Source organism: Asticcacaulis sp. P4_H10 (genome assembly GCF_056400965.1).
The window spans coordinates 1-55,690 of sequence record NZ_JBFUKH010000012.1; the positions used below are offsets into that span (position 1 = coordinate 1).

The following is a 55,690-nucleotide window of genomic DNA, read 5'->3' on the forward strand; positions in this document are numbered from 1 at the left end:
GACACCCGCCTCGCCAAGCCCTGACAACGCCCGCTCCACCCATTTGTAACCCGTCTTCCGGCTAATCCCGAAAGACCGGCAAAGCGACGCAATGTTCGCATTTGCCTGACTGGCAAAACTCAAAAACTCCCGCCTGCGATCCATGACCGACACCTCATTCCAAGGCATGGCAAGCTCCTCAGCTATTCCATGCCTAAAGTGTCACCCATGTCTCCGAACACATGTCACCTATGTCCCCGGACTAAACAAAATGGAGAGGGCGAAGAATCGAGCATTGAACTGCTGCCAGGGCTTCCAAATTGATCCCAATCTTTACTTCTTGCGCATTGACCTTAAGGTTTTCGCCCTCCCCATAAATGGGGAGGGGGGACCGAGAGCGGAGCGAACGGTGGGCGGGGCCATTCCGGCTTTTCCACCTGCGCCCGCCGCATCACCTATGGACAATTGACGGCTCCCCCGGTTAGGACTTGTTCAAAAGGTTAATTCTCCGCCGGGGCGAGCATGTTCGAAAACATAGACCTTTCTACGTTCAACTTCACCGATCCGCACTTCGTGTCGCAGGCATCGGCCTTCTTCCAGGTCGTGTTCATCGACCTGGTCATGGCCGGCGACAATGCCGTGGCCGTAGGTCTTGCCGCCGCAGGGCTGGCCGCCGCGCAACGGCGCAAGGCGATCATGTGGGGGCTGATTATCGCTGTTGTCATGCGCATCGGCTTTGTCTGGGGCACATCATGGCTGCTCGGGATCGTCGGCCTGCTGCTGGCCGGTGGTCTGCTGTTGCTGTGGGTTGCCTGGAAGATGTGGCATGAGCTCAACGCGCACCACGTCGAACAGGCGGCTCAGGCCAAGGCCGCGCTCGACGAAGCCGCCCGCAAGGCCGATGCCTTGGACCCGATCGGTACGCCCGCCCCTCGCCCCGCCAAACAGAAGAGCTTCGGCGCCGCGGTGCTGCAGATCCTGGTGGCCGACCTGTCGATGTCGCTCGACAATGTGCTGGCCGTCGCGGGCGCCGCGCGGCATCACGTCTCGATCATGGTCTTCGGCCTGATCATGTCGATCATCCTGATGGGCGTGGCGTCGCACTTCATCGCCAAGCTGCTGCATAAGCACCGCTGGATCGGCTTTATCGGCCTGTTCATGATCCTCTATGTGGCGATGAACATGATCTGGGAAGGCCACCGCGACGTCGTCGTCGATACCGGCAAGGTCGCGGAATATAACCGGATTGTGCCGGATTTCATGGATATCACCCAGGACCAGGTGAAGCATTTCCAGCGGTAGGCATTGAGGGGGACCTGCGCAGGTCCCCCTCAACCTTACGCCATGTCCTCGGGGATTTCCTCGTGGTACCACTGCGGCAGAGCGGCCTTGGCCGTCGACGGGCCGTACTTGTTGCCGCTTTGCGTGCCCTTGAGGAAGCCGCACTCGATCAGCCCCCACAGATTGCCGATCAAGGGCACCAGCCCGATCACGACCCACCAGCCGGACCGGCCGCGGTCGTGCCAGCGCTTGACCGCAATGCAGAAGCTCATCCACGTCACCGGCACCAGCAGGACCAGGCCGACAAGCCACGGCCTGAGGCCTACGTCACCAAGCGGCCCGCCATCGCCCGCCTTCCATTCCGCCAGCGCCCAAAGGCTGTAGCCGGCAAACGCCGTCACGATACTCAAGGTCATATATCCGCCCCAGAAACCGGCCCGGTTCAACCGGCCATGGGGGCTCAGAAGCGCGTCCGTAAGGCGCATTGGCACTCTCCCTATGTTGGTTCGCACAACGACTCTTTGTGGTCGTTGCGCGGAACGTAACACCGGTTTGCCAACTCACATTTCACAATATCGCGAGGTATCAGATTGCGACGCGTTGTCAGAAAACGTCGGACGAACCACCCGCGCCCTTCGGCGACGGGCCGTATGTGTTCGGGCCCTTGGTGCCATCCAGACAGCCGAGCTCGACGAACTGCCAGATGCTGACGACGAGGGAGACCAGTGCTGCCGCGCCATAGACAGGCCAGTTGACGCCTTCGGTGCCGCCGGCCGCCGTCGGTCCGTAAGTGACCTGAGCAAACAGGCAGGTGTAGGTAATGACCATCAGCACACCGGCCAGCCATCCTGGCCGGCCACGGTCGTGCCAGCGTTTCGCCGAAAGGCATATGCCGGGCCAGATCATGAGGATGAAATAGGTCCACAGGAACATGTTGAAGGGCGTAGGATCGAATTTCGTCCACCCGCCCAGGTCGGTAAAAAAGGCGCCAGGCGGATTACCCGACACCAATTGATGGACCGCGAACTCCACGACAATATTGACAATGCCCAGACAGATACACGTCAGCCACCAATCACGGCGGCGCAAGCGGCCCTTGGCGCTGAAAAGCAGTTGGATGATATTCATGGAATCCCCCTCGTCCGGACGATCATATGACCACGTCCGGTGGAGGGCGGCAAGCTTTAGTAGTAGGCTTCCTCGCGGCCATAATAACCAACAGGCGGGCCATAGCGGTTGGTATGCGGCTCACCCGGCATCAGGCCGCATTCGATAAACGTCCAGACCAGGAAAGCGCCATAGGCCAGCGGAATGATCCGCACCAGCGTATAGAGGTCATAATCGTAATAGTCACCGGGATAGACCCAGTTGAGCGCATAGCAGGCCACGCCCAGGGCCAGGACCACGCCGGCCAGCCAGCCTGACTTGCCGCGATCGTGCCAGCGCTTGGCGTTCAGGCACAGGATCGGCCACAGGGTCAGAGTGAACAAAACCATGTGGACGGCGGCGACGTCGCCCGGCAGTTCATCACCGCGCGCGATCAGCACATCCAGAAAGACCGGCGACAGCGTCCAGAAGCCGAAGACATAGTGCTGGATGCCTAGGACGGCCAGGTTGACCAGAATCGACCACAGCCAGTAGTCGCCCCGGCCAATGCGGCCGTCGGCGCTGAACAGCGTGGAAAGCAGTCCGCTGGACATCGAACGGAACATGACGAGACCCTCTCTTGTTTCGAAAGGATAGGCGCCGGGACGGGTAAAATTGCGACGGGAAAACCTCCGTTGCGGCATAATGAGCGCGTTAAGCATAAAACAAAAAAGCCGGGCCCACCTAAGGGACCCGGCTTCTTATACTCAGGCAATCAATAGTGGATCAGAACGCGCGTTCAGGGGCGTTGATACCCTTGGGCGACGGACCGAACTTGTTAGGGCCTTGCGTGCCGTCCAGGAAGCCGCACTCGATCAGCGTCCAGATGCCGCCCACGATCGGGATCAGACCGATCAGGACCCACCAGCCCGACTTGTCGCGGTCGTGCCAGCGTTTGATCGCCAGGGCCAGGCTGATCCAGATCAGCGGAATATAGGCGAGCCCCATACCGATCCACACGATCGGCTGAAACTGCCCCTGCTCCAGCGCGCCCGGATTGGCTGCGAAAGTGAAACCGATGATCACATTGATGAGCACGCCGAATACGACGCCGGCAACCAGGGCCGCCAGCCAGTATTGGCTGCGGCGGATACGCCCCTTGAAACTGAACAAAAGATCCATGATAGACATGGCTATTCCCCCTTTATTGCTGTCGCGCCCTTTAGAAGGCTCCGGCTGGAGCGCCGATACCCTTGGGCGACGGTCCATATTTGTTCGATCCGGGCGTTCCGTCAAGGAAGCCGCACTCAATCAGCACCCACAGGCCGCCAATCAGGGGGATCAAACCGATCAGGTTCCACCAGCCAGACTTGTCGCGATCGTGCCAGCGCTTGGTCAGGACGGCCAGCTTCATCCAGATGGCCACCAGGCCGAAAATATCGACAATGGGGTTGGTGACAATGGCCGACCAGGTAAAGCTGCCCGGGCCGTAATTGGTGTCGCCGTGCGAAACGCTGAAGTTGCCAAACTGCCAGAAGAGTCCGCCGTAAACAAAGCTGAGTACAAGGAAAAACATCCAGACGTGCAGGCGGCGCGCCCGGCCTTCGAAGCTGAACAGGAACTGTACCAGTGACATGAGAATCTTCCTTTCCCGGTTTTCTCCTGTCGCCATTATAAAGACACGCGCGACGCGAAATACTGAATTCGGATTTAGTTTGTGACGTGTTCGTAATGCTTGCGACGGATGGAAGGCCAGCCGACGTTCATAATTCACAGGATGGGGCCACGGAAAAGGACGGGACGTTTATGGAAAAGCCGCAGATCACCCAGGCAATGATTGATGCCTATGACGACTTTACCCATCGGACGATGGACCGGCGCGGCTTCATGGAGAAGCTGACGGCGCTGGCCGGATCGGCGGCAGCGGCGGCGGTGATCGCGCCCATGCTGGCGGCCAGCCCGGCGCACGCTTCGATCGTGTCCGACCTGGACGACCGGCTTGTCTCGGAAAGCGTCAGCTATGGGGACATGAAGGGCTATGTTGCGCGACCCAAAAAACCGGCCGGCGCCCTGCCCGCCGTCATCATCATCCATGAAAATCGCGGGCTCAATGAGCACACCCGCGATGTGGCGCGGCGCATGGCCCTGGAAGGGTTTGTCGCCCTGGCGCCGGACTTTTTGACGCCTGCGGGCGGCACACCCGTCAACGAAGACCAGGCGCGCGAGCTGATCGGCAAGCTTGATCCGGCGGTGACATTGACCAATGCCCAGGCCAGTATCGACTATCTGTTGGCGCGCAAGGATACGGTCAAGGCCGTCGGCGCGGTCGGCTTCTGCTGGGGTGGCGGGCTGGTCAACCGGCTGGCGACCAAATCACCGAACCTGAAGGCCGGCGTGGCCTATTATGGCGCCCAGGCGGCGGCCGCCGACGTGCCGGGCATCAAGGCCGCGCTGCTGCTGCACTATGCCGGCCAGGACGAACGCATCAATGCCGGCATCGAAGCTTATCGCAAAGCTTTAACGGACGCGAGCAAGACCTTCGAAATACGGATTTATGACGGCGTCCAGCACGCGTTCAACAACGACACGTCCGAGGCGCGCTATAACAAGGCGGCGGCTGACCTGGCCTGGGGCCGGACGGTGGCGTGGCTGAAGAAATATCTTGTGTAAGGTTCGAGCGAAAAAGAAGAAACCACGAGCCACACGAACGGACATTTCACTTCCCCTCTCCCCACTCGAGGGGAGAGGATGGATGGCGGAGCCATCCGGGTGAGGGGTTGGAGTCAAAGACTGCGTCGTTCGTACATGTCGTACCAACCCCTCATCCTAACCTTCTCCCCTTAAAAGGGGAGAAGGGATTTGAAGGCGCTCCCCCCTTACTCAAACACCTTTTCCGGATCGCCTACGCCCTTCGGCGAAGGACCATAGCGGTTCGGTCCCGGCGTGCCGTCGCGCAAGCCGCACTCAAAGAAGGTCCACGCCCAGCCCAGCACGGGAATCAGATTGATCCGCCACCAGCGGTAGGAACGGTCGATATCATGCAGCCGCTTGATGTTAAGCGCCGTGCCGATCCAGAAGAACGGAAACATCGCGGCGAGGATCGCCAGGTTATGGAACCACTGAACGCCCATGCCGCTACCGTCCAGCGCGGTATCGACAAAGAATCGCGTCACGATCACGGACATGACGCAAAAGCCGATGACATTCACAATCGACCACAGCCAGTAGTCCCGGCGACGAATGCGGCCGTTAAATCCGAAAAGCATTTGCCAAAGCGGCATCAGCCCTCGCTGCCGCCGAAGCGCTCGGCCCATTCGGCGACCTGGGTGTCCTCGATCTTGCGGAACAGGACTTCACCGGCGGCAACAGGTGTACCCGGCGCCAGTTGCGACAGCTCCGCCTTGGCATCCGTCGACGGCCACGCGATAGGAAGCGTCGCACCGACTGTCGCCGCGATCTTTTCGGCCGCGAACGGAATCAACGGTTGCGCCAGTACGGCATAGAGCCGGACGAGGTTCAGGCCGTGACGGACGATCACCCCTGCCCTGACCGCATCGGTCTTGAGCGCGGTCCAGGGGGCTGCTTCCTGCAGATACTCATTGCCCAGAACCCAGATGCGGCGAACGGCCTGCGCCGCCTTGCGCATCTCCATCTCTTCGAAGGCCTGCGTGGCCTCTTCGAGCAATGCGGACAGGTCGGCATAGAGCTTCTCTTCCAGCGGCCCCGCCTCGCCGCCTTCAGGCACCACGCCACCCATCTTGCCTTCGCAGAACTTGGTGATGCGGTTGACGAAATTGCCGAGGACGTCGTTCAGGTCTTTGTTGATTGTCGCCTGGAACTGCTCCCAGGTGAACGAGCTGTCCGAGCTTTCCGGCGAATTGGCGATCAGGTACCAGCGCCAGTAATCTGCCGGCAGCAGCTCCAGCGCCTGGTCCATGAAGACGCCGCGGTTCATCGAGGTCGAGAACTTGCCGCCGTACCAGTTGAGCCAGTTGAAGGCCTTCAGCGTGTCGACCATCTTCCACGGCTCGCCCGAACCGATGATGGTCGCGGGGAAGCTGACCGTGTGAAAGGCGACATTGTCCTTGCCCATGAATTCGACATAGCGCACGTCGTCCGCGCCCTGATCGAGGCGCCACCAGCTTTTCCAGCCATCGGGGTCATTCTGGGCATCGAACATCTCACGCGTCGCGCCGATATATTCGATCGGCGCGTCAAACCAGACGTAGAAGACCTTGTTTTCAAAGCCCGGACGCGCCACGCCGTCCTTGCCTACGGGAACGCCCCATTTCAGGTCGCGCGTGATGCCGCGATCAATCAGGCCTTCTTCCAGGTGCTTGTTGGCGATGGCTTTCGCGAGGTGCGGCCAGTTGTCGTGGCTGGCGATCCACTCGCGCAGCTGCGGTTCGACCTTGGTTTGCAGCAAATACAGATGCTTGGTGTCGCGAACTTCCAGATTGGTTGAGCCCGATACCGCCGAATACGGGTTCTTCAGGTCCGTCGGATCGAGCAGCCGGCCGCAATTGTCGCACTGGTCGCCGCGCGCCTTTTCATAGCCGCAGTGCGGACAGGTGCCTTCGACATAACGGTCCGGCAGGAAGCGGCCGTCGTCGATGGAATAGACCATCTTGTCGGTGCGCTCCTCGATCAGCCCGTTCTTGTCGAGCGCATCGCAGAACATCTGCGTCAGTTCGCGATTCTGCGGCGACGAAGACCGGCCGAACCAGTCGTAGCTGAGGCCGAACTGCTGCCCGGCGTTTTTCTGGATCAGATGCTGCTCATCGCAATAGGTGCGCACGTCCTGGCCGGCCTTGGCGGCGGCCAGCTCGGCGGGGGTGCCGTGCTCGTCGGTGGCGCAGATATACAGCACCTCATGGCCGCGCGCCCGCATGAAACGCGCATAGACGTCGGCGGGCAGCATGGACCCGGCCAGATTGCCGAGATGCTTGATGCCGTTGATGTAAGGCAGCGCGGAAGTGATGAGAATGCGGGACATGATGTGCGTCAATCGTCAGAGATCGGGAGTCGGTCGCAGACCTCTATTTTCTCGGCTTCTGCACAGCAAGCTTTATTTCGTTTCAAATTGCTCTGGACAAGGCCGGTGGGGGTCGGCATAAGGCGCGCCTTGCCAGTCGCATCGTCGCCTGGAAGGGTTGGCCGGCTTAGCTCAGTTGGTAGAGCAGTTGTTTTGTAAACATCAGGTCGCGGGTTCGATTCCTGCAGCCGGCACCACCCCAAAGCCTTCCCCAAAATACAATTTCTGTGAAAATGCGCCGCGCAAAGCCAAAAGCGAGGCGTAACGCATTGACTCATCGCGCCAATATAGAAAATCTCCTGCCCACAGAGAGAGGGGCATTTCATGGCCGAAATCAGACACTACCCGTTCGTCCGGCATTTGCGTGCGGACGCTTCCACCCATGTCATCAGGTTCTCAAGCGGCCAAAAAACCGCCAGTGGACGCGGCCTTACCTTCTACTTCCTTCCCGATCGCACCTCAGTTGCGGAAATCGCCGTCGATGACCGCGACCTGACCTATATTTTCACCGGACGCTCCAAGGACTACCAGGCGCTCAACGCCCAGGGCACGATGACATGGCGCGTGGAAAATCCCGAACAGCTCGCTGACCGCGTCGACTTCAATATCGATCTCAAGACAGGTCTTTTGCGCGGCGAACCGCGGCAGCAGATCGAAACCTTGCTGACGGGCCTGGCCCAACAGGCGTCGGTGCAGTATTTCGCCGAACGCACGGTTGCGCAAGTACTGGAGGCCGGCGTCAAGCCTTTGCAGGAACGTATCGGTTCCGACCTGACCGCCTCACCCTTGTTGTCAGAGATGGGCCTTCGTGTCATCGCGGTGCGCGTCACAGCCGTCACCCCAAGCGCCGATCTGGAGAAGGCGCTGCAAACGCCGACCTTCGAACAACTGCTGCAAAAAGCTGACGAGGCCAGTTTTGCCCGCCGCGCCCTTGCGGTCGATAAGGAGCGGGCGATTGCCGAAAATGAACTGGCGAACCAGGTTGAGCTTGCCCGCAGGCAAATGCAGCTGATCGCCGAACAATCCGCCAATGCGCAGGCTGAGGCCGAAGCCGATGTCAGGGCACTCAAAGTCAGGGCCGACGCTGAGGCCAATCGTATTACCACGCTGGGCGCGGCCAATGCCGAGGCTGAACGGGCGATGCTGGCCTCCTACAAGGAGCTGTCGCCGGAAGCCATGCTGGCCCTGGCGGCGCGGGAATTCGCCACCAAGCTCAACAGCATTGAAAACCTCAACATCACACCGGACCTGCTTGCCACCGTTGTCGGAGAGTTCAAAAAGTCCAAAGGCGCGTAATGAGTACCTTGACGCCCAGGGTCGTGCTGGTAACGCGTGAGAGCGATTTCGAATGGCTCCTCGCCCACCACGCCACGCGCGGGCAGACGGCGTTCTTCCTTGAGCAACGCGGCCAGAAACTGGCTCAGGTCGAAGCCCGGCACGAAAGACTGAAGCAGGCGCTGTCTAATGTTCGCGCGGCTATTCCTGCCGAATGGCGGACCGCACACGTCAAGCGGGGCGATCTCGACCGTTTCCTGTTCGCCAGCGAAGACATCGTCGTCGCTGTCGGCCAGGACGGGCTGGTCGCCAATGTCGCAAAGTATCTGAGCGGTCAACCGGTCATCGGGGTCAACCCGGAACCGGACATAAATGCCGGTGTGCTGGTGCCTTTCCGGGAAGACGGCATCGCGGGCGTGCTGCAGGCAACGCCTCACGGCGACTGGCCAACGGAATTGCGGACGATGGTCGAGGCCTCGATGGATGACGGACGACGTCTGCTTGGCCTGAACGAAATCTTCATCGGCCACGCCAGCCATCAGTCGGCACGTTACGAAATCGGCTTTGACGGTGTGCACGAAAACCATTCTTCCAGCGGCATCATCGTAACAACGGGGACCGGCGCCACAGGCTGGGCCAGATCCATCCGTCAGCAGTCGCGAATGGTGCACACCCAAGCGCCCGCGCCGACGGATCAGACGTTGGAATTTCTGGTCCGCGAGGCCTGGCCAAGCCGCTTTACGCAGGCAGAGCTGGTGGACGGCCTGATACATGGATCGGGCGCTCTCAGGATCACGTCCCGCATGAACGACGGCGGTGTTGTCTTCGCCGACGGCATGGAAAGCGACCGCCTTGCCTTCGGCTGGGGACAAGGCCTTGAAATCAAGGTCGCAGATCGAAAGCTGAAGCTGCTAAAGGCATTGTGACGCTCGTCCACAGAACGCGATAGGACATAAAAAAGCCCACGGCGTTTCCACCGAGGGCTTTTTGTTTGGGCGATTGAATTATGTTTTATGCTCTGTAGTCCGTCTCCACCACTACCCGGCTTGACAACCTCCCCGCCACATACGAAGATATTCGTAGATAAGGGAGACCACCATGTCACAGCTGTCACGACGAGGTTTCATCGGCGCGTTAGCAGCCAGCGCCATCGTACCCGGACTGGCACGAGCGAACCCGGCGGCGGCGCTGGAAGGTACCCTGGCTGAGCTGTTGCTTCAGGACGGCAAGACGTTACGTATTACGCTTGCTGACGCTATGACAGGTCTTAACACCCCTGCCCTCAGCGTCGCGGTGATTGCGCGCTACCAGCTCGACTGGGCGCACGCCTATGGCGCTACCAATCCCGGCGAAAACACAAGGGCGACACCCAACACCCTTTTCCAGGCGGCCTCAATCTCCAAGCCCGTCGCCGCCACCGGCGCGCTCTATCAGGTCCAGCGCGGGCGGCTCGATCTCGATGGCAATGTCAATGACAGGCTGAAAAGCTGGAAAGTCCCTGACAACGCATTCACAGCGACCGAAAAAGTCACCCTGCGCCGGTTGATATCTCATACGGCGGGCCTGAGCGTGCATGGCTTTCCGGGCTATGCCACGGATGTCCCGCGCCCAACCGTGCAACAGATCCTCGACGGCGTGGCGCCCGCCAATACCGATCCGGTGCGCGTCATCTTCACGCCCGGCAGCCGTCAGCAATATTCCGGCGGCGGCATCACAGTCGAACAGCTTTTGATGACCGAAGCGACCGGGCGCGCCTTTCCGGACCTGATGCAGGAAACCGTGCTCGGACCGCTGGGGATGAAGGCATCGACCTATGAACAGCCCCTCTCCAACGCGCGTGCGGCGCTCGCTGCCGCCGGCACAGGGATGGACGGCAAAGCGGTCGGCGGCCGCTGGCACATCTACCCGGAAATGGCGGCAGCAGGGCTGTGGACGACACCGTCCGACCTGGCCCGCTTCGCCATCGCAACGGCAAAGGCGCGTCTCGGACAAGCTAATCCCGCCTTGTCGAAAGCGACCATGGCGGAGATGTTCCGCCCCGTCCCCAATGGCGACATATTAGGCTTTTTCAGCAATCCCAAAAATCCCGGCAGCTTCGAACACAGTGGCGCCAACGAAGGCTTCCGGTCTCTGCTGATCATGAACGGCGACACCGGCGACGGCGTGACAGTGATGACCAATTCCGACGGCGGGGCATTGGTCCAGGACCTGGTGATGCGACGCGTCGGAGAACTGTATGGCTGGAAACACGATTTTGGCGGGCCGGCGCGCGCTATCCCTTTGGTGGCCATCCTGCACGGCGCCGATCTGGCGCTCAGCCACTTCGAAGCGGTGCGCGCAACGGCCTTCGAATACGACCTTAATCTCGGCGGCTACGCGCTGATGTCTGCCGGCCGCGTCGAAGAGGCCATCCGCCTGTTCCGCCGCAACGTCGAGGCCTACCCGCAATCGGCTAATGCCTATGACAGCCTGGCCGAAGGCTATGAGACAGCCGGCGACAAGGCCCAGGCCATCGCCAATTACCGCCTGTCGCTTGAGCGCGATCCGAACAACGACCACGCTAAGGATCGCCTCAAGACGCTGGAACAGGGCTGATCACCTAGTCCTTATCCACCTTCTGATCTAGCTTATCAAACACCTTCTCGAACTTGGCCGACATGTTGCGACCGAGTTCGTCGATCTTGCGTTCGGTGTTCTGCTGGTAGTTCTCGACCTGGCTTTGCGTATTCTCGTCGAACTTGGCCAGGGCCGCGACGGCACTCGACAGTTTGTCGTTGAAATGGTCGATGCGCTCATTGGCGAGGTTGATCCGCCCCTCCTGGCGCATCGCCCAGATGATAACGCCCGCCCAGGTGACCAGCACGCTGAATCCCACGGCAATCAGCGCCACGATGACGGCAGGTGTCATGCCAAGATTCATCACGCCCTCCCCGCTTGCGCCAGCAGGTTTGTCTTCGCCTGGCCGCCCGAGGTCGAACCGAACCAGAAGTTCAGCACCTGCGTGAAGGCCGTCCCCAAAGCGCCCAGCATCAGCCACGCTGCCTGATCCGTGCCGGACATCTGCGCCCAGCCTGACAGCACGAAGAACAGCGCCGCGAAGAAGCCCGTCACGATCAGCCCCGACAGGACGATCTGCGGCCAGTGATTGACGCGGAAAAGCTCGCGCGCACCGCCGCGATCCTGGACTTCCAGTTCGAAGACATTGACGTTCAACTGCGCCATGCGCGCCTTGAACTCGAACTCGGCAGTCTTGATAGCAGCAAGGGTTTCGGGCGACGCGCCGACAATGGCATTGGCCAGCTCGTCGTCAGACCCGCCGTCCTTACCGAGCACCGCCTTGGAGATGGCCGTCACCGCCGCGCCTGCCAATGGCCCGCCAAGCCCTGCCGCGATCGTCGGGGCCAGTGATTTCAACACGCTTTTCCAGTCGCTCATCACGCCCTCATCAGGTTGTCGGCGATGCGCTGCGCCCAGCCGCGCCCGAACGCCGGCCACTCCGCCAAATTGTTCAGGAAATCCAGTCGATGCCCGTTGAACCGGGCCTTCAGACCTTCCGGATCGGCGTCACGCAGCGCCTTCAGCGTAACCGGGCCGATTTCGCCGTCGTCATCGACCTTGACGGCCAGTTGCAGCAGGCGGATGGCCCGGCTAAGGCCCGAATTGACCGCCGTATCGAACAGGTCGAAGCGCAGGCCTTCCGGCACGCGCTCACAGCCCGAGCGGATCCAGTAGTCGCGATAATAGATCGCCCGCGCCCGCTCTAGGGTCAAACCCCGAATATCCTCAGAGGGATAGGCGCGTTTGCTGATGCCGAACTTCGTTTCGCCGCCGGGGTCGCGCGGGTCGTTGACATAGCCGCCTTCGTGGCCGATCAGCACGCTGAACGCCTCATCAAAAGTCATTGGTTTTACTCCGATATTATGCCAGCGCGAACTATGCTAGCGAGATAAGGGCGCTGCGCAGGGTGTTGACCGCGATCAGCACCCTGCCGGCCTGTTCAGACGTGATGGTGCCCGAACCGATGCCGCCGAATTCCAGCGGACGCGGCAGGTACTTCAGCTCCGACCGGCCGAACCAGATGGCATCGAGCGCGTTGCTCACGGCCGCTTTTTCATGGCTCACGGTCTGCGCGCCCAACATGCGGATCGACTGGGTGGGTGGCGCAGACGGAGATACGGGTGGCGTCGTCCAGGCCATGCCGATGCGATAACCGGTCGTCAGGTCCGGATCGCTTCCGGCCTGACTGAGCGCCTTGACCGCGTCGTCGGTACCAAGCTGAACGTAGTTGCCGCCATCCTTGCGGTGGAAGGTGGCGCGGAAGGTGTAGCTGTTGCCGCCAACACTGAAATAGGGTCCCCCCACCAGGGCCTGCGACTCTGCCGAGGTCATGAGTTGCCCGCACGACGCCAGAACCATTATGTTGTGCTGATGGGTGGTGCGCGGCAAGGCCACCCAGCCGTGGACTTCGGAATAGCCGGTCGAGGTGGTCGGCATAAGCCCGACGCCCGGCGCCTGATCCACATCGAAGAGGTCGAGCGGCCACTCCGCGAAGAGCATGTTTGCCTGGGCGGTCGCCGTGTCCGGCCCCATCATCGCCCAGAAGCCCTTCATGACGCTGGTGTCCGGGTCGGACGTGTACACGCCCGCCGCCTTCAGGTCGTGCAGGAAGCGGTCAAAGGCCAGTTGATAGCCGGCGGCGAACGTCCCGGTGCCCTTGACCCGCTCCTGGAAGGCCTTGGTTTCATCAAGCAGACCGACCTCAATCGGTGCCCCGCCCGGCGTCACCCACGCGTCGCCACGAGCGCTACCGCTCGCATAGTAAGGCAGGCCGTCGTCGCGGTTGATGAGGCTCAGCCCCTTGCGCTTGATAAAGCCGGCATTAAAGGGTGAACCCAGCGCCGCAAGCGACACGCCCGGCACGACGACGGGCGCTTCGGGCACCCAGTGCGTGCCGTTATATATGATGCCCTTCCCTTCGAAGTCGTTGACGCTCAACACCTTGCAGCCCTTGAACGGCCAGGCAATGGCGGCGACTTCGGCCAGGTCCATGGGACCGTGGATGATGAAGTCGGTCGTCGGTTCGCCCGCGCTGTCGTCGAAATCAACCGTATAGCCTGCCCGCACCCAGGCCGCTGATACATGGATCGTGCCCTTCTGCCAGCCGCCGGTGATGCGGATATTGCCCTGCAGGTTGCCATTCGCCCAGATGGTCGAGCCCGTGCCGTAATCGGCCCAGAAGGCGTCGAACATGTCCGCCGGCGCCGTGGTGTCAACAGTGCGCGTGCCCGCCGGGACAGTCTGGTTGAGCGTATAGCTTGCGGGGATATCGATGTTTGTCGAAGGTGAACTGGCCGGAACGACGGCGGCGTTGACCCTCAGCCAGTACGGCAAATCCGGGTGCCGGAGGAACTGGCCGACCACGACGCCCGGACGGCGCTTGATGCCGTCGGCGCCCACGACTGCCGGGACCGACCAGTTCGTGCCGCTGAACGTGCCTGTCACATCGCCGGGGCTGTTGCGATCGCCCATTTCGATCTCCAGCCGGATCGACTTGCCGGAAAAGGCGCTGCCGGCCTCGGTACTGGTGGCAACGCCATCGCTGAGGATCACGGGGTTGACCCAGTCGCTGATGCCGATACGGGCGCCGACCGGACAGACATTGCGCCGCGACACATAGGTCAGGGTGCAGTTTTCCAGCACCGCCCCGACCTGGAAGGCCGGCTGATAGCTGGCGCGCGACAGGAAGACCGGACTGCCGGCCGTCGTCGCGTTGCGGTAACGCACGGCATTGGTGCCGCCTTCGCGGGTATTGTCGACCTGGTCGTGATAGATGGTGCCGCCGACGCTCTTGGGGTTGATCAGCGTGATGCGCCCGCAATAGTGCTGGATGACGCGCAGACTGTCGAAGACGACATTGGGACCGCCGCCGGTATAGCCCGACGACCGCGTCTCGACCTTGATCAGGTCGCCAGTGACGGCGCGGATTTCGCCGGCATAGCAGCTGCCCTTGCGCGAACAGTCTTCGATGGCGTAGCTGCCGATCCACGGCATGACGTTTTCGACGCTGAATTCAACGCGATAGGAATATTGCCCGCCCTCCTGGGCATAGACCAGGTTGGAGCACAGCGTACCCACCATGCGCACGCTGACCTCGTCGGGGCTCAGCCCGTCGAGCGCCCGGAAGGCCAGGGCTGAACCGTGATACAGGTGATCGAAACGGTAGGTGATCAGCTTCTTTTCAGTATCGGAATGGATTTCGAGCCCGTCGCCGCGATGGTTCTGCACGGCGATGTCGTAGGACGCCCGCGCGCCCTGGTCACCCCGGATGCGCACGGCGGTAAAGGGCTGCGACTGGTTCCAGAACGGATCGGCGAAATTGCCATCGAAGCGCGCGACCTTCTCGTAATGCGGCGGAAAACTGTAGGTGTTGGGATAGTTCAGCACAGTTGCCGACATCGGCAGCAGACCCAGCTCGACCGCCGGCCCCTTGACCGTCAGCGTCAGGGGCGCGCCCGTCGATCCGACCGAATAGTCCTGGCTTTTCAGGACGGTACCGGCGCCCAGATTGCTGACAAAGCTGATCGTCTTGAACGGCAGGTTGACGCTGCACGCCGTCACGATCTTGGGGCCGGAAATGACGACGGTGCCGTCCCGTCCGGTCAGCGGCTTGCGCTGGGTGCGGGCAACCTCGACGGCATCGTCAAAGGCGGTCTCCGTTCCCCCCAGCAGGTCGATATTCGAGTCGGGGAAAGGATCGGTGCCGTCGGCAGCGATCCGCGCCGGACACTTGACCAGGACGGTGTTGCCCAGCCCGTCCGACAAGGGATAGCGGCCGTCTTCCAATGCGCCGCCATTGACCGTCCCTGACATCCAGGTGCGGAAATTGGCAGTGGCGTTGCGGATATTCTGCGCCAGCGTCATCTGCACGGTGATCAGCTCGGCCAGGCTGTAGTCGTCAAGGTCGGCCAACGGCTTGATGAAGGCCTTGACGCGGACCTGCGCGCCGGCGCCGTTGACGGTGATCCTGAGCCGCAGATAGCGGTAGACCGTGCCGTCGTGGCTGTTGTCGAGCGCGATGACGTCCTGGGCGTTCTTCGCCTTCATGTGCCACAACGCCAGGTCCTGCACCGCCCCCGTGAACCCGGCGTCCGCGCAGCCTTCGATGGTCAGGTCGTAGCTGAGGCCGGCGGCGACGTTGAGCACGGCAGGCTCGAAAGCCGCTACCCCATGCCACGGCGTCCCCGGCGATCCGGTGTCGATGACACGCGCGGCGCTTGCCACCAGGCCGTATTCTGTCCGGATACCGGTGCCCGCAGGGGCGTGCGTCGTCAGGCCGTCATCGAGCCACAAGGCGGAAATAGGCAGAGCAATGGTCACGTCAGTGTCACCTTGTCGGGGTCGTAAGGGGGCGCGTCCTCAAGGCGGCGCGCATCGGTTTCCATCCAGGCCAGACCCGAAGGCAGGCTTTGGATCGTCAGGTCGAACAGGTTGTCGGAACAGTTACGGAGCGAAAACGGCCGCTCGTCGCGATAGACCAGGATGTGCCTCATCGCTTCATGCTCTCGATCGTCATGTTGCCGCCTTCGATGGTCGTGGGGTAGTTGATGATGCTGGTGCCAGGCCCGGGCGTGCCGTCGCCGATATTGGTCCCGCGCAGGGTCCGCACCGTCAGCTTGTAGGTAAAGTTGCTGCCGACCTCCTCGTCATCGAAGAAATCGTAGACGTAGGAGGTGCAGTGCGTGGAGAACGCGGCGTCACCGACAAAGCCCATCAGGTGTTTGTAAGCACCGTATGACCCCGCCCCCGCCGCCTTTCGGAATATCTTGATCAGGATGGCGTAACGCTCACCGTTGCCCGCGACCGAGACGCGAAAGCTGATCCGGGCGCGACGGGCCTGCGGAATGAAGGGTACGATGGCGCAGTCTTCATCGGCGGTACCGGCGGTCGAGAAGTCACTGAAGCTGTCGTCGTTGAAATTGCTGACCGCATTGCTGATCAGCTTTTCCGTCGTCACCGTGCCGTCGACGACCAGGTCGCCGGTGATACGGACATTGGCGTCCATATGGATATTGCCGCCCACATAGGAGAACGGCACGGTCAGGTTCAGGCCGGAATTGTCGGCCAGGAAGAACTTGCTGGCGTAAAAGCCGATACTTGACGTGCTGTTCGAAGCATCGAACACCATGCCGGCGATGGCCTTCTGGCCGCCGCTGATATTCTCGACCTTGAGCGAATAGCGCGCCCTGAGATTGCCAATGGCCTCGCTGTGTTCGCTGACGGTCGAATCCACCGTCGACACCGTGCTGATCAGCCCGGCCAGGGTATCGTCCGCGCCCTCGCCGATCCGGGCGAACGACGTGTTCAGCACATAGGCCGTCCTGTCCTCAGACAGCACGCCCAGCAGATTAAAGCTGTCGATCGCCTCCTGGCCCTTGTTGATCGCCTGAAGCGTAGCGAACTGAAGCGACCGCCCATCGCCGGTATAGTTCAGCCCATCCTGGATGCTCTGATAGGTCTGGACCAGCAAATTGGTCTTCAGCACTTCGTCCAGCGGCGTTTCGATCGTGGTCGCCAGGCTTTCGGCCAGGTCGATGAAATCGAAGCGGATATCGTCGGTCGTGACTCCCTTCCACGCTGTCCACTGGGTCGGCCGGTCAACGATCAGCCGCGCCCGCACCTGATAGCGCGTGTCGGGCAAAATGCCTTCGACAATCAGTATGCGCCCAAGCGTGATGTCCGACACCGTCCCCGAAGTGACCGGGTCTTCGTTCATCTGCAGGCGGACCTCGTACATCAGGCCACGCACATCGGGCATTTCCGTTCCGGTCCAGGTCATGTCGAGAGCCGGACGGCGCGCCCCTCCGGCCTCATCCATCACCGCACCGCTGATGACGTTGAAATCGGGCACAGACTGCACCACCAAGGGACGGGTGCCCGGTATGGCCGCAGCCCAGGGCAAGGCATCGTCGCCCGCCCACACAAAGTCCTGGCTGTCGCGTTCGCGCAAGGCCAGGTCGACGCTCAGGGTGCGCAGGCCCTCGGCGACGCCGGTAATCTCGAACGTCTTGCCGACCTTCCGGTCTTCGGTGTCGCGTTTAGTGTAGCCCTCGCTGGTAGAGAACCAGGCGATGGCGTCCAGAGGCTCTAGCATCGAAGCATACGGCCCCATGCTCAACGAGTGGCGGCGGAAGCGGCGCTCCTCCTCGATCGACGACTTCATCAGGCGCTGGGCCTGGGTCGGGCTGAAGACCGCCGGCAGGTTGAGGTCGGCGATCAGGCGGCGCCCGTCGTCATCAGCTTCCCAGTCGGCATTGAAGCGCGGCGGCGCGTCGGTCATTTCCCACAGGGCCGACGGCAGAGGATGCGAACCCTGGATGCCGTTGAAGGTGTTGGCCAGGCCCGGGAACATGTCGTGGCCGCGGTCACGGTCAACCAGGATGTCTTCGTCCTCGAAGACGTTCTGAAGTTCGCCGTCGTCATTGGTGATGAAATGGACCGGCAGTCCCGGTCCGCCGACGCGGATCTTCCACACGCCGCCGATCTCGACCTGCTGGGCCTGGCACGCCGTCTCCAGGGCCTCCATGACATCAGCGGGCTCGTCCGACAGCGACACCTCGATCCCGGCCGTGAAGCGCGGCTCGGTGCCGCCTTCATCGTCGGTCTCGACCGGTTCATCGCAGTCGTTCATCGCTGCGATCCAGTTGTCGAGCGGGAGGTCCTCCGCGGCCGCCTCGCCGCCATAGACGCTGCCGTCCGGCAAGCGGATGCCCCGATGCAGGTTGTAGATCATGATGACCGGGTTCTGCGTCGTCAGCCAGGTCGACGGATCTGCCCAGCTCTGGTCCGGATCGCGCGGATCGTAGAGCGGAATGCCGTCCTCTTCGAAACGCAGGTTCGGCGGGCTGTTCAGCACTTCGCGATTGTAGCGGAAGACCAGCACGGCATAGGGACGGCCATGACCGATGGCATTGCCCGTCCACGGCCGGTCGGGATCGCCGCCGAACTTTTCCACCAGCAGCGGATCGGCGGCGGTCTGCGTGCCGTCGTAATCATTGATCCAGGCATTGTCCTCCAGTGTGCCCAGCAGCTTGTAGCCAAGCGCGCTGGATCCACCGATCGGGCTTTTCGAACCTGCGATCGCGACATAGTCGTCATTGAGGATCAGCCGCGACAACTGCTGGCCCGGAATGCAGCCGCGCGCGATGACATAGGTCAGGTAGGCATTGGGCGTCTTGCCGTCCGTGCCGTAGGTATTGAGCGGCGCAGCCAGCTGGCCGGCCGTGGCGAAGCGCCCCAGGACGAAGGTCTGAGCCACCGAGCCGCCCGTCGTCGTCTGGGTCTTGATGCCGACAGCCGCCGTCTTGGGCTTCTTGCTCAGCGCCTGCCCCAGCAGCGACATGCCGGCCATGCGGACGGCGTTCTGCGCCACCCAGCTGATCACGCCCGCCATGGTCGTGCCGACGACAGGCGCCAGCATGGTCGGCAGGGTGACGGTCAGGAAGGCGGTAACCGGATCGGCGTGCGCGACGCCAAAGCTCAAGGCCAGGCCGACAGCCGTGGCCGCCAGCAGAAGACGGAGACGGTTCATACGCGGAAAGCCCTTTTCAGGTTTCGCCTCGGCTCCAGGCCAAGGCCGGTATGCGTCAGCACATAGACGCCCTCGCCCTGGACGATGCACAGCGCGCCAAAGCCCTCGCTGCCGTCCACGACGCCGATATCGCCCCGGCGCGCATAGGCAGGCGCGACTTCTTCGAACATCGCCGCGACGACAGCGACGTGGTCGGCGTGACCGGCACGACGAACACGGGCGATGCCTGACTTGATCGTCTTGTATTTTCCGCGCCATTTCGCCGCCGGATCGACGCCTGTCATGGCCTCGACGCAGGCCCCCATGAACAGGGCGCAGTCGTGCGTCCCCGCCTGGAACGGAGTGCGCGCTGCTGTGGCCAGATATTCGACCAGGCGCGGTTCCCAATCCTTGAGCCGTTTCACGACGTCACCCTGTTTTTCACCTTGCTGACGACCTTTCCGACCATGCCGGTCGCGGTCTTGTTGACGCGCTTTTCGCCCCAGTAGAGGTCGACCGTCCCGGAGACATCGACGTGCGCGAAGAAGCTGTCATTGGCATCGACCAGCCTCTGGCTGGCGTCGCTGAACTTCTGGGTCAAGGATCGGGTCAGTGCCCGCGACACGCTGGCCAGCAGCAGGGTGCAGGTCACCTGGCCGCTGCTCTGCTCCCAGCGGATTTCGTCGACCCAGCCCTTGAAAAGGCGTTCAGGCACGGGGTACCTGGCATCGTCGGACCGGATTTGCGCGCCGGTTTCCGGGTCGAATTCGACACGATGGATTTCCACCGGTGCCAGACGGGCGTCATAGGCCTTGCAGGCCTGCTGGACCTCAGGCGACAAGCCGGAAAGGGTCACGGTGCGCGTTCGCACCTTGATGCCGATGTCGGCGGCGCCGTCGCCCAGGTCCAGCGCATTGCCCGCGCCGTAATAGGTCCGCGCCTGGGTGCTGCTGCCGAACGGGATATCAAAGACCTGATGGTCGTCGCCGGTCCACAGGCCAATAGCTTCCTCGGTGGGAATGGGATCGCGTGTCCGGGCCCGGATCCACAACAGGGCATGGGCGATCGTGCCGCCGCGCGTCCGGCGCGCGGCGAGTATCGAAGGAGGCAGGAATTTCATGGAGTTATCCGAAGACCTTAACTGACTATCTCAGAGTCTGGCGCCATTTGAATGTGATGCCGGTTATGAACTGGCCTGCAGCCGTACCGCGTGACGCCGTGCCGGGGATCAGGACCGCCTTGCACACCGGGCGGATCAGGCTGACATTGGCATTTCCCGCAGCCCCCGGACGAATGGCGCCGGATATCTCGACAGTCGCCAGCCCGCTGCCATTGGCAACGGTGTGCGAAACCAGGTCGTGCAAGGCGTAGCGCTTTGGGCTGCTGCCATATTCGAAGCCAATATAGTCGCCTTCGGACAGCACGTAGCCCGCCGGCAGGCCCTTCAGCGTCAAGACGCTGCGGTCATCCACGGACAGGATCTGCGGTGTGGCACCGCTCAGGATCGCCCCGCCCGGATCGTAGCGCGGAAACGTCTTGGCCATGTTGTAGACAAAGAAGGACCGGCCGGCCTGGCGCAAAGCCGATATCTTCGCCGACACCGCCTCGGCCTCGTCATAGGGCATGGGCGCCAGCTGGACCTCGCCGGTCCACAGCCGCGTCCCGACATCGGCGGTCAGGATTTCCCCCGCGCCCGTCGTCCCCGTAGACACCAGGCTTTCCGGCAGGTCGAAACTGCTCGACTGAATCTTAAGTTTATCGAAAAAGCTACTGATATTAAGTGGAAAAACGAGTGACATATGAACTATCGCCTCCGGGGGTCATTGCCGATAGCCGCCACGCGTTGCGGCATGCCGGCGTCGTACTGGCTGATCCCGGTCTGGACGGCGCGCGCCGAGCTGTCGCGGACATAGGCCCTGATCTTGCCGTCGTCATCGACGGTCACGCTGACCGCGACCTGCACGGCCTGCCCGCCGCCGCCGCCACTGCCCTTGGTGTGATCGACAACGGTTTCGCGCGGGTGCATGACAGCCAGAAAACCGCCCTTGCCGTCCACGCCACCATTGCGTGAGCCTTCGCCGGTATAGCCGCCGCCGTCGAAGCTGAAGATCCCCCCAAGAAAGCTGGCGGCCTTGCTCAGGAAATCACCCGATCCGCCCGAGCCGCCACTGCTGAACAATCCGCCCAAAATGCCGGTACCGGCGTCACCCTTCTTGCCGATCAGGCCATCGAACATCTTCTGGATGCCCTGGCTGGCCCATTCGGCGGCGATGCGCTTGAAGGTAGAGGTCATGACATCGCCCAGGTCCTCGCCGTTGACGATGGCCTGGCCCAGGCTCTTCGACAAATCCTCACCGATCCCGGCGATCTGGTCGCGGAGAGGATGCAGCGCCTCCTTAGCGCCTCCGGCGGCATCGACCAGCCCGTCGAGTGCCTTCTTGCCCTGCAAGATGATAGTCTCCAGCGTCGTTTCAACCTGCGCGACCGGAGCGACGGCGTTGGCCGGATCGTTTTCGTTGGCGGCGTGGTAGGCCGTCTGTGGCCCGCAATCACAGTTGCCGCTCGTTGCCACCGCGATGGCCGTTGCCGCCCCCCCGCCTGCTTTCGGCACGCCATCATCGTCCATAGCTGACTTATAGCTGTTGATCTCAATTTTCCGGACGATGCCCTCAGAGGCTTTCATAATTCCATCCATTTCCTTCCGTGCACTGGTGGCAAAGCCGAGAAACGCCTTCATCTTGCCTTCGGCGTCGTTCTTGAGAGGCGAAATCTGGATCGCCTTCATCTCGTCGAACAAATGCTTGCCGAAGAATTTGTTGAGCTTTTGCCCGAGATCACTGAAACTGCCGACGACCTTCTCCAGCATCCAGTTGATCGCGCCGATCACGAAATTGGCCGAGGTGATGAAGACGTCCCTCACCATGCCGCCGAAGTTGGAAAACATGAAGGCGATCGTCTTGAACGCCGCTACGTAGTAGCCGCCAATCGCGGCTGCAACTATGCCGACACCGTCTACGATCTGCCGGAAGGCATCCCCGGCGACCTTCTTGACGTCATCGAAGACCTTCGTCACACGGTTACCTTCGTTGAGCGTCATCCAGAAGCCCTTGAAGATATCGCCGGCGGTAACGGTCGTCTTGCCCAGCTTGTCGATCTCATCCTTGGTAAAGCCCAGGCTTTTCAGATAGGCCTTATCCTTGGCATGCTTGTTGAGATCGGACTGAAACATGGCGAAGGCGCCGACCGCCACGCCAATGGCCGCGACAACCGCCAGCACGATCGGATTGGTAAGCCCGAGCGCCTGAGCCCACGCCCCTAGGCTCGAACCGGACGACATGATGATCTCGCCCATCTTCCAGCCCTGCTCGATGAACATGCCGAGCGACGCGTCACCCGACGCTACCGCCGTGAACAGTTCGAGCGCCTGGGAACGCATCTTCTCCATGTCGTCGGCGGCTACCTTTGCGGCCTTGCCGATGTTTCTCGTGTCTTCGGCAGCACGCTCCATGCTGCCGTCAGCGCCGCCCGCCGCCCCATCGCGGCTTGTCGGGCGGCTGACCTCCCTTGACAAGGAGCCGTCAACCTGGCGCGATGCGGCAGACGGAATATCCTTCATCCGCCGGATCTGGTTGTCGAGCTTTTCGACAGCCTTTTCAGCGCGTTTGGCCTGGTCGTGCAATCTGTCGAGGTCCTTCGCCGCCTTTACAGCCTGCGAACTGTCGATCCTGAAGCCGAGTGAGGCGATGTCCATCCGCGACCTCCTGTCTGGTTCCTGAAAAAACGGGACGGGCTCAGCCGTCTCTGGCCTTGACGGCCTCCATCCAGGCCGTGTCCATGGCCTGGATAAGCGTGATAAACGGCTCGAAATCGTCGGGATCACTCAGCCCGTAAAGGCGGGCATAACCAGCGATGGCGGCAAACGGGATCGGCGTCAGCCCAAAGCCCACCGGCCGGTCGCCCATCAGCGTCAGAAACGCCTCAAGCACCCACTGTGCGCCCGGCATCAGTTCGGGCGGCCTTATCTCCTCCGGTGCGTCGCGGCCGTTGTCCGCGAACCAGGCGAAGGCCTCCAGATGGTTCAGGCGCCAGAGGACGGCGCTTTTGAGTTTTTTGCCAACGGCTCCTGCTCCGCCCGGCCCTGGTCGACGACATTGGCGGCCCAGACGACAGCGTCGGCGAAGGCTTCGAAATCGGGATCCAGCAGATATTTTCCGGCCGTCTCCAGGCTGAAGGGCAAGGGCTTGCCACCCAGGCTGTAACCGTCCCAATCGAGCAGCACGGCTTCATGCAGGATCTCGCGCATGATCTGAAACTGCGGCTCGGCCTTGATCGCTCCGTCACGCTCGCGCTGGTCGCGGGGGACCTTACGCTCCTTCAGGCTGCGCAAGGCACGCACGACCGGGCTGTTCAGGCCCCTGACACGCAGGCGGGCCTCGCCCTGGCCAGGAATGTCGCCGACCCACTGGCCGGCGGCGATAGCGAAACTGTTCTTCTTGTTGGCTGTGAAGTCCATGGAATAACCTCTTGTCGGTAAAGGACGGGGAGAGCGCCGACATCACTCTCCCCTGACCGCGCCGCCCGAAGGCGGACACGGTGTCTCTCGACCGGTGCCGGACCGGTATTCGTTTCGAAGTTTAAGACGCCGGCTTGGCGGCCGTTTCGACGATGTTGGAATTGGGCGCGATGTTGAAGGTGATCATCGACGCCGTATTGGCTTCGCCGCCCTGGTCGGTCTTGGACAGGACCAGGCCGATAAAGTTGACGACGGTGCCCGATGGTACGGTCGTTCCCGTGTGCGTGCCGGAACCGGCATTGGCCGAGGTATCGACCGCCAAGCCACCAGGCGTCGTGGAAACGGTGAAGGAGCCCGGCGTGACGACAGTCTTGACGTAATAGGTTACGGAATCGGGCGTCAGGCCGGCCGGAAGCGTGCCGCCGGTGCTGAACCTGACCGGATCACCGACGGCCAGACCGTGCGCCGCCCAGCTCACAACGCCCGCCACGGCGGTCGAGATCGTCACCGTTGCCGACCGCGAAGGTACGGCATCGTCCTTGACCAGCTTGAAAGCAAAGCTGGCGTTGCTATCGGCGGCCGCCTTCAAAGCGACCTGGCCGGGATCGTTGGCGATGGCGGCAAAGCGATGCTCACCGGCCGGCGAACGGCGCGTGCCCTTTTGCACCACGGTCCGGCCGCGATTGATCAGGTCGGTGGCGATCTCGGCCGACTGGTCGCCCAGCGGCGGACGGCTGGCATAGCCATCGACCAGCACCCAGGTCTGTGACGTAAAATCGGCCGCGACATAGTCGACCGCCTTGTCCGGCAGCGCACCGCCGATATACAGTTTCTCACCGGCCACTTTTTGAAGCGCCATATCAGTATCCTTTCAATGAAGGTTAGGAATGCGCCGCAGCGCGTTGAAAAATCGAATTATCCGGCCACGCAGGCGTAAGGCGACCAAAGCCTGATGCGGACGTCGACCGTGCCCGTGGCCAGGCGGGCGTAGAAGCCGAAAGACTGGAAGTTGCTCGCGCTGGTTCGCTTCATCGGCGGGACGCGGACGAAGCCCGAGAACCGCCCGCCCATGTCGCCGAAGCTGGCGGCGGCGTGGTCTTTCCGGAAAGCGTAGGTGTCGCCGATCAGGACCGACCAGCCTGTGACACCGACCGCGTCCCCCGTCCCTGTGGCATTGGCGATATCGACGAACATGCCGCCTTCCACCCATTGCCCTTCCTGCACCGGCAGCTCATAGGCGGTCTGCCGTGACAGCCTGAGATCGACGCCAGCATTGCTGGAGGCGCCGCTGCCCAGCAGCTCAACCGTGCGCACGCCGCCCAGATCCAGCACCGACGCCTTTACCGTTGCGCCAGTGTCGTTGAGCAGGCCCCAGTTGGTCGGAACCACGCTGTCCGCCGTAAAGCCGGTCGTGAACGGCGACGCTCCGGCAAAGGCCGCATTCGTCAGCGCATTGGCCGACGGCATCAATGCGACGTGGCTCGATGCCAGGAATGACATGGCCGCCACGATATTGCCGGCGATGACGCGCGCGCCCGCCGCCGTGGGATAGATTCCACCCGCCTGGACCAGCGCCGGCTGGCTGGCCGGTACGAAGTTGGCGTCGTGATTGACGACCGTCAGCCGCTTCCCGCCAAGTCCCGCCATCCAGGCATTGAAGCCTGTCCGCGTCGCTTCGTGGGTCGAATTGGTTCCCACGGCGTCGGTCGCCTTAAGCACGCAAGACCAGACGACATGAACATTGGCGATATTGTATGCATCGATGATTGCCTCCGCCTGCGTCTTCATGGTTTCCAGGCCGGCCGTCAGACTGTGGCGTCCGGCATGAATGACCACGTGGGTCAGTGCAGGATACTTGCCCAGGACACCCGGGACATCAGCCATGACCTGCTGAAGCGTATGGCTGTTCGCCCCCTCGGTGCCTGGCGTCACGTTCGGCGGAAAGGTCATCCTGCCATTCGACAGCGCGCCCATCCAGGCCGCCAGGCTCCGGCCATCGACCTGCGCCGCCACGTTGTCGCCTTCGACAACAAATATGGCTCCGGGTGGGATCGCCAGCCCCGAAAGATTGCCCGCCCTGCGCTTCGGCAGACTCATGCCGAGACCGAGGCCCAGCATCAGTACATCGCCCATATGTCGGTCGCCGAGCCACCGGTAAGCACCCGGACGCACATGATCGGATTCACGCCCTGGATCAGGGGCACGCTCGTGCGAACAACGCCGGCAGCGGTGCGGATATTGGCAGTCCCGGTCGTGCCGACCCACAGACCTCGGCAGATACCGCCGGCAAAATCCTGGTCGTCATTCTTGGTAACAGGCACGATGTCACTCGCCGCGGCGGTGCGCAGCAGTTCATTGGCGTTCAGGGGCATTTCAGGAACCTCAGGAAAAGGTCAAACTTTAAGAAAAAGCCAGACTTTGAGAAAAAGCCGGACTTTAAGAAAAAGATTGCCAGCGGATGGAAACGGGAACGCGCCAGTAGGCGTCGTCGCGGTAAGGATCGACGACACGCGGCGTGGTCTCGATCCGCACCGTCACACCGTCAAAAGAAAGCTTAAGGTCCTTGGCAAAGTGCGCGGCGATCCGCCCGCCCTGCTCTTTCAGGTATTCGCGGGTGCGCTTCAGGTGCACCGGCATCATCAAGGTCAGGGTCAATATCCCGCCCCGGTCGTCGGGATCGTCGCTCCCCAGCGTAATGCGCTCAGGCGCACCGTCGATATTGGCGGCCTCGACAAAGGGCAATGCCCCTGTCCCGTCCGCCGGCCGCACAAACTCAGGATCGACGAAATCAAACGGATAACCGCCCGGCAGGCTGAGGATACGCTGGCGCAGGGCCATCCATATCCGCGTCTCAATGGCAGGCATGACGCCTCCTATGTCTTATATTTTCGGGCCGCCTCGCCCACGATGCGCGGCCAGCGCCTCGCGGCCAGGCCGATAAAGTTGCGGCCCGGCTGGCTGTGCGTACGCCGCCATTCGTCAGTAATGGTGAAACCGTAGTTGAGTGCCTGGCTGCGGTCGTGTCTGACCGTCACCTCAAACACCGTCCCCAGCCGCAGACTGCTGACATTGACCGAGCCCATCTGGCGGCGAATATCGTCGCCGACATCGCCCGGCCCGGCATTGTCCCCGGCCTCGGCGGCGACAGCGCGCACGGCTTCGCGAAGGACGGTTGTGGCCGCCGCCTCGACCGACAGGCGCCACGCAGCGACCTGGTCGACAAATCCGCTGCTCATGGCTATCCTTTAACGATGAACCGCCAGGCGACCCCGGCATCGGTGACAGGTATGACGCGAATAACCGTCAAGGCCACACCATCCTTGGTCAGCACATCGCCGGGCCGGGGTTGATCACCAAACACAGCCGCCAGAACCTCGCGATCGCCAGACACCACGGTCTTGCCGTCGACAAACTGGCGGCTGATCGATTTGCCTATGGCGTCCAGGTCCCAGCTCTGAACGGTTGCCGGCACGACCTCCCACGGCGCGTCAGCATCAACGACGCCCGCCGAAGTGCGCGTCAGGGTATATAGGCCCTGGGCATATTGTTTGAGCAACCGTCCGGCCGTCGCCGTGGCCCGCGTGTAGAGCGCGTCCATCAGACGACCCACATGCCGGCGGCGTTGGCGACCAGATAGGGCGCCAGCAGGCCATCGACAATCGAAATGACGGGCGTCAAGGCCGCCGCGAACGGCCCTTGCGGCGCAACATACTCGACCTCAAGCGCATCGACCTTTTCGCGCCTGACGTTTGTGGCTGCCGTACCAGCCTTTACAAGCCCGCCCCGATTATTGGCTTCGAACCATGCGGCCTGATAGCAGGCCTCGACCACGGCGGCAGGCACTACGCCACCATGCACGGTCCTTGGCCAGGCGCGTTCCTGGCTTGCGCCTCCCACAGCCACGCCGACAAACCGGCTGCCGTAAGCGGCATCTATATAGGTCGCCGCCCGCAGCCTCAGCACGCCGGCCGCCGCCGCGCCTTCCGGCAAGATGTGACCACTAGTCACCAGCCAGTCATTGAAACCTTGATCTGATCCGTATCCGGGCATGTGACCTCTGTATGAATTGCGACCGTAAAATCAGTGAAGCTAATTTCGCCCTCTGCAGGCCGTTGCGCTGCAGCAAAAAGGAGGGCAGATTGCCGTCCTCAACCGGATGGGGTGGAACCGATATGCAGCAGCAAGGAACACTCAGTGGATTGTGGCACCGGGTACCGAAGCAGGCCACCACTTCAGTAATTAAAAACCTTCAGGTTCTGCGGTTCTTCGCAGCCGCCTGCGTCCTCTTCGAGCACGTTCAGCACGAGTCCAGGACAAAGGCGTTTATCGACAACAGCCATTATCAGGTTGTTGATTTCTTCTTCTGGCCGGGTGGCGTGGATGTATTCTTCGTCATCAGCGGCTTCATAATGTACACAATTGGTAGCCAGCAGTTCGGCAAACCGGCAGCTTCCATAGACTTCATGCTCCGCCGGATTATTCGGGTCGTGCCCAACTATTGGTTCTTCACGACATTGATGATTATCGCCGCAAGTCTGTTTGCTGGAAGCGTCGATAAGGGCAGCATGTCTATATCGGACATCGTCCAATCATACCTATTCATACCCTACAAGAATGCTTACGACGCTTATTATCCAGTGCTGTCTTTGGGCTGGACGCTGAATTACGAGATGTTCTTCTACGTCTTGTTTGCAATCGCGCTTATGTTTGATTTCCGAAGGGGTATGATTTTTGTCATATCATCATTGGCGATCTTTGGACTTGTTGGGATGACCGGTGTCGTCCAGGCGCCAGTTCTTAAATTCTGGTTCGATTCGATTGTCCTGGAATTTGTGTTTGGTATCGGTCTCGCCTGGCTCTTTCAGCAGGGATGGCGTCTCAACGTACCAGTGGGGCTTTGCCTCTCGATCGCGGGGCTGTTGCTGATTATTATTGCCAAGTACTACAAACTGGATACCTTTGCCCTCTACTGCCGCTCTCTTTGGCTGGGCATTCCTGCACTCATGATTTGTGCGGGCCTTGTCATGATCGAAAAGCCAGGGACCGCAAATCCTGTTATTCGTGCTCTGGTGTTCGGCGGGAACATATCTTTCGCCCTGTATCTTTCACATCCATTCGCGATCAATATAACGGGACTGATATTCAAAAAGACCGATATCGATGCTCCTTGGATATTTATGAGCGTTGCAATGGTCGTCGCGTTATGTGGGGCTTCCGCCTTTTATTTGATCTTCGAGAAGCCAGTGACCAAAATCTTGAACAAATTGGTGGTTAAGAAGAAGTTAGAACCTAACCATTCCAAGGGACCTGCAACACCGTAATGGCGCATTCAGGGCCGCCTTGTTCAATATTTAGAAAGAGCTTTAATCCCATCAATGACCTGACCTAGACGCCCATAAAAGGCTTATTATTGATGACTGTGACAATAGTCACCAGCCCCATAATAATAGGCTCGTGCTGTCATGACCGCTACGACCAAATATTGCGGCGGGAGAAACTAGGAAGCTAGATGAAGAAGGCGTGAGAACTTTCAGCCAACGCCGCGCTTCCTAACGGTAACAAGTGCAATGTGTCAGACATGTATCCACGACTGCTTGCGACGTCATAGCTGACAAAAGACTTGGTCAAGTCGATAAGAGGGCAGTTGTTTTCGTCCGCGAGCTCGTATTGAACTTGCCGATAGGCGGGCAAAAGGCTTGGATTAACAGGCGCGTTATCGGGATGGTATCGGGCTAACCACACGTCGGAGCCGGCGGCTTTTACCGCGGCAATTATTGCTTGCATCTGCGATTTGTATGTTGCTGCAGACACGTTGGTACGGACATCGTTTACGCCTATGGCGAGTTCAACAACGTCTGGCGCTAAGGATTTAAATAAATTTCTTTTGTCCCATACTTGGGTCGCACTATTCCACCCCGAAGAGGCATAGCCGTATAGGCCAGCGTTAAAAATGCTGATCTGCGTGCTCGTGGAATCATAGGCCTCAAACCACTCAACGAACAAGCTGGATGAATTTGCCGCCGCCTTTGCGATTTTCCATGGGTTCGTACTTTTGGTACGCGTGACTGTCGTAACGAGCATACGTTGAGCACCTGTCGATTGAGCGACAGTTTGAACGGTGGCATTGTTATCTTTGACAACAAAATCGCCAGAGTTCACCACGCCGGTACCAGCGATCGTGCATACGACCAATGTATCAGTCGCTGTGACGTTACCAGCTAAATCCTTGGGCTGGAAAACGAGATCGTCGGTCGTGGCCGCGTTTGAATACATTTGCGCGTTGCGAGTCCAAGCACTTCCGTCAGTCGCTCCGCTAAAAGAAAGCCGCGAATTGTATAAGACTCCGTTTGCTAAACCCGCATTGGGATTGGCAGCATCGAAGACGAGCGTATTCACGTTTACGTTCAGACCGTCATTTTGAAGCATCCTTGCCAAGTATGCCGGTGGCGCTTTGTCGAACGCGTCTGTCATCGCGTTAGTACCGGTACCCGACCCCGCACCAGCTGTGACGGAATCCCCCACACGGACATAGCGGAGCCTAACGCCGCCTGAAGAAGAGCGCTGAAGCGCGTCCTTAAACTTTGAAAGCGAACCGCTGTTGTAATTATAAATATGAGGACGGACCTCTCGACTTAATGCGCGCGAGTTTTCGCCTAGGTTGGCGGCATAGATGCCACTAACTGTGAGGCCTGCGGCCTCTATCCCGCCTTTTTCGCGGGCGTAAACACTCACGGTGACGCTTTGGCCGACCTCGATGTTCACCACACCGTTGACGGTATTGACGCTTTTCGGACCGTTCGTGTTGTTGGTAATCTGCATGACGATCTCCCTTGGGCTGCCCCAAAAAGGGCTGCAGTTCCGTTTAAAAATGTTCAGAAAAGTCGGCACAGGCGTGTCGGGCGCCTGTGCCGCCTAGCAATGTGCGAATCCATTCCGGCGGTTCTTGGCTGGGCCGGACATCACGTCGCCAACATTGCTGCAAATCACGCTCTCAGCCGATGACCACAGCCTTCCGCCGCTTCCGCACCATCGCAGGCGCCGCCCTCTCCACCCCGCCGAACGCGAACCACCCCGTGGCCCTGGCGGAGGCTTCTTCAACCGCCACCAGTTCCACGTCGCGGCCTTCGCCCGGCGCCAGGTACACGATACCCTGAAGCGTATTCACGCCCCTCAGACCCCGGTCGATATTGCGGACGTACACGTCAGATGCCGTCGATATAGGCCACGGCTTTCGGCAGCCGGATTTCGGTGCCGCCAGTGCGCATGATGCCGGCGACCTCAAAAGTCATGGACGACTTCTGGAACGGCGCCAGGAAACGGTGCGGCATCGGCAGATGGAAGCGCACGACTTCCGGATCGCGGCGATAGGCGACCATACGCGCCTGGCCGCTGGTGCCGGCGTTGGTCAGCGCCCGCAAGGCCCGCACGGTCAAAGGCACACCGGTCTCGGCTGTATAGGCGTTGTTTTCCTGCAGGAACTTCAGGATCGACACACTGCCCTCACCGGCCAGGCGTGTCGTCGCCAGCCGGTTCCACCGGTCGAACGGCATCAGGACCGTGTCGGCCAACTCGACATCGCTTGAGCCCGTGGTCATGCCGCCGATGGCGTTGTTGACGTCACGCAGGATCTTGTCGGCGTCCTTGTTGGCCCACAGCGCCGACGAACCGGTGCCATCGGCGATGGCCGAGCCGCTGGTAGCGATCGGATCGTTGATCAGGCCCGTCCAGTTCTTCTCGGCGTCGCCGGCCATGGCGATCTTCCACAGAAAGCTTTCGGCCACCTTGCGGGCAGCCTGCGCCTTCTCGTCGCTGAGATTGCGGCCTTCCATGGCGGCCGTCTCGACCTCCTCCAGCGTCCACTCGTAGCCGATCCCGGCCAGCTCGAAGCTCTTGAGCAGTTGCTCGCCGGTGACATCGGCATAGGGCAGGTCCTGCGCCTTGCCGGACAGGAATTCGGCCTTGCCGGTGACGTCGGACGACCGGAACAGCGTGCCACGCGCCCATTCGCTGCCTTCGGTGATCACGGGGATCAGCGAGGCATAGTCATAGGACGGGTAGCGGCGCTGATAGACGGTGCGCTCGATATTGTAAAAGGCGGGCGTCACGAAGCCCAGCGCCGACTGCTGCGCGTCGGTAAAGGTTTGGGTGTGCATTAAGGCGCCTCCTAGCGCTTGGCCAGACGGACCAGGCCGCCGCCGTTCAGGGTGTCCTGGAAGAACCAGCCGGTGAGGATGGTGCCGGAATTGCTGTTGCTGATATTGCCGGCGCTGACATAGGCCTGATCGCCGTCCGCCACATTGCCGGTCGCGGTGACCCAGATGACGCCCTGGGTCAGGATGGCCGCCGTTGCATAACGCGCATGGCTGTCGTCCTGGCCGGCCGTGTTGGCGATGGTGATGCCCAGGAGTGTCGCGGCGTTCGGCGTCGCAGTGACGCCGTGGTCGCCGCTGCCGCGAAACACAGGTTTGCCGAACGGAATGGCCGTGGCGTCTTCAACCGTGCGGCTGATGCGGTTCGACGTCTCGCCATTGGCGACCAGGCCGGCGTAACCGGCGATGGGGGTATCGATATAGTTGGTCTGTACATAAGACATGGAAATCTCCTGTTAGGCTTCGACGGCGGGCGATTGCCACGCGTCACGAAGCGCCTGGTTGCGGGTACGGCGGGCGGCGTCGGCCTGAGCACGCAGATCGCCCGAAGGCGCCTTGAGCCCATAAGACACCGCATCGCGGAACGGATCGGCGGTACGGTCGCGCATCGCCTCTTCGGCCAGGATGTCGAAGCGCGCCTCGATATAGGCCGGCGTCCGCCCGGCGACGGCGGCGTCGCCCAGGCGGGCAGCCACCACGGCCTTGCGGATGTCGTTGTCGCTCAAACCTTCGGTGCGGATGTCGCGGACGATGGTGCGGGCAGCGACGATCAGTATGGCGCGATCGGCCACCAGTCGTTCCAGTGCCGGACCGGCGACGCGCCGTTGCAAATCAGCGATGACGGCGGCGGCCTGATCGCTGACTTCGATCGGCACGCCGTCGACGGTTACCGTCTTCAGGGTCATGGAGTTTTCCTCTAAGGGGGTTGCGTCGGATTTTTCAGGAATAGGTGACACGCCCCAGCCATCGCCGATGCGGGCCTCGGCCCCGGCGCGCGCCCGGTCGACCAGGGCAACATGGTTGAAGCGTATCTGCGTCTGGCGAACGTCGTAGTCCTCGCCGGCCTCGGTCACACCGGGCGTCCAGTCGAGCACGCAGGTGTACCCGGCCGACAGCTCGCGCTTGCCGGCCTCGACGGCGCGGATAGCGACAGCGTCCTTGAGGATGAGCGGAAACTGCACCCACTCGCCCTCTTTCCGCGCCAGGGTCGACACCTCGCCGACCGCCAGGTCCTTCCAGTTTTCGGCCGTCACATCGGCATCGGGATGGTCCAGCGTTACCGGTGCATGACTTGCGCTCTGCAAGCTGGCGTCGGCAAAGACCTCTTCGGGCGGGCGATAAACGCGCACGACGCACATCTCCGGCATGCCAACCTCGGCGCCGGTATAGAGCTGAATCCCGGCCCTGACAGCCTTTGCTTCGGCCACAAGGTATCCGTCACCGGTCCGCCGCGTCCCCGCGACGGAAGCCTGATCGATAAATTGCATTTTGAAACTAACCTTTCACAAGCATATAGCTTCTTCGCCCTCCCCATTTATGGGGAGGGGGGACCATCTGCGGAGCAGATGGTGGGCGGGGCTAAACCGAATTGTCAGCCCTCGCCGCCCCCCGCCAACGCCGCTTCCAACCCGGCCAGGCTCCCATCCTCGATCAGCTCGTTGCCAAGCGCCTTCGCCACGGCCTCCACCGGCAACAGAGCCGGGCAATCCCCGCCGGTGCCAACAATCGCCCGCACCGCCCGGGCCTTGGCCTCAAACACCCCTGCCCGGTCAACCTCGCTCAAACCCCACAACGGCGCCCAGCGATAATGCACCTCAGCCGGCCGCGCGCCCAGGGCCGACCGAACCAGACATTCATCCAATCTGACCATGGCCGGCCCGGTCTCAAGCGTCTGCATGGCGCTGATCCGGTCATAATAGTTCCTGAGATCGCTCTCGCCCGTGGCATTCATCCCGGCAGGCGTCTGGCTCAGCAACCTTGTCGCCGGAATATCCGCAGCCCCCGAGACAATCTGCAAAAGCCGATCGAGCACCTCCGGCAAACCCGTCAACGCCGCCGATTTGCTGTCGAAACGCTCCTCAGCATCCAGGATCAAAGTCCCATTGATACCCTTGCCACGCGCCGCCAAAGCAAACCGCTTCAGCAACTGCGCCTCATAGTCCTCGCCGCCCGCCCTCAGGTTCTCCATGAACCCCGGCACGCTGACGACATCAACCTTGGCCTCGAAAATCAGGCTGGCGATATTGGCCGCGGTACTGTCCGCCTGCTTCACCGCATCGATGGCGGATTGCAACACACTGTCGCCCCACCCGCCATAAACCGAAGCACTCAAAGCCGGATCAGCCCGCGCGGCGCCATGAAAGATCACCAACCGCGACGGATGGATCTTCAGCTCCTGCCCTTTGCCGGTCCGCAGACCATACACCGCCGGCGCGCCATAGAACTCCGAAGCCGGATCGCGTTCGATCTCGCCGGCCGTAAGCTGACGGCACGACAGCACGGTGAGATACCTCACCCCACCTGCCCCCACGCGCGAAACCTCCAAAGGCCCGCTCAAATCACTTTCACCCGTGCCGATCAGGATCGCCGCGCCACCCCACAGCCTTGCCTTGATCCGCGCCGCCAACACCTTACGCTGCACGCCCAACCGCCGCTCTTCACCCTCAATCAGCGTGATCTGCGCCGCCTCGGCCTGCCAGTTCCGCCAGGCGCGCACGCTGTCGAAAGCCGGAATATCGACGATCTTGCGCGGCAGCCAGGCATAGTCATAGGCGTGCGCGATCTGGTCATCGGTCAACACATTGGGCGCATAGACCGAATGCGCCGCCTTGTCGCGATCGGTCCCCAGCCGTGCCACCAAATTGGTCAGGCTGTCACCGATGCGGGCAAACATTTGGCTCATCTAAACCCCTTCAAATCCATAGAAGCTACCGCGCTCACGCGGCGCGAACGCCATCACGAAAGCATCCGCAAGATTGGGCGAAGGCACATCGCGCCTGGCCAGATCCTTCTTGCTCTCGACCTTGGCCCGCCCGGCAGCATCGAAATCGCGCCTGGGCGTACACAGCTCGTCGATCAGCCGGTCGAGATGCGGCACGCCGCTATCGATGGCGATCATCTCATCGGGCGCACACACCACCCCACGCTCGACATAGTTGAACGTGTTGCGAAACCTGGCCGCCACGCTCCACCACGCCTGAGCCTTCAGATTGGCGTAAAAGTCCTTGTTGCGCTTCGACTGAGGATCGCGCACATCAATGCGCGCCTCAGGATTGACGACGCCCGACCCGGCATTGAACCCGCACCACGCCACAGCCGCCCCAAGCTCTGCGTTCAAAGCCTGAAAGTGCGCCCCGGCAAAGGCGCCCACGCCGATACTGTCGTAATCGATCGCAGCATTATGCTCGCGGGCCAACCCATGCACCCGCCCGGCCGACTTCAAAAGCTCGTCCTCGGCGGCCTTCCACTCGTCAACGCCGACGCACAGAAACCCGTCCACGACCACAGCCGCATTCAGATCGCCGCCGCTATCGGCCACATCAAAGCCAACCCGCCGCGCCCCCAAAGCCTCCAAACCCAGCCGCCGATGCGCATCGATCGCAGCTCTGACCCACGCCCGGCGGATAATGACCGTGTCATCGTCCTCGCGCGGCTCACCCAGATAAACGTGCGCGTAATCCTCAGCATTCTCAATGCGCTTGGCGTCGATGACATTGCGGATGGTCCGCGACAGAAACGGATTCTCGTCGTAATTGATCCGCCGGCGCACAGTCCGGGGCGGCGTCTGCGTCACAAACCGGCGATAGACAAAATCGCTCGCCAGCCTGGGATTGAAGATGATCCAGAACTGCGACCCCTCGCCCCGCAGCGTCGGCTCCAGCACCTCCCACTGCGCGTTGGTTAAATTATGCGCTTCCTCGATCCAGCAGATGTCGATCGATTCCAGCGACTTGATCTCGTCGATATGCCGCCACAGCCCGTAGAACAGGAACTCGGACCCGGTCTTCACATGCCGGATCGCGGTCTGCGTCACCTGAAACTCGTGGCTCAACCCAAAGCGCGCGATCTGCAGCTTCAAAAGCGTATGCACGCTCTCCGAAATCCGGTTCTGGAACTGGCGCGCGCACAAAAACCGCACCGAGTAATTGGCCGCCAGAAACACAGCGAACCCCGCCGCGTCCCAGGACTTTGACGACGACCGCCCGCCGTACAGCACCCGGTTGCGCGCGGGCGTCGTCCAAAACTCACGAAGCGCCGGGTTCAGCGTCGGTCTGATCGTCACCATAAAAATCCGCAAGGCTCTTTCTGATGGTGACCTCGCCGCCGTGGTCGAAGCCTTGAGCGACCTTGCCATAGGCCCGGTCGAGCAGCGCATTGGCGGCAGCGATCCTGGCGGTCGGCGCGGCGTCTGTGTCCTCGGCGATCGCGATCAGCACTTTCAGCGCGCGTTCGCCATGCGCCCCCGCTGCCTCGGCGCTGACGCGTTTAGGCTTAACCGCCATCTCAATGTCTCTGAAAGGGAGTGTTAGAGGGAACCTCTCAAGGCTCCGCACGATTATCGTCCCCGATAACCGCGCCCGAGACGATTAGCCCGTCTCTCTAGTGACCATTAATGCCGAGAATGCAGGCTGGAATCAATCGACGTTTTGGAATTTTGTGTTACCGCACGCAAATCATCTACGCCAGCCTACTATGCGCCTAAACAAGTTTGCATGGGGTCAATAAAACATCAATCAGCAAGAAACTCTTCAGTAATCCATCGACTCTCCATGAAATCCTCTAAATATACATTATATCTCGACCGAAAAGCAATAAGACTGCTTTCAAACTGAACCATCGACAATACGGCATCAGAAAACTGAGGCAGCGCATCCTCGTCGAGCTTTTCTAAATACTTTCCTGAAGGCTCATTTTTTAAAAAGTGTAGCAAATCATCCAAAACGCGATTTATTATCCTCACCTTACTTACGCTCATAATAGCGTCAGGCTTTTTCTTAGACAACTCCCTAATTTCTTTCAATATTCCTTCAAATATTGGACTAGTCGCCTCATAGGCATTAACCGTTGCGTCCGTTGTTACATGTTTATAGTTTCCATTAGCATCGTACATTACTTTGCGTCCCCTCCGACCTTCGTAGGCTTTCGCCCCTCAACACTAGTCAATTCGCCTTTTACAACGTAGTAGTATTTATAAGCGTGGTAGACAACATTATCAGACCTAAAACGCTCAGCCTGCTCCATGTATTGCGCAATAATCATAGTTACGTCGCTATTTGATGGCAAGCTATCTTCATCGAATTGCTCAAAGTCATCAAATGGTCTATAGCTACCAATCATCAGACTATTTCCGCTTTTGAGAATTTTATTGACCAATTTTAGCTTGAATTCATTTAGTCCATCATTTGGAGATTTTCTTGCCAGTTGTGAGATTTCGGAATGTAAAACGTGCAATTGTCCGATAAATTTTTCCAGCGTTTCGATGTCTTCTAATTTTTCCATTTTTCCCTCAAGGACACTTTGCGCGAAATTCAGTGTATTTTTTTAGTATAACATCTATAGGATTTCGTTGTTTACTTTCAAAGAGTTCAACCATTTGCCCAACGTCATCGTCGGTGAGTGCTATAATTGCTTTCCTTTGCCCTGACCATAAGTCAATTGTTCGAGTAAATTCCGCCTTTTTTAGCGGATTTCTCGTAACAAATATTCCGAATTTTCCAAGCTCATCCGCTAAGTACCGGTTGAGCTGATCAACATGTTCACGTCCGATAGCTGCGACATTCTTCATTTCCATTGTTATTTGGCGAGAGCCGTAGTCCTTGTGCATATCTCTAAGAAATGGAGTATTGGCCGTATTATAAAATATAAGATCACGAATGCTCACGCCGCTATCAGTTCGAGCTTGCTCTTGGGCGAAGTCTAAATTTGGATAAAGCAACGACGACAATAATTGAGCAATAGCATCCTCGTATTTTTTGTCGGCGTTTTCCTCTTTACCTGTTGGAAGGCGCTTTATTTGTGCGAATTTTCGCTTGGCCGAAGTAACAGGTATTTGAGAGAACAATGGATCGTTTTTACAATCTTCAAAGGTTCGCTCTTTGGCTTGGACATATGCGTCTACCACTCCATAGTTGTCGCGATTATAGTCCAGAACCTCCACACGGGTGAGGAACTCTGGAGTATGGGAAATCTCGTCACATGGGCAATGCTTCTCGAAGTAATCATCGTAGTTCAGCCAAGGGACAAAGCGAAGCCACCGCTTGGGTACAAAAAGTAAAGGTTTGCCATCCAATGGATTTACAGGCAAACTCAATGAGCTTTGCGTCTCAAATACGTTTTTTCTATAGTTGTATACATTTTCTACATCTGCATTTTGCCGAGGAATGCCAATTTTTTGGCACTGCTGAATTGTGAAATCAATTAGGAATGATTTCAGGAAACTACAACTAATGTCGCTAATTCGATCTTTGGAAATCCCATCTACAAAGAATTGAATTTCCTCGAAATGCCGAAAGCCATGTCGCGCGTAATAAGGAACTCTTTTGAAAAGAGTAAGTATCTCGCGAGCCTTCGTTTTACCTATGCGTTTTCCTGTTCTTGTGGCTGACGTTCCCAAACCAACTTCGTCGCATTCTGAAACAGCGATTAGCGTCGACAATGCATGATTTTCTTCACCTTCAGCAAACATGTTGCCCAATCGATTGAACGAATTGAGAAGGCTCGTATGAAGCGCTTGGTCTTGATGAGACGGAGATGCCCAAAGCAAGAATGGATCGACATAAAGCGGAATGTCTTCATCAACAAATGGGATTGCAAAATCTAAGTCTGCCTGCGCCACCATGATGCCGTGATAGTCTGTGAGACGCGGGCGAATAAGGGCCATTATGTACCTAGTTATAAAGTGTAGACGATTCTTGGCATCGGCCTAGGCAGATGAACTATCCCAGATGCCGTGAATTCGGCGTTCACTCTGGATTCCACACTGTCCTACAGAGCAAACGCCGACCTTTTTAACGGGTTACCTCTTCGTGCCGTATGGGCTCTGGTTCGCCGGTTTCAGAGATATGTCTAAATCTGAAGCTTTTGATCTGACGGCAGCTTCAGTTCGCTCCATCTTCAACGCGATTATACGGGTAGGGGTATTACCATCGGCGAGCTTTGATAATGTTCTCGCGTCATTAGCTGTCCACGGTGAACGATGATTGTCTGGTGCTTTTGCCATGTTGTGGCTCCTATAAGAAGCCGGAGCGTTGACGAGACTCAGTTGTCACGTCATAGGATGGTTCAATGATGCCTGCGCTCCGGCGTTGGTTTCAACTTGAGCGAAGGGTGGTTTACGAGGCCGTGCCCTTCGCTCAACCCATTGATGTATCTGATTCCCTTTTGTCGTGTCACGTATTCGCGATTGATTAACAGGAATCCGACCAGCCTGTGGATAGTCGATTTCAGCGACAGGTTATCAATTGCCGAATTCATAGCGCATTACGCGCTTCCTCATGTTTGAAAATGACGTAAGAAAAAGGGGTCAGAGTCACTTTTAAAGAGGCCCCCGCCCCTACCGCCCCCATAACCAGCCCCATCCTCACGGCAACACCAGCGCCCCAGGCTCCGCCGCCTTGAGCACCGCATTGACCAACACATCGTGCGCCGCGTTGGCACGCTGGTCCGTCTGGTTGAACATGCCCACCACGGCCAGCTTCAGCTCGGGCTCGGCAATACAATAGGCGTGAAAGCCCTCGATATTGCCGCTTTGCCAGATAAGCCGACGGCCGTCGGAAAGAATCAGGAAAAAGTGTTCAGCGTCATTTAAGCCCCCTAAATCAACACGCCCGTCGCCACTCCATCAAACCCGTCCTCCTTGCTCAACCGCAAGGTCCCTGCCCCCACCGGCTCAGTTAAATCCCGGTCCAGCCGTCCGGCCAGGTAAGGCTCCCATTCGTCCGGGTGCAGGATTGCCGGTTCGCGGTCGTGCAGCGCCGACATATCCGCACCTGAGCCATGCGTCAGCATGGTGCAGCTCGTTACCACGCCATCCTCCGTTGCCGCCGTGTCGTAAAGCCCGGCGAACACCATCTGGTGGTTATCCGCCCGCCCAATTCGCCAGCGTTGCTTCTTGCCCTTCTGCGTCGGGTGCGGACCGGACCATTCCCAGAAATAGGCCGCCGGGATCAGGCAGAAGGACTTGCGCCGCCACGGCGTCCGGTAAGTCGGCTTGTCACCGATTTCTTCCAGCCGCGCATTGAAGGTCGTGGCCTTCCAGTCCTTTATCGCGCCTTTGTAGAAGCCCGGCACAAGCCCCCAGCGCATATAGGCGACCTCATAGCCGTCCATCGACTGCACTACGACCGGCACCTTATTGGTCGGCCGGATTTCCATCGGCAAATCCATCTGCTCGCGTGGCGGCACAAAGCCGCTCAACACCGCATGAAGTTCTGCCCAATCCTCAGGGCCTTTGTATCGTCCGCACATAGGCTGATATTGCCACGATCCGCCTATCTGGCAACCGTTGCTTCAATAATCACCGTCTGCTCGCCATTGCAGTCCCACCGCCCGCACCGCGCCACGGCGGCAAACTCGCTGAGCGTCCGGTCGCCAAAACGCCCCTGCCGCGCCAGATAGCCGATTCCGTCCAGCCGCGAACGCTGGCATTTGCCGCACGTCACGCGCAAAAAGCCATCGCGACTGAGCAACTTCAACTGTGGGTCGGCTCCGGCCTGTACCGGCATGAACGCCGATCCGAATACCCGCCCGAACATGATGCCTTCGTTGCGCGCATTCCACGCCTTCAGGCTGCCGGCATTGGACGTCTCACAATCCCACCACGTATCGACCTTAGGCGCCCCCTTGGTCAGAGGCTTCAGCTTGCCGGAATAGAGATAGAGCCCGATCCTGAACACGCCCGGCGCGACCTTCCTGGCCGTGTACATCGTCGTATCTTCTTCGAGCCCGCAACGATAACCGTCAGCGATAAAATCCTCTGGCTCCGGCAAAGGGTTCCAGCGTGCCTTGCCCATGACGCAACCCGTCAATGCAAGGTGTGCGGCAAGGACTGCATCCCGCATTCCGCCGCCCACACATCGACCAGGTCATTGACAGCGTCGGGCACCGAGACACGCCCGCTGCGTACATTGAATGCGACATCTTCGACAAAGTCCGCCAGCAGCATGGCGTCATGCTGGCTTCGCGGCCCGGTGAATTCGTTGAGAAGCTGGGCCTTCACGTCAATAATCGACATATGGCCAGCCTTGAACAAACGCAATACGGCTTCAAACGCGTTCATCTAACCCTCCATTATTATGTTCCCTGTTTGTTCTTTTCACGAGATGAGGTCAAGAACGCGAGGGTTGAACCAAACGATCGAGCGCCACAATCAACAGATTTTCCGCGACGCCATTGCGCGCCCCCCCTCCCAACCCTCCTCTTATCCCCTAACCCCGCAAACCCCATCGCGCTTCGACGCCGCCCTATGGTGCAATCTCCGCAAAGGAGTCCGCCATGTCCCATGCCACCGAGCCCACGCCTGTCCAGCGCCGCACCGCCTGGCTGATCCGCGACGGCTTTGAGCTGACCGTCGTCACCTACGCCCCGCGCGATCCAGACTTCGCCGACACATCCTCCGCGTCGCGTTAAACGCGAGGCGGAATTTCCGGAACAGGTTATCAATTACGCCCCTATATATTCGAAAATCATCTTTTCGCTGACACATCCCTCGCCTCATGTTAAAAAATTCGCATTTCGCGAACATATCGTCCCCCACATGTTAAAGCCGACCTACGTCATTCCCACCCTGCCGCCACCGGCCGAGCTTGAGACCATTCGCGTCTACAAGGCCCTGACCACGGCCAGCCGGGCGCTGGCAGACCTGAAAGGCCAGGCCCGGACAATCCCCAATCAGGGCATCCTGATCGACACCCTGGCGCTTCAGGAAGCCAAGGCCTCTTCCGAAGTCGAAAACATCGTCACCACGCAGGACGAACTTTTCCAGGCCGACCTCTTCCCCGACGATCCACAATCCCCCGCTGCCAAGGAGGTCGCGCTTTATCGTGACGCCATACGGCTCGGTTTCCGAAAGCTGACAGAAACCAGCCTGATCCCGAACGCCGTCCTGATCGAAATGTTCCGCCTCCTCAAAGGCCGCACCGACGCCTTCCGGACCACGCCCGGAACCGCGCTGAAAAACGAGACTACGGGCGAAACGGTCTTTGTCCCGCCCCAGGACGCGCGCGAAATCGCCGACCACATGACGGCCCTTGAGCGCTTCGTAAATGACGACGCAGTGTCATCGCTCGACCCCTTGATAAAGATGGCGCTGATCCATCATCAGTTCGAGAGCATCCACCCGTTCCCCGACGGCAATGGCCGGATCGGGCGCATTCTTAACGTGCTGTACCTGACGCGAACCGGGCTGCTGGAGATCCCGATCCTTTACCTGTCGCGTCACATTACCCGCCATAAGGCCGACTATTACCGTCTGCTACAGGCCGTGCGTGATACCGGCGCCTGGGAAGAGTGGGTCGTCTTCATGCTTGAGGCCGTGACCGCGACATCGGCGACGACCATCCGCCTGGTCGAAGGCATCGGCACCCAGATGGCCGCCGTCAAACGCCGCATGCGCGACGAACTCCCCAAGCTCTACAGCCAGGACCTGCTCAACAACATGTTCCGGCATCCCTATACGCGCATCGAACACGTCCAGATCGACCTCGAAATCACACGCCAGACGGCGGCGAAATACCTCGATACCCTGGCCGAACACGGCTTTGTCGAAAAGCACCAGGCCGGACGCAACAACTACTACATCAACAAAGACCTCGTCCGCCTTTTCCTCGAAGTGTCCGGCGGGCGATAACCCATCCCTACGCTTGCAAACCGCGCAACCCCAGGCATACTCGGCCAAAACAGGGGAGTTGCCATGTCCGGTCTCAGAAGCTTAAGCGCGGTCCTGTTCCTGTCGGTCTCGCTTGCCGCCTGCAATCAGCCAAAAGCCGAAAGCAGCGCCGCCGAAGCCGCGATGGACGAACGCGTTGCGGTCGATCTCGTCGCTCCCGCCCCCCCTTCCGCCGGTGCCAACACCGCCATCGCTGTCGCGGTCCCGCAACTGGCCTATAGTTACGAATACAGCTTCGTCCTCCCCGCTGCCCGCCTCGAAGCCATGGTCGCGTCCCATCAGAAAGCCTGCGATGCCGCCGGTCCCGTGACCTGCCAGGTGATCTCGGCACGCGGCAGCAACGACAAGGATTCCGCCAGCCTCTCCCGCACGCTGGAACTGCGCGTCACGCCGGCCTGGCTCAAGACCTGGCAATCGCGTCTCGACGCCGACATCAAAAAGGCCAATGGCCGCATCTCGCGCCACAGCGTCGAAAGCGAGGACCTGAGCCTCCAGATCGTCGACACCGAAGCGCGCCTCAAGAACAAGGAGGCCCTGCGTGACCGGCTGGCCGAGATCGTCCGCAGCCGCCCCGGCAAGATCGCCGACCTGGTCGAGGCCGAAACCCAGCTGGCCCAGGTCCAGGGTGATATCGACGCCGCGCGCTCATCGCTCAATGTCATGAAAAAGCGCGTGGCGACGGTCCACCTGACGCTCACCTACGAAAGCGAAGCCGTCGCTGCGTCCCAGGGCACCTTCGCGCCGCTGGGCGAAGCGATGAACAGTATCGTGCGCAACATGGTCTGGGCGCTGGCCTCGCTGATCCACCTCATCGCCTACGCCGTCCCGTTCGTCCTGCTGGGCATTGGCGCGGTCTGGCTCCTGCGCCGCTGGTGGAAGGCCCGCAAGGCTAAGCGCGGCGACCAATGAAGCTGAAGCCCCACGCTCCCGACGCCCTGACGGCTCTCAGAAACGTCGGTCCGGCCGCGCGCAAGGACTTCGCTGTTCTCGGCATCGACACCGTCACGGCCCTGGCGGCCTGCGATCCGGACGACCTCTATAGCCGCTTGCAGATCGCCACCGGCACGCGCCACGATCCGTGCGTCTGGGACGTCTTCGCCGCCGCCATCCATCAGGCCAGGACCGGCGAAGCGCTGAACTGGTGGGCCTTCACGCCGGTCCGCAAGGCGCGTCAGCAAAAAGGCGACTTCGCGGCCTGAAAATGAAGGTGCTGAACGCCAACCCTATCCCAACGCCCGGATATCGCGCGCGACCTCGCTGAGATCGTTGTTCAACTGATGATCGCGGCCCGGAAGCTCGACCACGACCGCCTCAGGCAGCGCCTTGGCGTATAGACGCGCATGGCCCGGCGGCACGTCCTGGTCCCGCGTTCCGTGGTAGAGATGCACCGGCACACCCGCAACGCCCTGTGCCAGATCGACCTTGGGCAGGCCCTCGACGTCCCATCCGCCGTCGCCCACAAACGGCGGCGCAATCAGCATCACCGCCCTAGGCCTGACCGCGACGCCTTCCGCCAGGACGTGCAGCAACACCGTCCCGCCGACGCTGTGGCCGACGCACACCACGCCGTCGCCCAACTCCGCCAGGGCCTCACGCAGGACCGGCGCCCATGTGGCGTACTGCGGATCATGCTCGTCGGGCAGGCGCGGATAATGGACCACGTACCCCGCCCCCAGTTCGTGCCTCAGGCTGTTGACCAGGGCCTGATCCCACTGGTCGTGGACGTCCGCGCCGCCGCCCTGGACGAAGAGAATTTGCTGGGTCATCGGCTGGCTCCGGAGGGTTCGAAAGTCGGCCCGGAACCTGCCTTGGCCCCGTCTTCCGGTCAACCAACCAAATTGAAACTTCATGCGAACGGCAAAGGCCCGCGCGTCAGCAGCAGTCGTAAAAATTTTTGGTTAGGGTTCTGGTTCTGCTTCTGGTTGCTTAAGCATTGCCATAGCATTTGCTGACACAATTCCATTGTTTTCATTGCGGATTTTTCGCACACCCCATTTTACCCCCTCCAAAGCCTTACTTTACCGCGCCGCAATAATGATCGCGCCCCGACACGCTGACGTGCTGCAATCTTTCCCCCGAAGGAGACCGCATCCGTGACCGCCGTCCTGCTGCTCGCCAGCCTCGTCGCCCTGCTGATCGTGTCGCTTGCGATCCGCAATGAACCCCTGCGTTTTGTGCTGTTCTTCGTGCTCGGCTGCCTCACCCTCGCCCTTTGGAAAGTGTTTGCCGAGCTGCCGTGGTGGGGCTGGCTTTTGTTTGTCGCGGCCACGGCTACCGCGCTTTTCGCCTGGCGCCAGGTGACGCGCGCACACGAACAGGCCGGCTCTCCACCGGAATAATGGACACACCGTAATTTGTCCGCCCCTCCCCCCCATGTTAGCCTCCGACGAAACAGGGGACACACATGCCGGACAGACGTACCTTCTGCACAGGCGGCCTTGCGCTTGCGGCCACAGCCTTTGCCGCCCCGGCGCCCGGCCAGTCGCTCACCACGCGCGAATTCAGCTTCACGTCGGGCGGCAACACCCTGTCGGGCCTCTACGACACGCCCGCCAACCAGCCAGCCAGGGCGCTTTTGATCATCGTCCACGGCTATGGCCGCAGCGACATTGCCGGCCAGACCTCGTGGTACAACCTGCGCAGCCGTTTCACGGCTTTAGGCATCGCCACCGCCATCTGGGACAAGCCCGGCTGCGGCAAAAGCACCGGCACGTTCGACGCCAACCAATCCGTCCAGAGCAGCGCCACTGAGGTTATCGACGCCATCACCGCCCTGCAAAAGGCCGGTTTGCCGGGCGCGCACCGTCCCGGCCTGTGGGGCATAAGCCGCGCCGGCTGGATCGCGCCCCTGGCCATGGCGCAAAATCCCGATATCGGCTTCTGGATCTCGGTCAGCGGCACCGACGCCCTGGAAAACTTCGCCTATCTGCTCGAAACCAACCTGCGCATCGAAGGCCGCCCCGAGCCGGACGTCGCGCGTATTACCGGAGAGTGGCGGCGCGGCTTCACCATCATGAGCACCGGCGGGTCCTATACCGACTATCTCAAAGCCACCGAAACCCTGCGCAATGACCCGTTCATGGTCTGGCTGAACGGCGGCGCAACCGGTACCGAAGCCGGCTACCTGTCAGGCCAGAAACCCTTCCTGAGCGGAGCGGCCACGGTCGACAAAGCCACCGGCCTTCAGGTCTATGTCCCCGGCTTTGCCGAGGTCCTGGCCAGGATCGACGCCCCGGTCCTGGCCGTGTTCGGCGAACGCGACAGCAATGTCGACTGGCGCAAGACATCCGCCCTCTACCGCGCCACGCTGCGCCGCCTGACCGTCAAATCCTTCAATGACGGCAACCACAACATCCAGCAATGCGGCACAGGGGGCTTGCGGGAGATGATGGAGATGATCGAGCGCAAACCCTGCGCCGGCTATTATGAAGCCATGGACGACTGGCTGCGCACGCACGTCCTCGGCTAGACGCCCCTGCCCTCCGCCCGCGTCCAGGCGATGACCAGCCGCTCGAAATCCGGATAGATCAGGCGCGTCGGATCGACATGAAACGGCGCAGCCAAGGCCGGCAGCGCCACGATAAAGCGGTCATAACTGTCAAGCAGCGCCGCGCGGCCGGGAATGGTCTGCCGCTTCGATACCGCGTACAGGAAGTCACGGACGTGACCGACCATCTCGCGCGGATCGCCGCCATGCGCGGTGATATCCATGCCGGCCAGGTCCGAAATAAACTTCTGATAGCGATACCGCTCGACGTCGAAAACGGCGCAGCGCTTCTTCTTCTGACCGTCGTCGCCATAGCGTTTGGCGCCCAGGAAGATTCCTAGCTCCAGCGGCATGTTGAAGCGCGGCAAGGCGTTCACCGCGTCCAGTTCGGTCCGCGACAGGTCGTGAATGCCGTAACGGCTCTGCTCGATGATCCGGTAAAGCTTCTCGATCCGGGTTTCGCCGCTGTCGACGACTTCAAGGGCGCAACGCACCTGGAAGCCGCAGCGGAAAATGGCGAAGACGATCGCCTGAAAGCCTGTGGCAAAGGCGTTGTCGAATGGACAGTTGATGAAGACGCTGTTCGACGGGCTCGCCATGGCGGTCGCGAACGCTTATTTCGCGGCGCTTAGGTAGCTCTTCACAGCCTTTTCCGCCTGGCTGAGCGAAATCGATGCCTGCCGGGTCGCGGGCTTCAATGCGCTGACGACCGACCAGAACTGTCCCTTTACCGGGCGCCGCGCGGCGCTTTTAGCCTTCGATGTCGACGTCTTGCTCATGCCGTCAAGATAGCCCCTCCGGCGCGAAATAACAAGAAAGGAAGCCGGGTTTTCCCGCAATGGAGCGGGATAGCCAAATGACGCGCGAAGCATATTGGGCAAGCATCGCAGGCCCCGCCCACCGCCTTCGGCGGTCCCCCCTCCCCATAAATGGGGAGGGCGACGATTGGCTGAACCACGTTTACTTAGTGAATGTAGATGTAAATTCAATGATGTAGATTTCCCCCTCCCCATTTATGGGGAGGGGGGGACTATCTGCGGAGCAGATGGTGGGCGGGGCCTATGTGGCACTTGCCCCGGAAACAACGGGCGCCAAATCGCCCACCCCTGCCCTACACAAAATACAAATCGTCCTTCGTCACAGCCGCGCTGCCCGAGATCAGAGCCAGTTCAACCGCCGCGCCCGCACCATCGCCGTCGGCATCGAACCACAGATGCCGTGTCGCCACGTCCCAGATGAACTGCGCCGAGCTGCCAACAGCCGCCGCGCCCACGGTAAAATCGGCCGCACCCAGGACCTGCCCGGCCGCGAAACCGTAGTCAGCGCCCGTAAACACCAGTCGGTCAACACCGTGCACGAAATCGACGACGTGGTCATGGCCGTTGTCCGCCGTGCCCGAGAACACAAAGTCATCAGCGTCCGCACCGCCGCCAAGCACGTCATTGCCGCTGCCGCCGATGAGCGTATCCGCGCCATTGCCGCCCGACAAACGGTCATGATCCGCCCCGCCCGCCAGGCTGTCGTCGCCGTCCCAGCCATAGAGACTGTCATTGCCAAGCCCGCCATTCAGGCCGTTATTGCCGGAATTGCCATTGATAGCATTATGCAAGCCATTGCCGGTACCGCCGATATTGTCGGTGCCGATCAGGTTCAACACCTCGATATCAGCCGTCAGGCTATACGAAATCAGCGCCTTTACCGTATCAGTGCCTTCGTTGAAATTCTCATAGACGCGGTCACCGACATGATCGACGACATAGGTGTCGTCGCCCACGCCACCATACATCGCGTCGTTCTCGCTACCGCCATCGAGGATGTCATTACCCGCGCCGCCGATCAGCGTATCCCAGCGCGCCCCGCCATTAAGATTGTCGTTGCCAATCCCGCCGTCCAGGCTGTCCGAACCGTCCCCGCCGGTCAGCGCGTCGTTGCCCGTTCCACCATCCAGCGTATCGTGCCCGTTACCACCATCCAGCTTGTCATTGCCATCATTGCCGGTGATCACGTCATTGCCGTCGGCGCCGCTCAGCGTGTTGTTGCCGAAATTGCCGCCCAGGGAGTTGTTCAGAGCATTGCCATAGGCCGATATATTGCCATACCCCACCAGGATGACCGCCTCGACATTGTCCGAAGCCTTCCAGCTCGCGGAGCTGTAGACGCTGTCATGGCCCTGTCCCGCCGTTTCATGGACCTTGTCGGCGGCATCATCGACATAATAGCTGTCATCGCCTGCCCCACCGTAAAGGCTGTCAGCGCCGGCGCCGCCATTGAGCGTATCGTCGCCCGCCCCGCCACGCAGCGTGTCCTTGCCGCCGTAACCCAGCAGGCTGTCCGCCCCGCCGAGCCCGTCGAGCGTGTCATTGCCTTCACTACCGGTCAGGACGTCGTCGCCCTCGGTCGCGCCGAACAGGTTGCCTTTCAGGTCATAGCTGACGCCGCCGACCACAAGGGTCGAGACCTTGTGATGCGGGAAGGTCGTGTCACCGTCGTAATGGGCGGACAGGACGATGGCATCGCTGCCCGCGCCATAATGGATGATAAGGTCCCACCCACTGCGCTCGAACCGGACGTCGGCAAGGCTCAGCGCACCCGTGATCTCCAGCACGTCGGTCTCGGCCGCGGTCGATGCTCCCGATACCGTATCGACGCCGTCTCCGAGGGCGAACAGGTAGCGGTCATTGCCATTGATGCCTGACATGCGGTCATTTCCGGTCCCGCCGATCAACACATCGTCACCCAGGCCGCCGGACAGGCTGTCGTCGCCACCCAGGCCCAGCAGCGTGTCATTGAAATTGGTGCCATTCATATTGTCACCGCCCGCCGTACCGGTGAATTTCAACCCGCCCGCCAGGCTGTAGCTGACCCCGCCGACCACCAGCGTCTTGACCGAACCGCTGCCGCTCGCCAGCAGGGTGATTGCATCTCCGCCAGTGCCATAAGCCACGACCATGTTGTTGCCCGACCGGCTGAAAGTCACATCGTCTATGGTCAGCGGCCCTGTGATCGATACGACGTCGTTTTCAGCCGCCGTGGCCGACCGGATCGAGTCCTGGCCGTCGCCCAGCGCGAAGACATAGAGGTCGTCGCCCAGGCCGCCCACCAGACTGTCATTGCCCTTGCCGCCGATCAGGGTGTCATTGCCGCTACCGCCATAAACGACGTCGTTGAGCGTCGTGGCGGTGATCTGGTTGCCGGCATCCGACGCCACAACGCCCACGGCCAGGCCTGTCGCCTTGGCGGACAGGTCGACCACGCCGCCATTGGCCAGGAACAGGCCGCTGTTCGCGTTGAAATGCACCGTGGATAGAGCGTTGAACTGGTCGACGGTGACTTTCAGATTGCGACTGGCCGCGATTGTCACTTGCTCGATGCCAGTCAGCGTCGCCGCACTGACATCGCCGAAACCGCTCAGGGTGTCGCTGCCCGCGCCGCCGTCAAAAATCTCGCCAGCTTCGAAGGCGACCGTGCCGGTCAGAAGGTCGTTGTCATCGCCGCCATAGAGGCTGTCGATGCCCGCGCCACCGTCGAGCGTATCGTCGCCCCGGAACCCGCGAACCCAGTCGTTGCCGCCCAGGGCACTGAGGCTGTTGGCCGCGTGATCGCCGTTCAGCGTGTCATTGCCCTCGGTCGCCGGGCCCAGTATCAGCGGCATGTGGCCGTCGAAATTGGCGGCGACCAGGTCTGCGACATTGACGTTCTTCAGGACGACCGCCGTGTTCCATACGCCGAGATGCGAGTCCCACTGGACCAAAACATCGTTGCCGTCCTGGCGGATGATTGTCCGGACGTTGAAATCGGCCCTGAGGTAGTCCGGCATATTGCCCATTTCGAGCCGGTCGCCGCCCACGCCCGCGGTAAAGTCGGTGATCTCGATCGACTGTCCCGGCGCAATGATCACCAGGTCGCTTCCGGCGCCGGTCGTAACCTTGCCAGCGGAAGACTCGCCGGCATTGATCGTGTCATTGCCCGCGCCGCCGTCCAGGATCATGTTCCAGGGGGACATGCCGCCATTGACCGTGATCCAGTCATTGCCGTCGCCGCCATAGACGGACGGCGCGTCGCCAAAACTGAAGACCTGGATCTGGTCGTTGCCGGCGCCGCCATGGACCAGCGCGCTATAGCTGTCGATGGTGTCGTTGCCCGCGCCGCCGTCGATCGAAGCCGCACCGCCATCGTCGATGATCGTGTCGTGGCCCTCACCGCCCAGCACGGTCGCCGACGTCGCAATAGTCGCGGTAATATGGTCGTTGCCGATGCCACCGTCGATCAGGCCGCCCTGGCCCTCGATCGTGTCGTTGCCGGCGCCGCCCCGCAAGGTATCGACGCCGCCGTTGCCGTGGATCACATCGTCGCCGCCCAGGCCATCGATAAGGTCGCGAATGGCGCTGCCTTCCAATGTATCATTGCCCTCGGTCGCCGTGACGCGGGCCACAGGGATCACACCATTGAAATTGAACGCCGTCAGGTCACCGGCATTGACATTTTTCAGTACGGCGATCGTCGTCCAGCTGTCGCCGGTATCGGTATTGAGAACATGCACGTCGCTGCCGACCTGCTCGACCATCACCCAGGGGGCGAGGCCCGGGATCAGGTAGGTCGACAATATGGTCCCCACCTGCAGACGGTCGCCGCCATCCCCGGCGGTGAAATCCTCGAAGGTCAGATAATGTCCGATCAGCAATTCGGTATAGTCGCTGCCTGCACCGCCAACGATTGTGCCTCCGGACCCATTGCTCAGGACAGAGATGATGTCGTTGCCGTCGCCGCCGTAAACGATCATGTTCGTTGTATCGACCGTGGCGCCGATCTGGATGTAGTCGGCATTGTCGCCGCCATAGACGGTCGGCGAAGCGCCGCCGCTCTGGACGTCGATAATATCGCCGCCCTTGCCACCATAGATCAGCGAACTGTCGGTGAAGATGGTGTCATTACCGTCACCGCCGTCAACCAGGGCCGCCTGACCCTCGTCGAAGATCGTGTCGTTGCCGTCGCCGCCAAGGACGGTCGAGTGCGCATAGGCCTCCGCCCAGATGCTGTCGTGACCCAGCCCGCCGTCGAGCCATCCCATGCCCTTGATCGTGTCATTGCCTGCGCCACCGCTCAGGCTGTCGGTGCCACCATTGCCGGTCAGCGTGTCATTCCCGCCCAGACCGTCAATCGTATCGCTGTCGGGCGTGCCCAGGAGGCTGTCATCACCGTCCGTAGCCGGCGGAATGACGATCGAGAATATCTGGGCCTTGATGCTGCCGGTCTCATTGTCACCCAGGGTATGGCTATAGTCACCCCAGGTAATGACGTAATCGCCCCCCGTCAGCATGGTGACCGCGGGCGCATACTGATCGGCCACTGTGATGGCGTTGACCTGGAATTCCACTCCGACCTTGGCGCCCGCTGCATCGAACTGCTGCGCTTTGATCTCGGTGGTGCTGCTGCCTGCGGGGCTGCCGCTGTAGTCGTGCCATGTGACAACAAAGCCGCCGTCGGCCAGGCCGGTAACCGTTGGCGCCTGCTGTTCACGTAAAGTCACCGTGTTGACCAGAAATTCGCTTCCGATCTTCGCGCCGTTTACATCGAATATCTGCGCCTTGATGCTGTCGGAGGTATCGCCCAACGTGCCGCTTTCGTCACCCCATACGACGACAAAACCACCACTGCTCAGGGCCGCGGCATTGGGATAGGTCTGGATGCCGCCGGTGTTGGTGGCGACCGGAAATTCGCCCCCGACCTTGCGCCCCATGTAATCGAACACCTGAGCCCTGACGTCGATGGTAGAGACGTCCGATCCGATCATCTCGGTCCAGATGACGACGAAACCTTCATTGTTCAGTGCGGTTACCCTGGGCCCGGCGGGCGTCGCTGCGTCCTTGTCGTCGATCAGGAATTCCGCCCCGACCTTGGCTCCGGATGCGTCGAACAGCTGCCCGGTAATCATGGTTCCGCCACTGCTGCCGGAATCGCCCTTGAAGCCGTGCCACGTCACGACAAAGCCGCCGCCCGTCAAACCGGTGACGGAAGCGCCGCTCTGGTCGTTTTCAACCCGGGTATTGACGACAAACTCGGCGCCTGTCCTTGCACCTGTATTGTTATAGATCTGGCCCAGGATTCCCGCCCCGGCACCATCGCGGTCGTGATGGACATCCCAGGTGACGACAAACCCGCCGTCACGCAAGCCAGCGATGGCCGGCGTATATGTCGATGCATTCGCCTGGGAAAATACAAGCTGTTCACCCCCGACCTTCGCCCCCGAAGCGTCGAAGGCCTGCGCCTTGACTTCCATGACATTCATGCCGGTGTTGGCGAAGTCGAGCCAGGTGATGGCGAAACCGCCATTGCTCAACCTCGTGACGGCCGAACCGAACTGAAAGCCCTCTGTCTCGGTGTTGACCAGAAACGCCTCGCCGGCCTGAAATGCATACGCCATGGTACCCCCCGTAACTCCTGCCTGGGCCCTCGTGCCCGCTTCGACACCTCGTAGCATCGAATTTTCTTCGGCGCACCCCGGATTCATCCGGCAGGTGTTTACCAGGCAAAGTTAATCACATACCTCCCCTTAAGCGTGGCGCTTCTGTCCCGCACGCCTCCAACCTGACGAAGATTTAATATGAAAACGGACGGATGGACGAATTGTAACTGTCTCGCTCGTCCAAATTCTCCTACGCACGACATACAAGGGAACCGGGGAAACCAATGAGACATGCTTTTGCGATATGCCTGACGGCGCTGACGGTCATCACCCCGGCCATTGCCTGGGCCGAAGAGGCGCAGGGTGACTGGGTCGGCCGTATGGACAGCGGCTTCACCTTCATCCTGCACATCGCAAAATCCGCCACCGGCTACACCGCCGAACTGCGCACGCCCAACGGCAATGTGACGAAGCTCGAGCGCATTACCTCCAACGGCGTGCACCTGTCCTTTTCGACGGCCAACGGCGACCTGAGCTATGACGGCGACTGGAATGCCACCAACAGAACCTGGACCGGAACCCTGACCTTCGGGCAGGCCTACCCCGTGTCCTTCCGCCGCGCCGAAGCCGCCGACCTGGCGCCGCCTGTCCGCCGCCGCCCTCAGGAAGACGCCATTGCCGCCGGCCCCTTGCCCTATGCGCAATCGGACGTCGTCATTCCCAACGCCAAAGCCCCGGGCGTAGCGCTGGCCGGCACTTTCAGCGTCCCGGCGGGCAAGGGCCCCTTCCCGGCCGTCGTGCTGGTGTCCGGCACCGGCTACAACAGCCGCGACGAAGAGGTCGATGGCCACAAGGTCTTCCTGGTCCTGGCCGATGCGCTCAACCGCGCCGGCGTCGCGGTGCTGAGATACGACAAACGCGGCGTCGGCGCCTCGACCGGCATGCTGGATGGCGCGACGACAGCCGATCTGGCGACGGACGCCGATGCAGCGCTCAACTGGCTGGCCGCCCGGCCCGAAGTGAACCGGCGGAAGGTGGGCATTATCGGCCACTCCGAAGGCGGCGTCATCGCGCCGATGGTCGCGGTCACCAACACAAGCGCGGCCTTTGTCGTCACCATTGCCGGTCCCGGCCTGCGCGGCGACAAGCTGTTCGCCCTCCAGCGCGAGCGGATATCAACCGCCCAGGGCGTGCCCGCCGACTATATCGCCCAGCGCAAGGCCTTCGACGAAAAGCTGACCGCTGCGGCGACCTCGGGGCCTGACCCGGCTGAATCCGCAAAACGGGTCAGGGCCGTCATCGACCAGGGCCTGAAGGACAAGGTCATTACCGAAACCGAGTCCAACGGGCTGATGACGCCGTGGATGCGCTATTTCCTGAGCTACGATCCGTGCGACGCCCTCCGGCGCCTGAAGACGCCGATCCTGGTGCTCAACGGATCGCTCGACATGCAGGTCCCGGCGGCGGAAAACCTCGCCGTCATCCGCCCGGCGCTGAAGGACAATTCGCAGGCGACGATCATGGAGCTTCCGGGCCTGAACCACCTGCTCCAGACGGCGCGCACCGGATCACCTGACGAATATGGCGCGATCGATGAAACCATCTCTCCCGCGGCGCTGGAGATCATAACCCGCTGGGTCACTGCGCGCTGATCTTCGCACACGCACGATCGATTAAACGGCGCAGCAGTCATTGCCACTTGAAGTCGATATTTACACCCCTTGCACGAGCATGTCAGATTGCCCGCATGGCTGGGGGAATCGCGGACATGAAGAAAATAATCGCCGTCATCGTAGGCGCGCTGATCCTGCCCTGCGCGGGTCAAGCCGCGACCAAATCCGGGTCGGCGGCGAAAATGGAGGTCAGCGGCACCCTCGACATAAACGATGTCAGTCCGGGAAGCGCCGCAGACGTCGCCTGTGCCCGCAACGAGGACGAGCGGACGTCGGACCTGTGCGCGCAATGGAAGGCGGCGGATGCGGCGCGTGATGCGGCGAATTGGGCCATCTGGGCCCTGTTTATCGGCACCGTCGTGAACGTCCTGACACTTGTGGGGGTTGCGCTTGGCTGGCACGAAACCAAAAAGTCCGCCGATATCGCCCTGAAACAACTGAAGCTGACCCAGGCGACCACGGACACCAATGCCAGGGCCTGGCTGGCGATAAGGTGCGTGCCAAAGGGCAAGTTTATCGTCGCGGACTCGGCAGGCTTTTTCATAGATATTCATTGCACCAACCACGGCAGTTCCCCGGCACTGGGCGTCTGGGCGGATACACACCTGGGCATTTCAAACGAAAAACGGCAGGCGGACGTTGTGCTTGATGATTTCTGCAAGCGCTGCCACGACAACAGTCAAAATGGTGTAGCCGTGATGCCTGGAGAGACGCTGATATTGTCGCGATTTGTCTCTGAGAAGCTTGACGTCCTCGAAGAACAGACCGGCAAGGTCGGCGAAGGGAAGGACAGCACGCCATTCGTCTATGTCTGCGCCACCTACACGTCGCCGCATGCGCTGGGCACATTGACGACAGCCGTGGAACTGCTTGCCTACAAGACGCCGGACAAGCCTGACCAATCCATCCTGCATTTCGACACGCTGCCAAAGTCTCCGAAGGCGTGGCGCAATATCCTGCCATTCCTCCAACAGGCACGATCCAGCATCGTGACCTAGAGCGATATAGCGAAAAGTGTGGGCGGTTTTCGCTGATGGCAGCTAAGCTTTACTTCTCCGCCCCCCACATCGTGGGGAGGGGGACCATTTGCGGAGCAAATGGTGGAGGGGTACACCGCGTGCACCTCACTCACACAAACACGAAGTCCTCCTTCGCCACCCCGCCCACATCAAACCCGGCCAGGTCCACGCTCGCGCTGGCGCCCGACCCGTCGCCATCCCAATAGAGATGCAAGGCCACGGCATCCCAGACGAACTGCGCCGCCGCGCCAACAGCCCCCGTGCCTGCGCTAAACTCGGCCGCCGTCAACACATGCCCGGCCGCAAAGCCATAGTCCGCCGCAACAAACACCAGCCG

At 60.7% G+C, this 55,690-nt stretch carries 60 protein-coding genes and 1 tRNA gene (1 of these 61 cut by a window edge); 16 read left to right on the top strand and 45 right to left on the bottom strand.

The window, feature by feature from the left end:
• The first annotated feature begins 501 nt into the window (after positions 1-501).
• Complete coding sequence (locus AC1DON_RS20460) at positions 502-1,281, top strand: YjbE family putative metal transport protein (RefSeq protein ID WP_476936675.1); 780 nt, start codon at positions 502-504, stop codon at positions 1,279-1,281.
• 35 nt (positions 1,282-1,316) lie between these two features.
• Here the strand turns inward: AC1DON_RS20460 and AC1DON_RS20465 are convergent, their stop codons facing one another.
• From AC1DON_RS20465 to AC1DON_RS20485, 5 genes are all read right to left on the bottom strand, one after another.
• Positions 1,317-1,745 (bottom strand): DUF805 domain-containing protein, encoded by a 429-nt coding sequence (locus AC1DON_RS20465; protein ID WP_476936676.1) that lies wholly within the window; start codon positions 1,743-1,745, stop codon positions 1,317-1,319.
• Positions 1,746-1,863: 118 nt separating this feature from the next.
• Positions 1,864-2,388: a DUF805 domain-containing protein gene (locus tag AC1DON_RS20470; RefSeq protein WP_476936677.1), complete on the bottom strand. Its 525-nt coding sequence runs from the start codon at positions 2,386-2,388 to the stop codon at positions 1,864-1,866.
• Between the two features lie 56 nt (positions 2,389-2,444).
• On the bottom strand, positions 2,445-2,972 hold the full coding sequence (locus AC1DON_RS20475) for a DUF805 domain-containing protein (RefSeq protein WP_476936678.1): 528 nt from the start codon (positions 2,970-2,972) through the stop codon (positions 2,445-2,447).
• A 160-nt stretch (positions 2,973-3,132) separates the two neighbouring features.
• Complete coding sequence (locus AC1DON_RS20480) at positions 3,133-3,537, bottom strand: DUF805 domain-containing protein (RefSeq protein WP_476936679.1); 405 nt, start codon at positions 3,535-3,537, stop codon at positions 3,133-3,135.
• A gap of 31 nt (positions 3,538-3,568) precedes the next feature.
• A complete protein-coding gene (locus AC1DON_RS20485) occupies positions 3,569-3,982 on the bottom strand; it encodes a DUF805 domain-containing protein (protein WP_476936680.1) in 414 nt (137 codons plus the stop codon).
• Positions 3,983-4,152: 170 nt separating this feature from the next.
• On the opposite strand from AC1DON_RS20485, the gene AC1DON_RS20490 reads away from it, so the two are divergent.
• Entirely contained in the window at positions 4,153-5,016 is an 864-nt protein-coding gene (locus tag AC1DON_RS20490) for a dienelactone hydrolase family protein (protein ID WP_476936681.1), read from the top strand.
• 206 nt (positions 5,017-5,222) lie between these two features.
• Here the strand turns inward: AC1DON_RS20490 and AC1DON_RS20495 are convergent, their stop codons facing one another.
• Together AC1DON_RS20495 and metG are read right to left on the bottom strand one after the other, a co-directional pair.
• Entirely contained in the window at positions 5,223-5,627 is a 405-nt protein-coding gene (locus tag AC1DON_RS20495; RefSeq protein ID WP_476936682.1) for a DUF805 domain-containing protein, read from the bottom strand.
• On the bottom strand, positions 5,627-7,342 hold the full coding sequence (gene metG / locus AC1DON_RS20500; RefSeq protein WP_476936683.1) for a methionine--tRNA ligase: 1,716 nt from the start codon (positions 7,340-7,342) through the stop codon (positions 5,627-5,629). Before metG ends, AC1DON_RS20495 begins: the two co-directional genes overlap by 1 nt.
• 160 nt (positions 7,343-7,502) lie before the next feature.
• On the opposite strand from metG, the gene AC1DON_RS20505 reads away from it, so the two are divergent.
• The 4 genes from AC1DON_RS20505 (at position 7,503) to AC1DON_RS20520 (ending at position 11,251) form a co-directional block, all read left to right on the top strand.
• Positions 7,503-7,578: transfer RNA gene (locus tag AC1DON_RS20505), tRNA-Thr, on the top strand.
• A gap of 127 nt (positions 7,579-7,705) precedes the next feature.
• Positions 7,706-8,677 (top strand): SPFH domain-containing protein, encoded by a 972-nt coding sequence (locus AC1DON_RS20510; protein ID WP_476936684.1) that lies wholly within the window; start codon positions 7,706-7,708, stop codon positions 8,675-8,677.
• A complete protein-coding gene (locus AC1DON_RS20515) occupies positions 8,677-9,582 on the top strand; it encodes an NAD(+)/NADH kinase (RefSeq protein WP_476936685.1) in 906 nt (301 codons plus the stop codon). Before AC1DON_RS20510 ends, AC1DON_RS20515 begins: the two co-directional genes overlap by 1 nt.
• 172 nt (positions 9,583-9,754) lie before the next feature.
• Positions 9,755-11,251 carry a serine hydrolase gene (locus AC1DON_RS20520; protein ID WP_476936686.1) on the top strand — a complete coding sequence of 499 codons (1,497 nt, stop codon included), beginning with the start codon at positions 9,755-9,757 and terminating at the stop codon, positions 11,249-11,251.
• 4 nt (positions 11,252-11,255) lie between these two features.
• Here AC1DON_RS20520 and AC1DON_RS20525 read toward each other — a convergent pair whose 3' ends face one another.
• The 19 genes from AC1DON_RS20525 to AC1DON_RS20615 all read right to left on the bottom strand — a co-directional run bounded on the left by AC1DON_RS20525 (position 11,256) and on the right by AC1DON_RS20615 (position 27,786).
• Positions 11,256-11,576: a hypothetical protein gene (locus tag AC1DON_RS20525; RefSeq protein WP_476936687.1), complete on the bottom strand. Its 321-nt coding sequence runs from the start codon at positions 11,574-11,576 to the stop codon at positions 11,256-11,258.
• A complete protein-coding gene (locus tag AC1DON_RS20530) occupies positions 11,576-12,091 on the bottom strand; it encodes a hypothetical protein (RefSeq protein WP_476936688.1) in 516 nt (171 codons plus the stop codon). The genes AC1DON_RS20525 and AC1DON_RS20530 overlap by 1 nt, the downstream gene beginning before the upstream one ends.
• Positions 12,091-12,558, bottom strand: coding sequence for a glycoside hydrolase family 108 protein (locus tag AC1DON_RS20535; protein ID WP_476936689.1), 468 nt, complete (start codon positions 12,556-12,558; stop codon positions 12,091-12,093). The genes AC1DON_RS20530 and AC1DON_RS20535 overlap by 1 nt, the downstream gene beginning before the upstream one ends.
• Positions 12,559-12,589: 31 nt before the next feature.
• Positions 12,590-16,033: a hypothetical protein gene (locus tag AC1DON_RS20540; RefSeq protein WP_476936690.1), complete on the bottom strand. Its 3,444-nt coding sequence runs from the start codon at positions 16,031-16,033 to the stop codon at positions 12,590-12,592.
• The gene (locus AC1DON_RS20545) at positions 16,030-16,206 is read right to left on the bottom strand and encodes a hypothetical protein (protein WP_476936691.1); all 177 of its coding nucleotides are present in this window, start codon (positions 16,204-16,206) and stop codon (positions 16,030-16,032) included. Before AC1DON_RS20545 ends, AC1DON_RS20540 begins: the two co-directional genes overlap by 4 nt.
• Positions 16,203-19,244, bottom strand: coding sequence for a phage tail tip fiber protein (locus AC1DON_RS20550; RefSeq protein ID WP_476936692.1), 3,042 nt, complete (start codon positions 19,242-19,244; stop codon positions 16,203-16,205). The genes AC1DON_RS20545 and AC1DON_RS20550 overlap by 4 nt, the downstream gene beginning before the upstream one ends.
• Positions 19,241-19,648 carry a DUF6950 family protein gene (locus tag AC1DON_RS20555; protein WP_476936693.1) on the bottom strand — a complete coding sequence of 136 codons (408 nt, stop codon included), beginning with the start codon at positions 19,646-19,648 and terminating at the stop codon, positions 19,241-19,243. The genes AC1DON_RS20550 and AC1DON_RS20555 overlap by 4 nt, the downstream gene beginning before the upstream one ends.
• The gene (locus AC1DON_RS20560) at positions 19,645-20,343 is read right to left on the bottom strand and encodes a hypothetical protein (protein WP_476936694.1); all 699 of its coding nucleotides are present in this window, start codon (positions 20,341-20,343) and stop codon (positions 19,645-19,647) included. Before AC1DON_RS20560 ends, AC1DON_RS20555 begins: the two co-directional genes overlap by 4 nt.
• Before the next feature lie 25 nt (positions 20,344-20,368).
• On the bottom strand, positions 20,369-21,022 hold the full coding sequence (locus AC1DON_RS20565) for a hypothetical protein (RefSeq protein ID WP_476936695.1): 654 nt from the start codon (positions 21,020-21,022) through the stop codon (positions 20,369-20,371).
• Between the two features lie 5 nt (positions 21,023-21,027).
• Positions 21,028-22,974, bottom strand: coding sequence for a hypothetical protein (locus AC1DON_RS20570; protein WP_476936696.1), 1,947 nt, complete (start codon positions 22,972-22,974; stop codon positions 21,028-21,030).
• A gap of 40 nt (positions 22,975-23,014) precedes the next feature.
• On the bottom strand, positions 23,015-23,386 hold the full coding sequence (locus tag AC1DON_RS20575) for a phage tail assembly chaperone (RefSeq protein WP_476936779.1): 372 nt from the start codon (positions 23,384-23,386) through the stop codon (positions 23,015-23,017).
• Complete coding sequence (locus AC1DON_RS20580) at positions 23,302-23,736, bottom strand: hypothetical protein (RefSeq protein ID WP_476936697.1); 435 nt, start codon at positions 23,734-23,736, stop codon at positions 23,302-23,304. The genes AC1DON_RS20575 and AC1DON_RS20580 overlap by 85 nt, the downstream gene beginning before the upstream one ends.
• A 121-nt stretch (positions 23,737-23,857) precedes the next feature.
• The gene (locus AC1DON_RS20585) at positions 23,858-24,595 is read right to left on the bottom strand and encodes a hypothetical protein (protein WP_476936698.1); all 738 of its coding nucleotides are present in this window, start codon (positions 24,593-24,595) and stop codon (positions 23,858-23,860) included.
• Between the two features lie 56 nt (positions 24,596-24,651).
• A complete protein-coding gene (locus tag AC1DON_RS20590) occupies positions 24,652-25,869 on the bottom strand; it encodes a hypothetical protein (RefSeq protein ID WP_476936699.1) in 1,218 nt (405 codons plus the stop codon).
• On the bottom strand, positions 25,854-26,108 hold the full coding sequence (locus AC1DON_RS20595; protein ID WP_476936700.1) for a spike base protein, RCAP_Rcc01079 family: 255 nt from the start codon (positions 26,106-26,108) through the stop codon (positions 25,854-25,856). The genes AC1DON_RS20590 and AC1DON_RS20595 overlap by 16 nt, the downstream gene beginning before the upstream one ends.
• Before the next feature lie 64 nt (positions 26,109-26,172).
• On the bottom strand, positions 26,173-26,601 hold the full coding sequence (locus tag AC1DON_RS20600; RefSeq protein ID WP_476936701.1) for a phage tail terminator-like protein: 429 nt from the start codon (positions 26,599-26,601) through the stop codon (positions 26,173-26,175).
• Positions 26,602-26,609: 8 nt separating this feature from the next.
• Positions 26,610-26,972 (bottom strand): hypothetical protein, encoded by a 363-nt coding sequence (locus AC1DON_RS20605; RefSeq protein WP_476936702.1) that lies wholly within the window; start codon positions 26,970-26,972, stop codon positions 26,610-26,612.
• 2 nt (positions 26,973-26,974) lie between these two features.
• Positions 26,975-27,334, bottom strand: a complete 360-nt coding sequence (locus tag AC1DON_RS20610; protein WP_476936703.1) for a hypothetical protein — start codon at positions 27,332-27,334, stop codon at positions 26,975-26,977.
• Complete coding sequence (locus tag AC1DON_RS20615; RefSeq protein WP_476936704.1) at positions 27,334-27,786, bottom strand: DnaT-like ssDNA-binding protein; 453 nt, start codon at positions 27,784-27,786, stop codon at positions 27,334-27,336. The genes AC1DON_RS20610 and AC1DON_RS20615 overlap by 1 nt, the downstream gene beginning before the upstream one ends.
• Positions 27,787-27,875: 89 nt before the next feature.
• Here AC1DON_RS20615 and AC1DON_RS20620 point away from each other — a divergent pair, with 89 nt between their 5' ends.
• Complete coding sequence (locus AC1DON_RS20620; protein ID WP_476936705.1) at positions 27,876-29,057, top strand: acyltransferase family protein; 1,182 nt, start codon at positions 27,876-27,878, stop codon at positions 29,055-29,057.
• Positions 29,058-29,241: 184 nt separating this feature from the next.
• Here AC1DON_RS20620 and AC1DON_RS20625 read toward each other — a convergent pair whose 3' ends face one another.
• The 11 genes from AC1DON_RS20625 to AC1DON_RS20675 all read right to left on the bottom strand — a co-directional run bounded on the left by AC1DON_RS20625 (position 29,242) and on the right by AC1DON_RS20675 (position 38,766).
• Positions 29,242-30,555 carry an SGNH/GDSL hydrolase family protein gene (locus tag AC1DON_RS20625; RefSeq protein ID WP_476936706.1) on the bottom strand — a complete coding sequence of 438 codons (1,314 nt, stop codon included), beginning with the start codon at positions 30,553-30,555 and terminating at the stop codon, positions 29,242-29,244.
• A 172-nt stretch (positions 30,556-30,727) separates the two neighbouring features.
• Positions 30,728-30,937 carry a hypothetical protein gene (locus tag AC1DON_RS20630; RefSeq protein ID WP_476936707.1) on the bottom strand — a complete coding sequence of 70 codons (210 nt, stop codon included), beginning with the start codon at positions 30,935-30,937 and terminating at the stop codon, positions 30,728-30,730.
• A 1-nt stretch (position 30,938) separates the two neighbouring features.
• Positions 30,939-31,889 (bottom strand): DUF2184 domain-containing protein, encoded by a 951-nt coding sequence (locus AC1DON_RS20635; RefSeq protein ID WP_476936708.1) that lies wholly within the window; start codon positions 31,887-31,889, stop codon positions 30,939-30,941.
• 11 nt (positions 31,890-31,900) lie between these two features.
• Positions 31,901-32,329, bottom strand: a complete 429-nt coding sequence (locus AC1DON_RS20640; RefSeq protein ID WP_476936709.1) for a structural cement protein Gp24 — start codon at positions 32,327-32,329, stop codon at positions 31,901-31,903.
• A gap of 12 nt (positions 32,330-32,341) precedes the next feature.
• A complete protein-coding gene (locus AC1DON_RS20645) occupies positions 32,342-33,373 on the bottom strand; it encodes a DUF2213 domain-containing protein (RefSeq protein WP_476936710.1) in 1,032 nt (343 codons plus the stop codon).
• Positions 33,374-33,477: 104 nt separating this feature from the next.
• A complete protein-coding gene (locus AC1DON_RS20650) occupies positions 33,478-34,788 on the bottom strand; it encodes a DUF1073 domain-containing protein (RefSeq protein ID WP_476936711.1) in 1,311 nt (436 codons plus the stop codon).
• Positions 34,789-36,171: a PBSX family phage terminase large subunit gene (locus AC1DON_RS20655; protein WP_476936712.1), complete on the bottom strand. Its 1,383-nt coding sequence runs from the start codon at positions 36,169-36,171 to the stop codon at positions 34,789-34,791. It lies immediately after the preceding gene.
• The gene (locus tag AC1DON_RS20660) at positions 36,131-36,388 is read right to left on the bottom strand and encodes a hypothetical protein (RefSeq protein ID WP_476936713.1); all 258 of its coding nucleotides are present in this window, start codon (positions 36,386-36,388) and stop codon (positions 36,131-36,133) included. Before AC1DON_RS20660 ends, AC1DON_RS20655 begins: the two co-directional genes overlap by 41 nt.
• Positions 36,389-36,615: 227 nt before the next feature.
• Positions 36,616-36,996: a hypothetical protein gene (locus AC1DON_RS20665; protein ID WP_476936714.1), complete on the bottom strand. Its 381-nt coding sequence runs from the start codon at positions 36,994-36,996 to the stop codon at positions 36,616-36,618.
• Positions 36,996-37,385 carry a hypothetical protein gene (locus AC1DON_RS20670; protein WP_476936715.1) on the bottom strand — a complete coding sequence of 130 codons (390 nt, stop codon included), beginning with the start codon at positions 37,383-37,385 and terminating at the stop codon, positions 36,996-36,998. Before AC1DON_RS20670 ends, AC1DON_RS20665 begins: the two co-directional genes overlap by 1 nt.
• A 7-nt stretch (positions 37,386-37,392) precedes the next feature.
• Positions 37,393-38,766, bottom strand: a complete 1,374-nt coding sequence (locus tag AC1DON_RS20675; RefSeq protein WP_476936716.1) for a hypothetical protein — start codon at positions 38,764-38,766, stop codon at positions 37,393-37,395.
• 759 nt (positions 38,767-39,525) lie between these two features.
• Between AC1DON_RS20675 and AC1DON_RS20680 the strand changes: the two genes are divergently transcribed.
• Positions 39,526-39,693 carry a hypothetical protein gene (locus AC1DON_RS20680; RefSeq protein WP_476936717.1) on the top strand — a complete coding sequence of 56 codons (168 nt, stop codon included), beginning with the start codon at positions 39,526-39,528 and terminating at the stop codon, positions 39,691-39,693.
• A 5-nt stretch (positions 39,694-39,698) separates the two neighbouring features.
• On the opposite strand, the gene AC1DON_RS20685 is transcribed toward AC1DON_RS20680, so the two are convergent.
• From AC1DON_RS20685 to AC1DON_RS20695, 3 genes are read right to left on the bottom strand one after another with little or no spacing between them, the layout of a single operon-like run.
• Positions 39,699-40,352 (bottom strand): SOS response-associated peptidase, encoded by a 654-nt coding sequence (locus tag AC1DON_RS20685; protein WP_476936718.1) that lies wholly within the window; start codon positions 40,350-40,352, stop codon positions 39,699-39,701.
• Positions 40,353-40,375: 23 nt separating this feature from the next.
• The gene (locus tag AC1DON_RS20690) at positions 40,376-40,897 is read right to left on the bottom strand and encodes a hypothetical protein (RefSeq protein ID WP_476936719.1); all 522 of its coding nucleotides are present in this window, start codon (positions 40,895-40,897) and stop codon (positions 40,376-40,378) included.
• 11 nt (positions 40,898-40,908) lie between these two features.
• Positions 40,909-41,163 carry a hypothetical protein gene (locus tag AC1DON_RS20695; protein WP_476936720.1) on the bottom strand — a complete coding sequence of 85 codons (255 nt, stop codon included), beginning with the start codon at positions 41,161-41,163 and terminating at the stop codon, positions 40,909-40,911.
• A gap of 215 nt (positions 41,164-41,378) precedes the next feature.
• Between AC1DON_RS20695 and AC1DON_RS20700 the strand changes: the two genes are divergently transcribed.
• From AC1DON_RS20700 to AC1DON_RS20715, 4 genes are all read left to right on the top strand, one after another.
• Positions 41,379-41,513: a hypothetical protein gene (locus AC1DON_RS20700; protein WP_476936721.1), complete on the top strand. Its 135-nt coding sequence runs from the start codon at positions 41,379-41,381 to the stop codon at positions 41,511-41,513.
• A 127-nt stretch (positions 41,514-41,640) separates the two neighbouring features.
• Complete coding sequence (locus AC1DON_RS20705; RefSeq protein ID WP_476936722.1) at positions 41,641-42,732, top strand: Fic family protein; 1,092 nt, start codon at positions 41,641-41,643, stop codon at positions 42,730-42,732.
• Between the two features lie 63 nt (positions 42,733-42,795).
• Entirely contained in the window at positions 42,796-43,680 is an 885-nt protein-coding gene (locus tag AC1DON_RS20710; protein WP_476936723.1) for a DUF4349 domain-containing protein, read from the top strand.
• Positions 43,677-43,970, top strand: a complete 294-nt coding sequence (locus AC1DON_RS20715) for a helix-hairpin-helix domain-containing protein (protein ID WP_476936724.1) — start codon at positions 43,677-43,679, stop codon at positions 43,968-43,970. The genes AC1DON_RS20710 and AC1DON_RS20715 overlap by 4 nt, the downstream gene beginning before the upstream one ends.
• Before the next feature lie 24 nt (positions 43,971-43,994).
• Here the strand turns inward: AC1DON_RS20715 and AC1DON_RS20720 are convergent, their stop codons facing one another.
• Positions 43,995-44,537: an alpha/beta hydrolase gene (locus AC1DON_RS20720; RefSeq protein WP_476936725.1), complete on the bottom strand. Its 543-nt coding sequence runs from the start codon at positions 44,535-44,537 to the stop codon at positions 43,995-43,997.
• Between the two features lie 327 nt (positions 44,538-44,864).
• Between AC1DON_RS20720 and AC1DON_RS20725 the strand changes: the two genes are divergently transcribed.
• Both AC1DON_RS20725 and AC1DON_RS20730 read left to right on the top strand, forming a co-directional pair.
• Complete coding sequence (locus AC1DON_RS20725) at positions 44,865-45,110, top strand: hypothetical protein (RefSeq protein WP_476936726.1); 246 nt, start codon at positions 44,865-44,867, stop codon at positions 45,108-45,110.
• Between the two features lie 65 nt (positions 45,111-45,175).
• Positions 45,176-46,240 (top strand): alpha/beta hydrolase family protein, encoded by a 1,065-nt coding sequence (locus AC1DON_RS20730; protein ID WP_476936727.1) that lies wholly within the window; start codon positions 45,176-45,178, stop codon positions 46,238-46,240.
• Here the strand turns inward: AC1DON_RS20730 and AC1DON_RS20735 are convergent.
• From AC1DON_RS20735 to AC1DON_RS20745, 3 genes are all read right to left on the bottom strand, one after another.
• Positions 46,237-46,857, bottom strand: coding sequence for a hypothetical protein (locus AC1DON_RS20735; protein ID WP_476936728.1), 621 nt, complete (start codon positions 46,855-46,857; stop codon positions 46,237-46,239). The two genes, AC1DON_RS20730 and AC1DON_RS20735, sit on opposite strands and share 4 nt — an antisense overlap.
• A 15-nt stretch (positions 46,858-46,872) precedes the next feature.
• On the bottom strand, positions 46,873-47,037 hold the full coding sequence (locus AC1DON_RS20740; RefSeq protein ID WP_476936729.1) for a hypothetical protein: 165 nt from the start codon (positions 47,035-47,037) through the stop codon (positions 46,873-46,875).
• A gap of 332 nt (positions 47,038-47,369) precedes the next feature.
• On the bottom strand, positions 47,370-52,679 hold the full coding sequence (locus tag AC1DON_RS20745) for a hypothetical protein (RefSeq protein WP_476936730.1): 5,310 nt from the start codon (positions 52,677-52,679) through the stop codon (positions 47,370-47,372).
• A 266-nt stretch (positions 52,680-52,945) separates the two neighbouring features.
• On the opposite strand from AC1DON_RS20745, the gene AC1DON_RS20750 reads away from it, so the two are divergent.
• Both AC1DON_RS20750 and AC1DON_RS20755 read left to right on the top strand, forming a co-directional pair.
• Positions 52,946-54,313: an alpha/beta hydrolase family protein gene (locus AC1DON_RS20750; protein ID WP_476936731.1), complete on the top strand. Its 1,368-nt coding sequence runs from the start codon at positions 52,946-52,948 to the stop codon at positions 54,311-54,313.
• 116 nt (positions 54,314-54,429) lie between these two features.
• Entirely contained in the window at positions 54,430-55,332 is a 903-nt protein-coding gene (locus tag AC1DON_RS20755; RefSeq protein WP_476936732.1) for a hypothetical protein, read from the top strand.
• Between the two features lie 130 nt (positions 55,333-55,462).
• Here the strand turns inward: AC1DON_RS20755 and AC1DON_RS20760 are convergent, their stop codons facing one another.
• A protein-coding gene (locus AC1DON_RS20760; protein WP_476936733.1) for a M10 family metallopeptidase C-terminal domain-containing protein crosses the window boundary here: on the bottom strand, positions 55,463-55,690 show its end. 1,914 nt of this gene lie beyond the right edge of the window; only the last 228 of its 2,142 coding nucleotides appear in the window; its start codon lies off the right edge, out of view; it ends in the stop codon at positions 55,463-55,465.

Coding starts and splice junctions, on each gene's coding strand:
- AC1DON_RS20665 (WP_476936714.1), bottom strand. CDS start 36,996: ATGTACGATGCTAATGGAAACTATAAACATGTAACAACGGACGCAACG.
- AC1DON_RS20490 (WP_476936681.1), top strand. CDS start 4,153: ATGGAAAAGCCGCAGATCACCCAGGCAATGATTGATGCCTATGACGAC.
- AC1DON_RS20670 (WP_476936715.1), bottom strand. CDS start 37,385: ATGGAAAAATTAGAAGACATCGAAACGCTGGAAAAATTTATCGGACAA.
- AC1DON_RS20535 (WP_476936689.1), bottom strand. CDS start 12,558: ATGACTTTTGATGAGGCGTTCAGCGTGCTGATCGGCCACGAAGGCGGC.
- AC1DON_RS20660 (WP_476936713.1), bottom strand. CDS start 36,388: ATGGCGGTTAAGCCTAAACGCGTCAGCGCCGAGGCAGCGGGGGCGCAT.
- AC1DON_RS20705 (WP_476936722.1), top strand. CDS start 41,641: ATGTTAAAGCCGACCTACGTCATTCCCACCCTGCCGCCACCGGCCGAG.
- AC1DON_RS20485 (WP_476936680.1), bottom strand. CDS start 3,982: ATGTCACTGGTACAGTTCCTGTTCAGCTTCGAAGGCCGGGCGCGCCGC.
- AC1DON_RS20640 (WP_476936709.1), bottom strand. CDS start 32,329: ATGTCTTATGTACAGACCAACTATATCGATACCCCCATCGCCGGTTAC.
- AC1DON_RS20690 (WP_476936719.1), bottom strand. CDS start 40,897: ATGGGCAAGGCACGCTGGAACCCTTTGCCGGAGCCAGAGGATTTTATC.
- AC1DON_RS20610 (WP_476936703.1), bottom strand. CDS start 27,334: ATGGACGCGCTCTACACGCGGGCCACGGCGACGGCCGGACGGTTGCTC.
- AC1DON_RS20590 (WP_476936699.1), bottom strand. CDS start 25,869: ATGGGCGATGTACTGATGCTGGGCCTCGGTCTCGGCATGAGTCTGCCG.
- AC1DON_RS20710 (WP_476936723.1), top strand. CDS start 42,796: ATGTCCGGTCTCAGAAGCTTAAGCGCGGTCCTGTTCCTGTCGGTCTCG.
- AC1DON_RS20465 (WP_476936676.1), bottom strand. CDS start 1,745: ATGCGCCTTACGGACGCGCTTCTGAGCCCCCATGGCCGGTTGAACCGG.
- AC1DON_RS20755 (WP_476936732.1), top strand. CDS start 54,430: ATGAAGAAAATAATCGCCGTCATCGTAGGCGCGCTGATCCTGCCCTGC.
- AC1DON_RS20510 (WP_476936684.1), top strand. CDS start 7,706: ATGGCCGAAATCAGACACTACCCGTTCGTCCGGCATTTGCGTGCGGAC.
- AC1DON_RS20735 (WP_476936728.1), bottom strand. CDS start 46,857: ATGGCGAGCCCGTCGAACAGCGTCTTCATCAACTGTCCATTCGACAAC.
- AC1DON_RS20550 (WP_476936692.1), bottom strand. CDS start 19,244: ATGAACCGTCTCCGTCTTCTGCTGGCGGCCACGGCTGTCGGCCTGGCC.
- AC1DON_RS20570 (WP_476936696.1), bottom strand. CDS start 22,974: ATGGACATCGCCTCACTCGGCTTCAGGATCGACAGTTCGCAGGCTGTA.
- AC1DON_RS20495 (WP_476936682.1), bottom strand. CDS start 5,627: ATGCCGCTTTGGCAAATGCTTTTCGGATTTAACGGCCGCATTCGTCGC.
- AC1DON_RS20650 (WP_476936711.1), bottom strand. CDS start 34,788: ATGAGCCAAATGTTTGCCCGCATCGGTGACAGCCTGACCAATTTGGTG.
- AC1DON_RS20615 (WP_476936704.1), bottom strand. CDS start 27,786: ATGCCCGGATACGGATCAGATCAAGGTTTCAATGACTGGCTGGTGACT.
- AC1DON_RS20695 (WP_476936720.1), bottom strand. CDS start 41,163: ATGAACGCGTTTGAAGCCGTATTGCGTTTGTTCAAGGCTGGCCATATG.
- AC1DON_RS20525 (WP_476936687.1), bottom strand. CDS start 11,576: ATGAATCTTGGCATGACACCTGCCGTCATCGTGGCGCTGATTGCCGTG.
- AC1DON_RS20715 (WP_476936724.1), top strand. CDS start 43,677: ATGAAGCTGAAGCCCCACGCTCCCGACGCCCTGACGGCTCTCAGAAAC.
- AC1DON_RS20740 (WP_476936729.1), bottom strand. CDS start 47,037: ATGAGCAAGACGTCGACATCGAAGGCTAAAAGCGCCGCGCGGCGCCCG.
- AC1DON_RS20625 (WP_476936706.1), bottom strand. CDS start 30,555: ATGCAGATTACCAACAACACGAACGGTCCGAAAAGCGTCAATACCGTC.
- AC1DON_RS20720 (WP_476936725.1), bottom strand. CDS start 44,537: ATGACCCAGCAAATTCTCTTCGTCCAGGGCGGCGGCGCGGACGTCCAC.
- AC1DON_RS20595 (WP_476936700.1), bottom strand. CDS start 26,108: ATGCCCCTGAACGCCAATGAACTGCTGCGCACCGCCGCGGCGAGTGAC.
- AC1DON_RS20750 (WP_476936731.1), top strand. CDS start 52,946: ATGAGACATGCTTTTGCGATATGCCTGACGGCGCTGACGGTCATCACC.
- AC1DON_RS20580 (WP_476936697.1), bottom strand. CDS start 23,736: ATGGACTTCACAGCCAACAAGAAGAACAGTTTCGCTATCGCCGCCGGC.
- AC1DON_RS20530 (WP_476936688.1), bottom strand. CDS start 12,091: ATGAGCGACTGGAAAAGCGTGTTGAAATCACTGGCCCCGACGATCGCG.
- AC1DON_RS20480 (WP_476936679.1), bottom strand. CDS start 3,537: ATGTCTATCATGGATCTTTTGTTCAGTTTCAAGGGGCGTATCCGCCGC.
- AC1DON_RS20645 (WP_476936710.1), bottom strand. CDS start 33,373: ATGCAATTTATCGATCAGGCTTCCGTCGCGGGGACGCGGCGGACCGGT.
- AC1DON_RS20470 (WP_476936677.1), bottom strand. CDS start 2,388: ATGAATATCATCCAACTGCTTTTCAGCGCCAAGGGCCGCTTGCGCCGC.
- AC1DON_RS20675 (WP_476936716.1), bottom strand. CDS start 38,766: ATGGCCCTTATTCGCCCGCGTCTCACAGACTATCACGGCATCATGGTG.
- AC1DON_RS20565 (WP_476936695.1), bottom strand. CDS start 21,022: ATGTCACTCGTTTTTCCACTTAATATCAGTAGCTTTTTCGATAAACTT.
- AC1DON_RS20730 (WP_476936727.1), top strand. CDS start 45,176: ATGCCGGACAGACGTACCTTCTGCACAGGCGGCCTTGCGCTTGCGGCC.
- AC1DON_RS20560 (WP_476936694.1), bottom strand. CDS start 20,343: ATGAAATTCCTGCCTCCTTCGATACTCGCCGCGCGCCGGACGCGCGGC.
- AC1DON_RS20515 (WP_476936685.1), top strand. CDS start 8,677: ATGAGTACCTTGACGCCCAGGGTCGTGCTGGTAACGCGTGAGAGCGAT.
- AC1DON_RS20745 (WP_476936730.1), bottom strand. CDS start 52,679: ATGGCGTATGCATTTCAGGCCGGCGAGGCGTTTCTGGTCAACACCGAG.
- AC1DON_RS20655 (WP_476936712.1), bottom strand. CDS start 36,171: ATGGTGACGATCAGACCGACGCTGAACCCGGCGCTTCGTGAGTTTTGG.
- AC1DON_RS20700 (WP_476936721.1), top strand. CDS start 41,379: ATGTCCCATGCCACCGAGCCCACGCCTGTCCAGCGCCGCACCGCCTGG.
- AC1DON_RS20685 (WP_476936718.1), bottom strand. CDS start 40,352: ATGTGCGGACGATACAAAGGCCCTGAGGATTGGGCAGAACTTCATGCG.
- AC1DON_RS20600 (WP_476936701.1), bottom strand. CDS start 26,601: ATGCCTGCCATTGAGACGCGGATATGGATGGCCCTGCGCCAGCGTATC.
- AC1DON_RS20475 (WP_476936678.1), bottom strand. CDS start 2,972: ATGTTCCGTTCGATGTCCAGCGGACTGCTTTCCACGCTGTTCAGCGCC.
- AC1DON_RS20605 (WP_476936702.1), bottom strand. CDS start 26,972: ATGAGCAGCGGATTTGTCGACCAGGTCGCTGCGTGGCGCCTGTCGGTC.
- AC1DON_RS20635 (WP_476936708.1), bottom strand. CDS start 31,889: ATGCACACCCAAACCTTTACCGACGCGCAGCAGTCGGCGCTGGGCTTC.
- AC1DON_RS20585 (WP_476936698.1), bottom strand. CDS start 24,595: ATGGCGCTTCAAAAAGTGGCCGGTGAGAAACTGTATATCGGCGGTGCG.
- metG (WP_476936683.1), bottom strand. CDS start 7,342: ATGTCCCGCATTCTCATCACTTCCGCGCTGCCTTACATCAACGGCATC.
- AC1DON_RS20545 (WP_476936691.1), bottom strand. CDS start 16,206: ATGAGGCACATCCTGGTCTATCGCGACGAGCGGCCGTTTTCGCTCCGT.
- AC1DON_RS20460 (WP_476936675.1), top strand. CDS start 502: ATGTTCGAAAACATAGACCTTTCTACGTTCAACTTCACCGATCCGCAC.
- AC1DON_RS20520 (WP_476936686.1), top strand. CDS start 9,755: ATGTCACAGCTGTCACGACGAGGTTTCATCGGCGCGTTAGCAGCCAGC.